The organism is Vibrio sp. D173a, from assembly GCF_030248475.1.
Genome location: NZ_JAHGAH010000079.1, coordinates 1 through 57,671, shown reverse-complemented (window position 1 = coordinate 57,671; position 57,671 = coordinate 1). Strand labels below are relative to the sequence as shown.

The 57,671-nt window shown below is 44.9% G+C and carries 57 protein-coding genes (1 of these 57 running past the window's edge); 25 read left to right on the top strand and 32 right to left on the bottom strand.

All coding sequences use genetic code 11. The features are described from left to right. Window positions 1–688 carry the 5' portion of a GPO family capsid scaffolding protein gene (locus tag KIV40_RS09545; RefSeq protein ID WP_285348872.1) on the bottom strand. 188 nt of this gene lie to the left of the window's left edge, so only the first 688 of its 876 coding nucleotides appear in the window; it begins with the start codon at window positions 686–688; the stop codon falls past the left edge of the window. A gap of 174 nt (window positions 689–862) precedes the next feature. Here KIV40_RS09545 and KIV40_RS09540 point away from each other — a divergent pair, with 174 nt between their 5' ends. From KIV40_RS09540 to KIV40_RS09515, 6 genes are all read left to right on the top strand, one after another. Continuing rightward, window positions 863–2,644: a terminase large subunit domain-containing protein gene (locus KIV40_RS09540; protein ID WP_285348870.1), complete on the top strand. Its 1,782-nt coding sequence runs from the start codon at window positions 863–865 to the stop codon at window positions 2,642–2,644. Window positions 2,645–2,648: 4 nt separating this feature from the next. Then, window positions 2,649–3,668 (top strand): phage portal protein, encoded by a 1,020-nt coding sequence (locus KIV40_RS09535; protein ID WP_255904645.1) that lies wholly within the window; start codon window positions 2,649–2,651, stop codon window positions 3,666–3,668. A 901-nt stretch (window positions 3,669–4,569) separates the two neighbouring features. Then, window positions 4,570–4,917, top strand: coding sequence for a hypothetical protein (locus KIV40_RS09530; protein ID WP_285348867.1), 348 nt, complete (start codon window positions 4,570–4,572; stop codon window positions 4,915–4,917). Between the two features lie 521 nt (window positions 4,918–5,438). Further along, the gene (locus KIV40_RS09525) at window positions 5,439–5,771 is read left to right on the top strand and encodes a hypothetical protein (protein WP_285348866.1); all 333 of its coding nucleotides are present in this window, start codon (window positions 5,439–5,441) and stop codon (window positions 5,769–5,771) included. A gap of 472 nt (window positions 5,772–6,243) precedes the next feature. After that, complete coding sequence (locus tag KIV40_RS09520; protein ID WP_285348864.1) at window positions 6,244–6,675, top strand: DUF2079 domain-containing protein; 432 nt, start codon at window positions 6,244–6,246, stop codon at window positions 6,673–6,675. A gap of 99 nt (window positions 6,676–6,774) precedes the next feature. Continuing rightward, window positions 6,775–7,026, top strand: a complete 252-nt coding sequence (locus KIV40_RS09515) for an ogr/Delta-like zinc finger family protein (RefSeq protein WP_285348862.1) — start codon at window positions 6,775–6,777, stop codon at window positions 7,024–7,026. Here the strand turns inward: KIV40_RS09515 and KIV40_RS09510 are convergent. The 6 genes from KIV40_RS09510 to KIV40_RS09485 all read right to left on the bottom strand — a co-directional run bounded on the left by KIV40_RS09510 (window position 7,021) and on the right by KIV40_RS09485 (window position 10,781). Continuing rightward, window positions 7,021–7,239, bottom strand: coding sequence for a hypothetical protein (locus KIV40_RS09510; protein WP_010645267.1), 219 nt, complete (start codon window positions 7,237–7,239; stop codon window positions 7,021–7,023). The genes KIV40_RS09515 and KIV40_RS09510 overlap by 6 nt on opposite strands. Window positions 7,240–7,334: 95 nt before the next feature. Beyond that, complete coding sequence (locus tag KIV40_RS09505; RefSeq protein ID WP_285348859.1) at window positions 7,335–9,221, bottom strand: replication endonuclease; 1,887 nt, start codon at window positions 9,219–9,221, stop codon at window positions 7,335–7,337. A gap of 238 nt (window positions 9,222–9,459) precedes the next feature. Then, on the bottom strand, window positions 9,460–9,687 hold the full coding sequence (locus KIV40_RS09500) for a hypothetical protein (protein ID WP_255943430.1): 228 nt from the start codon (window positions 9,685–9,687) through the stop codon (window positions 9,460–9,462). After that, window positions 9,687–9,887 carry a hypothetical protein gene (locus KIV40_RS09495; RefSeq protein WP_285348856.1) on the bottom strand — a complete coding sequence of 67 codons (201 nt, stop codon included), beginning with the start codon at window positions 9,885–9,887 and terminating at the stop codon, window positions 9,687–9,689. The genes KIV40_RS09500 and KIV40_RS09495 overlap by 1 nt, the downstream gene beginning before the upstream one ends. Before the next feature lie 28 nt (window positions 9,888–9,915). After that, window positions 9,916–10,455, bottom strand: coding sequence for a phage regulatory CII family protein (locus KIV40_RS09490; RefSeq protein WP_285348855.1), 540 nt, complete (start codon window positions 10,453–10,455; stop codon window positions 9,916–9,918). Between the two features lie 113 nt (window positions 10,456–10,568). Further along, entirely contained in the window at window positions 10,569–10,781 is a 213-nt protein-coding gene (locus KIV40_RS09485; protein WP_005530092.1) for a hypothetical protein, read from the bottom strand. 87 nt (window positions 10,782–10,868) lie between these two features. On the opposite strand from KIV40_RS09485, the gene KIV40_RS09480 reads away from it, so the two are divergent. The 4 genes from KIV40_RS09480 (at window position 10,869) to KIV40_RS09465 (ending at window position 16,348) form a co-directional block, all read left to right on the top strand. Next, window positions 10,869–11,495, top strand: a complete 627-nt coding sequence (locus KIV40_RS09480) for a phage repressor protein CI (RefSeq protein WP_285348853.1) — start codon at window positions 10,869–10,871, stop codon at window positions 11,493–11,495. A gap of 521 nt (window positions 11,496–12,016) precedes the next feature. Then, window positions 12,017–12,592, top strand: a complete 576-nt coding sequence (locus KIV40_RS09475; protein WP_285348851.1) for a GIY-YIG nuclease family protein — start codon at window positions 12,017–12,019, stop codon at window positions 12,590–12,592. Window positions 12,593–12,601: 9 nt separating this feature from the next. After that, window positions 12,602–14,929, top strand: a complete 2,328-nt coding sequence (locus KIV40_RS09470; protein ID WP_285348849.1) for a sensor histidine kinase — start codon at window positions 12,602–12,604, stop codon at window positions 14,927–14,929. Window positions 14,930–14,935: 6 nt separating this feature from the next. Next, window positions 14,936–16,348 carry a hypothetical protein gene (locus KIV40_RS09465; RefSeq protein WP_285348847.1) on the top strand — a complete coding sequence of 471 codons (1,413 nt, stop codon included), beginning with the start codon at window positions 14,936–14,938 and terminating at the stop codon, window positions 16,346–16,348. Here KIV40_RS09465 and KIV40_RS09460 read toward each other — a convergent pair whose 3' ends face one another. Together KIV40_RS09460 and KIV40_RS09455 are read right to left on the bottom strand one after the other, a co-directional pair. Then, complete coding sequence (locus KIV40_RS09460; RefSeq protein WP_285348845.1) at window positions 16,349–17,878, bottom strand: DNA cytosine methyltransferase; 1,530 nt, start codon at window positions 17,876–17,878, stop codon at window positions 16,349–16,351. 130 nt (window positions 17,879–18,008) lie between these two features. Next, window positions 18,009–18,389 carry a hypothetical protein gene (locus KIV40_RS09455; RefSeq protein WP_285348843.1) on the bottom strand — a complete coding sequence of 127 codons (381 nt, stop codon included), beginning with the start codon at window positions 18,387–18,389 and terminating at the stop codon, window positions 18,009–18,011. A gap of 130 nt (window positions 18,390–18,519) precedes the next feature. On the opposite strand from KIV40_RS09455, the gene KIV40_RS09450 reads away from it, so the two are divergent. Then, window positions 18,520–19,557, top strand: coding sequence for a tyrosine-type recombinase/integrase (locus KIV40_RS09450; RefSeq protein ID WP_285348841.1), 1,038 nt, complete (start codon window positions 18,520–18,522; stop codon window positions 19,555–19,557). 111 nt (window positions 19,558–19,668) lie between these two features. On the opposite strand, the gene tdh is transcribed toward KIV40_RS09450, so the two are convergent. From tdh to KIV40_RS09405, 9 genes are all read right to left on the bottom strand, one after another. Further along, complete coding sequence (tdh, locus tag KIV40_RS09445) at window positions 19,669–20,700, bottom strand: L-threonine 3-dehydrogenase (RefSeq protein ID WP_285348839.1); 1,032 nt, start codon at window positions 20,698–20,700, stop codon at window positions 19,669–19,671. A 203-nt stretch (window positions 20,701–20,903) separates the two neighbouring features. Further along, the gene (locus KIV40_RS09440; protein WP_005432273.1) at window positions 20,904–22,097 is read right to left on the bottom strand and encodes a glycine C-acetyltransferase; all 1,194 of its coding nucleotides are present in this window, start codon (window positions 22,095–22,097) and stop codon (window positions 20,904–20,906) included. Window positions 22,098–22,309: 212 nt separating this feature from the next. Beyond that, the gene (locus tag KIV40_RS09435) at window positions 22,310–24,637 is read right to left on the bottom strand and encodes a bifunctional diguanylate cyclase/phosphodiesterase (RefSeq protein ID WP_285348836.1); all 2,328 of its coding nucleotides are present in this window, start codon (window positions 24,635–24,637) and stop codon (window positions 22,310–22,312) included. Continuing rightward, window positions 24,634–25,566 (bottom strand): transporter substrate-binding domain-containing protein, encoded by a 933-nt coding sequence (locus tag KIV40_RS09430; protein ID WP_285348834.1) that lies wholly within the window; start codon window positions 25,564–25,566, stop codon window positions 24,634–24,636. Before KIV40_RS09430 ends, KIV40_RS09435 begins: the two co-directional genes overlap by 4 nt. 61 nt (window positions 25,567–25,627) lie before the next feature. Beyond that, window positions 25,628–27,028 carry an aminotransferase class V-fold PLP-dependent enzyme gene (locus tag KIV40_RS09425; RefSeq protein ID WP_050910412.1) on the bottom strand — a complete coding sequence of 467 codons (1,401 nt, stop codon included), beginning with the start codon at window positions 27,026–27,028 and terminating at the stop codon, window positions 25,628–25,630. A gap of 567 nt (window positions 27,029–27,595) precedes the next feature. Further along, window positions 27,596–28,969, bottom strand: a complete 1,374-nt coding sequence (locus tag KIV40_RS09420; RefSeq protein ID WP_285348831.1) for a HAMP domain-containing sensor histidine kinase — start codon at window positions 28,967–28,969, stop codon at window positions 27,596–27,598. A 73-nt stretch (window positions 28,970–29,042) separates the two neighbouring features. After that, window positions 29,043–29,774, bottom strand: coding sequence for a response regulator transcription factor (locus tag KIV40_RS09415; RefSeq protein WP_041853563.1), 732 nt, complete (start codon window positions 29,772–29,774; stop codon window positions 29,043–29,045). A 142-nt stretch (window positions 29,775–29,916) separates the two neighbouring features. Next, window positions 29,917–30,612 (bottom strand): spondin domain-containing protein, encoded by a 696-nt coding sequence (locus KIV40_RS09410; protein ID WP_285348829.1) that lies wholly within the window; start codon window positions 30,610–30,612, stop codon window positions 29,917–29,919. 9 nt (window positions 30,613–30,621) lie between these two features. Further along, complete coding sequence (locus tag KIV40_RS09405) at window positions 30,622–31,305, bottom strand: spondin domain-containing protein (RefSeq protein ID WP_285348827.1); 684 nt, start codon at window positions 31,303–31,305, stop codon at window positions 30,622–30,624. A 287-nt stretch (window positions 31,306–31,592) separates the two neighbouring features. On the opposite strand from KIV40_RS09405, the gene KIV40_RS09400 reads away from it, so the two are divergent. The 3 genes from KIV40_RS09400 (at window position 31,593) to KIV40_RS09390 (ending at window position 33,483) form a co-directional block, all read left to right on the top strand. Further along, a complete protein-coding gene (locus tag KIV40_RS09400) occupies window positions 31,593–32,066 on the top strand; it encodes a hypothetical protein (RefSeq protein WP_285348825.1) in 474 nt (157 codons plus the stop codon). 77 nt (window positions 32,067–32,143) lie between these two features. Then, window positions 32,144–33,073: a LysR family transcriptional regulator gene (locus KIV40_RS09395; protein WP_285348823.1), complete on the top strand. Its 930-nt coding sequence runs from the start codon at window positions 32,144–32,146 to the stop codon at window positions 33,071–33,073. Between the two features lie 26 nt (window positions 33,074–33,099). Beyond that, entirely contained in the window at window positions 33,100–33,483 is a 384-nt protein-coding gene (locus KIV40_RS09390) for a VOC family protein (protein WP_255986001.1), read from the top strand. 52 nt (window positions 33,484–33,535) lie between these two features. Here the strand turns inward: KIV40_RS09390 and KIV40_RS09385 are convergent, their stop codons facing one another. The 6 genes from KIV40_RS09385 to KIV40_RS09360 form a co-directional block, all read right to left on the bottom strand. Beyond that, window positions 33,536–34,975, bottom strand: coding sequence for a PepSY domain-containing protein (locus KIV40_RS09385; RefSeq protein ID WP_285348820.1), 1,440 nt, complete (start codon window positions 34,973–34,975; stop codon window positions 33,536–33,538). Between the two features lie 155 nt (window positions 34,976–35,130). Further along, a complete protein-coding gene (locus KIV40_RS09380; RefSeq protein ID WP_285348819.1) occupies window positions 35,131–35,490 on the bottom strand; it encodes a hypothetical protein in 360 nt (119 codons plus the stop codon). A 177-nt stretch (window positions 35,491–35,667) separates the two neighbouring features. Then, window positions 35,668–36,057 carry a cytochrome b562 gene (locus KIV40_RS09375; protein ID WP_285348818.1) on the bottom strand — a complete coding sequence of 130 codons (390 nt, stop codon included), beginning with the start codon at window positions 36,055–36,057 and terminating at the stop codon, window positions 35,668–35,670. A 100-nt stretch (window positions 36,058–36,157) separates the two neighbouring features. Beyond that, window positions 36,158–36,910 carry a phosphatase gene (locus KIV40_RS09370; protein WP_228174843.1) on the bottom strand — a complete coding sequence of 251 codons (753 nt, stop codon included), beginning with the start codon at window positions 36,908–36,910 and terminating at the stop codon, window positions 36,158–36,160. Window positions 36,911–36,997: 87 nt separating this feature from the next. Continuing rightward, entirely contained in the window at window positions 36,998–37,438 is a 441-nt protein-coding gene (locus tag KIV40_RS09365; protein ID WP_038890684.1) for an SRPBCC domain-containing protein, read from the bottom strand. A 108-nt stretch (window positions 37,439–37,546) separates the two neighbouring features. After that, a complete protein-coding gene (locus KIV40_RS09360; protein ID WP_285348817.1) occupies window positions 37,547–38,470 on the bottom strand; it encodes a DMT family transporter in 924 nt (307 codons plus the stop codon). 142 nt (window positions 38,471–38,612) lie between these two features. Between KIV40_RS09360 and KIV40_RS09355 the strand changes: the two genes are divergently transcribed. Continuing rightward, window positions 38,613–39,515 (top strand): LysR substrate-binding domain-containing protein, encoded by a 903-nt coding sequence (locus KIV40_RS09355; RefSeq protein WP_285348816.1) that lies wholly within the window; start codon window positions 38,613–38,615, stop codon window positions 39,513–39,515. A gap of 162 nt (window positions 39,516–39,677) precedes the next feature. After that, complete coding sequence (locus KIV40_RS09350; RefSeq protein WP_285348815.1) at window positions 39,678–40,679, top strand: serine protease; 1,002 nt, start codon at window positions 39,678–39,680, stop codon at window positions 40,677–40,679. A gap of 281 nt (window positions 40,680–40,960) precedes the next feature. On the opposite strand, the gene fliJ is transcribed toward KIV40_RS09350, so the two are convergent. The 8 genes from fliJ to KIV40_RS09310 are packed head-to-tail and all read right to left on the bottom strand — an operon-like array spanning window position 40,961 to window position 49,026. Continuing rightward, window positions 40,961–41,401, bottom strand: coding sequence for a flagellar export protein FliJ (fliJ, locus tag KIV40_RS09345; RefSeq protein ID WP_134976191.1), 441 nt, complete (start codon window positions 41,399–41,401; stop codon window positions 40,961–40,963). Window positions 41,402–41,429: 28 nt separating this feature from the next. Then, window positions 41,430–42,782 carry a flagellar protein export ATPase FliI gene (gene fliI / locus KIV40_RS09340; RefSeq protein ID WP_005532229.1) on the bottom strand — a complete coding sequence of 451 codons (1,353 nt, stop codon included), beginning with the start codon at window positions 42,780–42,782 and terminating at the stop codon, window positions 41,430–41,432. Next, window positions 42,775–43,530, bottom strand: a complete 756-nt coding sequence (gene fliH / locus KIV40_RS09335; RefSeq protein WP_285348814.1) for a flagellar assembly protein FliH — start codon at window positions 43,528–43,530, stop codon at window positions 42,775–42,777. The genes fliI and fliH overlap by 8 nt, the downstream gene beginning before the upstream one ends. A 4-nt stretch (window positions 43,531–43,534) precedes the next feature. Then, entirely contained in the window at window positions 43,535–44,554 is a 1,020-nt protein-coding gene (locus KIV40_RS09330; RefSeq protein ID WP_191117017.1) for a flagellar motor switch protein FliG, read from the bottom strand. After that, window positions 44,517–46,268 carry a flagellar basal-body MS-ring/collar protein FliF gene (gene fliF, locus KIV40_RS09325; RefSeq protein ID WP_285348813.1) on the bottom strand — a complete coding sequence of 584 codons (1,752 nt, stop codon included), beginning with the start codon at window positions 46,266–46,268 and terminating at the stop codon, window positions 44,517–44,519. The genes KIV40_RS09330 and fliF overlap by 38 nt, the downstream gene beginning before the upstream one ends. Before the next feature lie 3 nt (window positions 46,269–46,271). Continuing rightward, a complete protein-coding gene (fliE, locus tag KIV40_RS09320) occupies window positions 46,272–46,628 on the bottom strand; it encodes a flagellar hook-basal body complex protein FliE (protein ID WP_005532233.1) in 357 nt (118 codons plus the stop codon). A gap of 14 nt (window positions 46,629–46,642) precedes the next feature. Next, window positions 46,643–47,974 carry a sigma-54 dependent transcriptional regulator gene (locus tag KIV40_RS09315; protein WP_181145787.1) on the bottom strand — a complete coding sequence of 444 codons (1,332 nt, stop codon included), beginning with the start codon at window positions 47,972–47,974 and terminating at the stop codon, window positions 46,643–46,645. Further along, window positions 47,974–49,026, bottom strand: a complete 1,053-nt coding sequence (locus KIV40_RS09310) for an OmpA family protein (RefSeq protein WP_285348812.1) — start codon at window positions 49,024–49,026, stop codon at window positions 47,974–47,976. The genes KIV40_RS09315 and KIV40_RS09310 overlap by 1 nt, the downstream gene beginning before the upstream one ends. Window positions 49,027–49,411: 385 nt before the next feature. Here KIV40_RS09310 and KIV40_RS09305 point away from each other — a divergent pair, with 385 nt between their 5' ends. The 9 genes from KIV40_RS09305 to lafA all read left to right on the top strand — a co-directional run bounded on the left by KIV40_RS09305 (window position 49,412) and on the right by lafA (window position 57,581). Further along, window positions 49,412–50,230: a FliM/FliN family flagellar motor switch protein gene (locus KIV40_RS09305; protein WP_045396475.1), complete on the top strand. Its 819-nt coding sequence runs from the start codon at window positions 49,412–49,414 to the stop codon at window positions 50,228–50,230. Then, window positions 50,227–50,595: a flagellar motor switch protein FliN gene (fliN, locus tag KIV40_RS09300; RefSeq protein ID WP_134976202.1), complete on the top strand. Its 369-nt coding sequence runs from the start codon at window positions 50,227–50,229 to the stop codon at window positions 50,593–50,595. Before KIV40_RS09305 ends, fliN begins: the two co-directional genes overlap by 4 nt. Before the next feature lie 18 nt (window positions 50,596–50,613). After that, window positions 50,614–51,381, top strand: coding sequence for a flagellar type III secretion system pore protein FliP (fliP, locus tag KIV40_RS09295; protein WP_285348811.1), 768 nt, complete (start codon window positions 50,614–50,616; stop codon window positions 51,379–51,381). 12 nt (window positions 51,382–51,393) lie between these two features. Next, window positions 51,394–51,663, top strand: a complete 270-nt coding sequence (gene fliQ, locus KIV40_RS09290; RefSeq protein ID WP_005375036.1) for a flagellar biosynthesis protein FliQ — start codon at window positions 51,394–51,396, stop codon at window positions 51,661–51,663. After that, window positions 51,663–52,439, top strand: a complete 777-nt coding sequence (gene fliR, locus KIV40_RS09285; protein ID WP_005532242.1) for a flagellar biosynthetic protein FliR — start codon at window positions 51,663–51,665, stop codon at window positions 52,437–52,439. The genes fliQ and fliR overlap by 1 nt, the downstream gene beginning before the upstream one ends. Continuing rightward, the gene (gene flhB / locus KIV40_RS09280) at window positions 52,436–53,563 is read left to right on the top strand and encodes a flagellar biosynthesis protein FlhB (protein ID WP_228174784.1); all 1,128 of its coding nucleotides are present in this window, start codon (window positions 52,436–52,438) and stop codon (window positions 53,561–53,563) included. The genes fliR and flhB overlap by 4 nt, the downstream gene beginning before the upstream one ends. Before the next feature lie 31 nt (window positions 53,564–53,594). Further along, the gene (gene flhA / locus KIV40_RS09275; RefSeq protein ID WP_285348810.1) at window positions 53,595–55,685 is read left to right on the top strand and encodes a flagellar biosynthesis protein FlhA; all 2,091 of its coding nucleotides are present in this window, start codon (window positions 53,595–53,597) and stop codon (window positions 55,683–55,685) included. Beyond that, window positions 55,678–56,475 carry an EAL domain-containing protein gene (locus KIV40_RS09270; RefSeq protein ID WP_011999249.1) on the top strand — a complete coding sequence of 266 codons (798 nt, stop codon included), beginning with the start codon at window positions 55,678–55,680 and terminating at the stop codon, window positions 56,473–56,475. Before flhA ends, KIV40_RS09270 begins: the two co-directional genes overlap by 8 nt. 236 nt (window positions 56,476–56,711) lie before the next feature. Further along, window positions 56,712–57,581, top strand: coding sequence for a lateral flagellin LafA (gene lafA / locus KIV40_RS09265; RefSeq protein ID WP_285348809.1), 870 nt, complete (start codon window positions 56,712–56,714; stop codon window positions 57,579–57,581). Window positions 57,582–57,671 lie beyond the last annotated feature (90 nt).

The following is a 57,671-nucleotide window of genomic DNA, read 5'->3' as shown; positions in this document are numbered from 1 at the left end:
CGGATTCGGGTTCATTAGGCGTTTGCGCTTGCAGGTCAAACTCTTGCTTGAGTTCATCCTTCAGTTCACCTTTCATGATGCCGAACTGCTCTTTCAGGGCAGCTTTGAGTTGTTCTTCGGTCACTTCTTCTTCCTCTGGTTCAGATTCCGGTTGTGGCTCTGGCTGTTCGTCACCAGAATTGAAAAAGGCATTACACAGAGCAAAAAAGCGATCGGTTTTGGAATAGCACTCATCCAAGTTGATGGCTTCCAGTTGGCTACAACTGAGCTCTGTGGTGTGGCCTTCTTGTCGTGAAAACTGAAGTAATGACACACCAGACGATGCTGGGGAATCGGTCACGGCTAACCCCATTAGGTAGCACTTTCCTTGCCCTTTATAATCTGGATTGGGTTCAATGGAGGTAAACAGCTTCTGCCCAAACTTATTGGCTTCAAGTAAGTATTGATTAGGTTCAAGCTTGGCAAACAAGCGCATTTTGCCGTCCACTTCTTCGGCTTTGACTTCAAGCACTTTGCCCCAGTTACTGCCGTAACCAGCAAAGCGTTTATGCTCTGGCCAAATCAATGCGGTGTATTCACTCAGGGCATAATTCTCGGCAATCTGCGTGAGCCATTCGCGGGTGATCTTCCGACCATCAACCGTTGGCCCTTCGGTTGCTACAATTTTCCAATCGCTGATTTTTGCCATTTGAGTGTGTACCTATTGTTCATTGGTCAGTTCGTGTTTTGAGTTTTCACAATACGCCTTTGAATCGGCCGTTTCAGCCACTTCAATTCCGACCAATTCGGATATGAGCACTATCCGAAATTATCCGAACTTTGCTATGCAATTTAAGGAGTTAACTGGGCTTATTATTGGCTCATGGCATATACTCCTGAAACACGACATGCAGCCAGAGCCCTGTATTTAAAGGCTTGGACACCCAAAGAAATCGCTTCCGAGTTAGGTTTGAACAGCACAAGAATTATTTATCACTGGGCTGACAAACACGGATGGCGTGACATGCTGCGCGAACAAACGATTGATGAGTCGATCGCGCGCAGAATTGAAACCCTGCTTGAGTTGGAAAATCCCACCAAAGGCCAACTCGATATGCTTGATAGACTCATCAAGCACCATGTACAGCTAAAAAAATTCCACGCTCAAGCCCAATCTACCCAAGAGAAAAAAGCTCAAACAGAAAAGGAAGCAGCGACTAACACTCATCGAAATAACTCGCGTTCCAAAAAGTCTGACGACAAGTCAAACAAGAAAAAAAGTAAAAAGAAGAACCACATTGATGAGCTGACCAAAGAAAACTTTGCAACCTGGCATGAATCACTCTTTGAATATCAGCACACGATGCGTAACAACCTGCATCAGCGTACACGTAACATTCTGAAATCACGTCAGATTGGCGCGACCTACTATTTCAGCGGTGAGGCGCTAGAGGACGCGATTTTGACGGGTGACAACCAGATATTTTTGTCAGCGTCTCGCGCCCAGGCAGAAGTATTTAGAAGTTACATCATTGCGATTGCTCAAGCGTTCTTAGGCATCGAATTGACCGGCAACCCGATCATTCTCTCTAATGGCGCAGAGCTGCGCTTTCTTTCGACCAACTCTAAAACCGCGCAAAGTTATCATGGCCACGTTTATGTGGATGAGTACTTTTGGATCCCTAAATTCGATGAGCTCAACAAACTCGCGTCCGCCATGGCGACCCACAAGAACTGGCGCAAAACCTACTTCTCCACCCCCTCGGCTAAAACGCACCAGGCTTATACCTTTTGGACAGGTGACCAATGGCGCCAAGGTCGAGATACCCGCGCCAATATTGAATTTCCGACTTTTGACGACTATCGAGACGGTGGACGCCTCTGCCCTGACAAGCAGTGGCGTTACGTAGTTACAATTGAGGATGCCGCAGCAGGAGGCTGTGAGCTTTTTGATATTGATGAGCTGCGCGACGAATACAGCAAAGACGATTTCGATAATCTGTTTATGTGTATCTTCGTCGATGGCGCCAGCTCCGTCTTTAAGTTCTCAGCGCTTGAAAAAGCCATGGTGGATATTAGCCGGTGGCAAGACTTCAAGCCCAATGACAACGATCCCTTCGACCGGCGTGAAGTTTGGTTAGGTTACGACCCAAGCCGAACCCGAGACAACGCCTGTTTAGTTGTTGTGGCCCCGCCTATTGTCGCCATTGAAAAGTTCCGAGTCCTGGAAAAGCACTATTGGCGCGGGTTGAACTTTCAGTACCAGGCTCAGCAAGTCTCAAAAGTGTTTGAGCGTTACAACGTGAGCTATTTGGGCATCGATACCACAGGTATTGGCGCGGGTGTGTATGACTTACTCAGCAAAAAGCACCCGCGAGAAACCGTGGCCATTCAATACAGCAACGAGAGTAAAAACCGATTGGTGATGAAGATGATTGATGTAGTCGAAGCCAATCGCATTCAATTTGATGCTGAACACAAAGACATTGCCATGGCCTTCATGGCCATTAAGCGGGCGACCACCAACAGCGGTAACAGCATGACCTTCAAAGCCGAGCGCAGCGAGTTAACCGGACACGCCGACGCATTCTGGGCGATTTCTCATGCCTGCATTAACGAGCCGCTCGATCACTCAGAAAAACGCAAATCAACTTGGCAGATGTAACTCTATGACTGAACAGAAAACAGAAACACGCACGAAAGAAATCACCAATGACGAAAGCTTTATGTTCAGCTTTGGTGAGCCTGAGATCATGAATCGTGATTTTACCAACTACGATTACAGCGAGCTCTTTTACAACGACGATGGCGACTATTGGGAGCCACCGCTTGATAGAGCGGGCTTAAACAAACTCACGCGAGCCAACGCCTATCATGGATCTATCTTAATGGCTCGACGTAATATGATCGCGGGCCGTTACATTCAAGGCGGTATGCAGAAACAACAAATGCAGTCAGCTGTGCATGACTTCTTGGAGTTCGGTGATACTGCCCTGCTTAAACTGCGTAACTATTTAGGCAAAGTCGTAGGCCTTTGGCCAATCCCCACCATGTATTTGCGAAAACGTAAGAACGGTGACTTCGCTTTTCTAGAGCGGGACAACAAACAAAAACGCTACAAGAAAGAGGACATCATTTTCATCAAGCAATATGACCCTGTTCAGCAGGTTTATGGTGGGCCCGATTACTTAGGGTGTGTTCAATCTGCACTTCTAAGCCAGGACTCGACCACCTTTCGCCGCCGGTACTATAAGAACGGTTTGCACATGGGCTTTATCTTCTACGCCACCGACCCAAACCTAAGTAAAGAAGATGAAGATGACCTGAAAGAAAAGATGGCTTCGAGCCGCGGCGTAGGTAACTTTCGTTCGATGTTTATCAATATTCCGAACGGCAATGAGAGAGGTATACAGCTTATACCCGTTGGCGATATTGCCACAAAAGATGAATATGAAAAGATTAAGAACGTGACTGCGCAAGAGGTGATCACTGGCCACCGCTTCCCCGTTGAGCTCGCTGCCATTATTCCTAATGGTGGGACCCGTGGTGACCCTATTAAATTCGATTACGTCTACTGCAAAAATGAAGTCATTCCAGCTTGCGAGATGTTCATGGATGCCGTTAACGGTGATCCGGAAGTGCCGGAAAGTCTGCATTTAACCTTTAACCTGGACAACGTTGCCACGTAAACACAGTGACATTTTTTGCAATTTTGTTTTTCTCTCCGATTCACGCTCAGCCCTTATCCAGTAAGGGCTGAAGCGATACGAAACTGATCATCAAAAAACACAAATGATCATTTAAAAACTGACCTAAAATTCAGAAATTCAAATATTTCAGGCACTTAAAAAGACTCAACAGATCATCGCGGATCGTCATAATTTCAATTTATTGCAACTTTTTGCACTCTTCGCAATTTCATTAGACGCAATATAAGCCATTCTGAGCACCATTAACTTTCAGGAAGCCCCGTGATTACTAAAGGGCTAACGGCTCGTTAACCTTTATTAGCAGTTGCAGAGTTTCGCTGAAATAGAATTGCGAAAAGGTGAGATCGAAAACGTCGCAGGTGGGGAGGAGGAGTGCGTTTTTGGTGATGTATTTATACTTTAGCTGACTAGTTAGTAGATATAAGTTGCTGTGTTCGATTTTTTAAATAACTCCACCATTGCTCTCTTAATTTCAAAAACAATAATTACAAAAAAACAAAACATAAATCACAATTTTCATTTTCAGAAAAATAAAACATTTTTGTCAGTTCGATCTTTTAGATTAATGTAAACGGGATGTTAAATTTACACATCATTAATTTTAAAATTTAAAAACTTATAGGTTTTTTAATAGTGAAACTAACAACAACTTGAAAAACTTACGAAATCAACTGAGTTGCAAATGGAACTAGGACTTGCATGTGAGGGCGCGGTAGCTTTTATTGAACACTTTAGTGAGAAGATACCTCATGATTCTCCAATTCCATATTCAACAAGTACTGCTGCTATGATGTTAGTTTCGAGCTGCATTGTACCAGCAAGAAATTAATTTATTCATACTTGAATTTTTATCTATAATTTTTATTTAACGGAAAAAACCATGAAATTTTTATCAACAGTCACCACTTCTATAATTTTATTATCTCCATTTTCTGCCAGTGCATATGACGCAAACGAACAATTTCAGGACTGTGTGAAAAATGTTACAGAGTCATATCATGATGATTTGGCTAAGGAGTGTGCAACTTATCCATATTGTCGCGGTGAGAAAAAGCGCGATGAATTTAATTTGTTCAGCGTAGTGACTGCTGATGGTGCATTCGATAAAATACAACTAAGCTACGATGCTTCAACGATAATTATTTGGGCTAATGACGTCGGCCTTAACGAATCAAATACTGATGTAATATTACGTGGTTCTGTTGATAAGTGCGGTATTACTTTCTAATTGCCACACAAAAAGAGCAATACTCTGTAAAGTTATCCAAGTAATAAAAGAGTGGCTTATATCCACTCTTTTTATTTATTCGCTAATAATTTTTTTGCTTCAATCTGAATTAAAGTCTGTTCTGACATAAAATCTGGTCAGCATGACCCCATTCTTACCTTTTACTAACAGTTTTTTTGCCCTCTACCACGCTAGCAGAATTTCACTGAAATAGAGTTGCGAAAAAATGAGATCGAAAACGCTGCAGTTGGGGAGGAGGAGTGCGTTTTTGGTGATGTATTTATGCTTTGGCTGACTAGTTAGTAGATATAGGTTGCTGCCTTCGGTTTTTTTATAACTCCATCATTGTTCTATTCACTTTCAAAAACAACACTTACACAAAAAATAAATATAAATCACAAATTTCAATTTCAGAAAAATAAAACATTTTTGTCAGTTTTATCTTTTAGATTAAAGTAAACGGGATGTTAAATTTACACATCATTGATTTTAAAATTTAAAAAGTTATAGGTCTTTTAATTATGAAACTAACAACAACCTTATTGGCTACCCTTATTTTTGCTTCAACAGGCGCTATTGCTAATACAACAAAATTAACTGAACAAGATGAATTATTAATTGAAAAAGCTGCCAACCTAAATATTAGCCGATGCGTAGATAGACAACTTGGGGAATTGGAGGAAAATCCAGAAAGGTTAAATGTTATGAGAGTTGCTTTTGAACAAGCCACATATGCAGTTGCTGGTATATATGATAACTTAGAGATAGATGCAGGTTATGTTGCCCACAGGAAACCTACAGTAATGGAGGTTACTACCATGTTAGTTGCAAATTGTTTACCACGTAGAAGGTAATTGCCCGAAATAAAGTTAAGTTTTTTATTGAGAAACTTTATTAAATAGGATAAATCCACATATAAAAGAGTGGGCTATACCCCACTCTATTTATATATACGTTTAGCAATCATTTTTAATCTTCATTAAAGTACTTTTCCGACATAAAATCTGGTCAGTATGATCCCATTCTTACCTTTTACTAACAGTTTTTTTGCCCTCTACCACGCTAGCAGAGTTTCGCTGAAATAGAATTGCGAAAAAATGGATCGAAAACGCTGCAGGTGGGGAGGAGGAGTGCGTTTTCCGTGGGTTAGCTCTATTTTAGTCCAAAATATAGGCGAGCCTAGATACACTAGAGCAACCAAAAAGTGTGATGTTAAGCACATCAAAAGCGATTTAGTAAAAAGCACTATTTCTTTAATCTTATTTTCTTTCTAAATCGCCTAGAATTCTGGACAATAAATCTTATTGATAGAATGGATTAAATAACGTGAGTAATAAAACTAAAATAACCTTTACCCTCACAACAGCGATCTTAATTCTTGCTGCACTTACAGTGTATTCACTCTATGCGGGATGCTTAAATATCATAGAATTCTGGGATCCCATCAGTGATGTAGAAACATACTCAAGATTCAATTTCGCCCTAATTCCTATGGGCATTTTTACACTCATAACGACCATAATCTGCGCTTTTTTCTTCATTACAGGGGAACGTTGGGAAGATAGATATGGTGGAGCAATACCGCTATGTTCATTAGCATTCGTCGGAATTGCCTTTGTTTTAATACTAATAACCCCTTCAATTTATGAATCCAAGTATGAGAAGGCTGGTCTACAAGCGTGTTCGGGTACTCCGATAGGCCACCTCCCATTTTACGCTAAGAGGTTTGCTGCTGACCCATCACTTTGCAGGAAATGATAGGTCTCTCCTAGCGTAGAACAAAACAATCGAACTGTATAAATCCTCACCATAATTTAGTACCATGGGCTTATCATTTCGATAAGTTCATAGTGTCATATGAGAGTAATTTGCCAGGAGTGTGGCGAGAAAGCCCGCATACAAAAATCAAACCGTATTTCAGCGAGTTATAGCGATTTATATTGTAGTTGTAGTGACCCTGAGTGCGGCCATACCTTTGTGATGAACCTGTCTTTCAGCCATACTCTTAGCCCCTCTGCAAAAACAACTTCGCAAATGGCCTTTAGCCTGGTTAAAGCACTAGGCCCAGAACAACAGAAAGAGCTGAAGCAACAGCTCTCGATGCTATAGCTTAAATTCAGGGCTATCCGCCTCATCGGCCATTTGAATGATCATTTCGATGGCTTCCACCTTATCGTTATCAAGCTTGCCTTGATTATCTGCGACAACCAATCCCATCAAATACGCCCCGATCTGCGCTCGGCTTTCAGTTTCTGTACCCAATGCTACCCCGTCTATGATTAGCTCTAATGCTTGTTGAAATACTTGATTTTTATCAGACATATCGAGATCCCTAGTAATGACATAAGAAATATACTGTATATACATACAGCATTCTAGTGTGGCATATCTCTTTTTTAGGCTCTCTCACACGTAAATTAATGTGGACTTGATATCGTTTCCGCCTTCATGAAGCGTTCCCATTCGGGATCACTCCTATCTAATTCCATTTCTAGGAAAAATTTATCGATGATTTGTTGGCCTTTGGGTGAAATTCTACAGTTATTGCCACTGGACCAAGGTCGGTCGCTCCCGCTCCCTTCAGAAGCCTCCGACAAGTCGGAGTCTTTCTTAACAAGTTTCCATTCCGTTTCCCGTGTATAAACAACCAAACCGGACCCTTTGACCCCATCAGTTACCTCGACAATTTCACCGTATTTGTTTTCTCTTTCCTTTTTAACCAACTGGATCGGTCGCTCAGATGAACGAAGCCGGTGTCCGCCCATGTAATCCATATAAGCCGAGAAAAAGCCGTTGTCGGCCGCCCTTCTTGCTTTCTCAAATAGGCAGTATTCTTGTTCTTCATCGATGCGGCGAAGCTCACGCCAAATGGTGACAGGTGGGGTTTTCTGGAATTGGAATTGACGGAAACAAAATGTACGCGACCAGGCGGTCACGTTTTTCACGGTCTCTTGAAGCTTCGCTCTTTTGTTGTCTAGATCGGTTTCACCTTCAAGCGCATAACCATCAACGTTCTTTGATATGTATTTGGCCAGATAAGCCACGGCACCGCCTGCCGACTTATCGATCAGTTTTGCCTCGAATCGCGCCTTAATAGCTTTTGTTCTTGGGGAGCCATCCTCGAAATAAAGCTCTCCGTTTTCCCTGAACTGATAAGACTGAAGCCCTGCAACAAACGGTTTTACGTGCTCAAGAGGCATGAAAAATACACCATGCCAATGCGGTGTTCCATCTTGATGAGGCTCAACAACCCTCATACCGTAATAAGTCAATTCACGATAATCCGCCCAGGCTCTAAACAAGTTCCAACCTTTGCTTAACCAAGCATGCGCGTCTTTTGGATTGCCGCCATCGAACTTAGGATTTTCTACCCAGTATTTACCGTGCTTTTTAAGTCTATGAAAACGACTAGGTGCCGTCATCGTGACAAAAACAGCCACATGATCATTGCTCTCTGCATATTCCTGACAACCAGCAATACGAGTCATCAGTTCATGTCTTCGATTAGCCGGGTTACTTTGGGACGAATCAATGACGGTTTTAAGATCAACCACATCGCCACTCTCAGATTCAATGGCCATGAGCTCAATCCACTCTCTTTGTCGGTCCTGCCGAATGGTTAACCACTCACAAGCCGCATTGGAGGCATAAGGAGAACTGTGTGGCGAAACCATACCTGCAGCACGGCGAGCATTTTCAAATACGGCCGCTGTGATACGGCCAATAGCTCTACGCCAAAACCCTTCATCCATCAGTCGACATATCATCGAGTATGCCTGGTTAGAATTCTCTACATGAGCAAATTGAGGAAGCCATAAAGAAGCCCCAGTAAACTCGTTAATAAACCCAATGCTCTCCATTGGTGACATACCATGCTCAGAAGCCAATCTGATTCGATTACCACAGCGCCCTGCCATTTCTATGGCCAGCTTAGCGATTTTGATTTCGCTATCGACTTTCCACCATGGCTCGGGTAATACAGAGAACGCTGCCGCAACCGCGCTGCTTCGCTTTTCAATAAAGTCTAACGCACGCTTAAACCCGTACTTCTTCAACCTACTGGCAGAGGCTTTGTCGATATAGTTTCGAATGTCATATGGCAATTTAAGTCTGTTCGCTGTAGTCGACGCAAACTCAAAGACCCTTTCTCTTGGCGTCAGTTGGCCATCATGAACCCACTCGCCATTGATATAAGAAAGTTGGGATGTACCTTTTTGGTTATCCAGATAAGAAAGCAACTCCCGATGCAGATTGCTCGGGAGTCGATTGAGAGGATTAGACGAGTTGATTTTGTGTTTTATCATGCTGTTTAGCGGTGCGTTATTTCACGATTCGGGAGCCGCAAAGACTTTTGCTTTAACTTCTCAAGCCATAGTCTTTTGCGTCGTTCTCGTGGCGTTTCGTTTGCTTGCCTTATCGCAGCAAACTCTTTGCGCAATCTTTCTAAACAAATAAGGCCTCGCTCTTTGTCTTCCTGAGTTAACGAGTAATGTTCTAAGTCAGGGCAAGGCAAGTGGCATGGTGGGGTAACAGTTTTAGCACTCATATCTCAACAAACTCCTGAGTATCAACGACGATAAAACCGCCCTCGCCTTCACCTTCACTCAATACACCGTGACGGACGTGATTACATTTGAGTTGCTCGCAAGCCTGCTGTATCGCCTCATCCATGCATTCAAAATCCCCAAGAGTGGTGGCTTCTAGCTCTTGAGTATGTTTGTGGCGCTTCATTGCGCCATCACCAAATAAACGAATCGCAACGTACTCCATCAGGCAACGTCCCTCGCTGCGGCCAACTTCTCAATATGCTTGATTGCTTGATCACGAATGTCTTTCCAAATACGAACATTGGCGTTCTGCTGGCACTCATGGTCCTTAATAATATTGTTTTGGTATTTATGAGCATTGATAGCCGCGATGTTATGAATATGAATCGCTTCCTCAAGGGTGTTTAATTCAATCTTTATCATGGTAAAACTTCCTTTGTTCGTTAATGAGTTAGGCAAGTCCGGGAATAGCCGAACCATTGGCGACCAAATCCACACTCATGGCTAAGAATGGGGAAACGCCTTTTGTGCGGCTTTCGATATCGTTGATAAGAAGCACAAGGTTGCTAATGCCCGCCTGTGCCTTTTGGATAATGATGTGCTTGTTGGTTCGGCTTAGGCGATCAGTTCCAGCATGCTCTAGAGCCATGCGGGATAAATCACCCGAGTGCACCGCGTTTTCTAATGCGCGTTTAATGAAAGTTTCTTCACTCGCATCATTTGGGATTTGTGCAGTTACCACACCAAGGCCAAGCAAAAGGCTATTAAGAATGGTGAAGTTGCCACTGGCCTTGGTGATCAACACAAGTTCTACATTGGTAAGGATGTGCGGTTGCTCGGGGTTAAGCTTGTTGCGCAGCATAGTCGCATTCATGCCCACGACTTTTGCTAACTTGGTCATGTTCTCCGAGTTAGCAAATGCACAGCACGCTTCGTTAAATGCTTTTTGTTTAGAGCCACGGAATTCGCACATTGAGTCAATTTCGTTCATAACCAATACTCAATTGAAGACAAACGGGATGAAAACGAAACCCCAACCAAGAATATTGAACCAAAGCGGACAATACTCTTTGGTTGGAATCAGGGAAGATAAGCGCATGGATATCAACCTAGGTTTTGCATGGCTTCACGTGTCGCGATTTCCAGTAAAGCCACCATATTGATCAACGGTGTTTCTTTACCTTTTGCTTTGGTTTTAATAGGTAAGCGACCGTCTGCAACCCAATCCATGATGGTGCGTTTTGGCATACCAGAGAACTGAGAGTATTGGTCGTACGTCATGAAAGGCGTATTTAGGACTACTTGATATGAGAGCATAGTGCTATCCTGTTTAGCTATAAGTTGTATTTATTCGGGTAAAAGAGTTCCAGCTCGCCCGATTTCATTTGGAATTATTGATCGCATATGGAAACATGTCAATTCCCAATTCGTCCGCCAGAGTATGTTGGTGGCAAAGAAGTTATCGAAAGGTTGATGTTGGCCACAAATACCAACTCAAATCAGGCTCTAGCTGATGCATTTGGTTTACCTAAGTCAACCGTTGGTACTTGGAGACATCGAAACTTAGTTCCATACGAAATCGTTATTCGATTGCATTTGGAAACGGGAATTTCTATTAAGTGGCTTACATTAGGTGAAGGTGAGCCGTATGAGAGCTCAGCTGCGTACACTCATTTCTCAAAGAAAAACGAAGCGAAAAAGATTTTTGATGCTGATTGCTTTCGTATTGAAGATGGCAAGTTAGTGAATCAAGGAACTTTAGCTTTAGATAGAGCCTTCCTAAATGAGCTTGATGTTATCAACGTGATGGCAATTCAAGATGGCAAGAATACATTCCTCGTTAATAAAGAATCTCGCCAAGCTGTAAGCGGCAGATACCTAGTAGATATGGACGGCCTACTCTCGCTAAACGATATTCAGCGCTTACCAGGCAAGAAACTAGCGATTAGCTTCAATGGCTCGACTTTAACCGTCGAGGAAGATGAAGTGAGAGTTGTGGGGCGAGTCGCGTTAATCATGGAGAAGTGCTAGAGGCTGGACTCATTTTTTGAGCTCACTCGCATTCAACTTACCAAGCGGTATCGTTAATATACGACTAGGTTACTATCCCCCTGTCCTATCGGGGGAGGGACATTAACACCTTTGCTTGAAAACTAAAAAAGGCTGCCATTTGGCAGCCTTTTTCATACATATCTTTGAAAACTTGTCTAAAACTGATCCACTTAATATTGATCAACCCCATAACTCTAAAAAAATCTGCAACAGAAAGGTATATTTTATACCGAACGATATGAATTAATAGTAATATCTATGTGTTTCACTGCGTCTAATATAGTTCCATTAAGGAAAACATCGTCATTCCTTACGAAACTCATACTGAACTAAGAATCAGTAAACATTAAAGGTTAACTAATAACTCAACATATCATTTGGGCAAACGCAAAATCACAAAAATGTATATTAATTTTAATACTCGATTGCCCCTAGACATAGAGAGAGGCGGAGTGGGAGCCGTGAAAAGATTACTATCGTTTGAGAAGAGGCAGTAACAGATGCCCAACACATACTACGTCTACTCTCTGAAAGACCCGCGAGAAAAGCCAGCTAAAGTATTTTACATTGGTAAAGGTACTGGCAGTCGAGCAACCGATCACCTTAAAAAGGTCGATGGAACTCGCAAAGGCAAATTCATTCAACAGATTTTAGAGTCAGCATACACCCCTATTGTTTCAAAGCTAGTAGAAGGGCTATCAGAAGAACAGGCTCTTCAAATTGAGTTAGAACTTATCTCTAGCTTCGGGACAGTAGACACTGGTGGTTCGCTATACAACACAGTAATACCGCGCTCGATTAATAGAAAAATTAATGAAAAAGTTACCGTCCCGAATGGTGCAATCGAGAAAGCACAATTGGGGCTAAAACTATTAAAAGATTCAATCATCTCGTTGTCAGAAGAGAACCCGGAAGGGATTTATAACTCAGATTGCGCCCATTACTTGGGCCTACAATCAGATCACAACGGAAACCAACAAGACTACCTTACCTACAGCGTTCTCGGCATCCTTCTTAAAGAAGGCGTGATTGAGACCGAGAAGGTTGGTAGCCGAAGAAAATATAGAAAACTCTGAGGTTCAAACGTGGCTAAATTAAAACCAAGAGCAAGACTGATTCGCACTATTGGCGATAAACTAATTAGTGGTCCAGAAGCTGCAATCATAGAGCTAGTGAAAAACTCTTATGATGCCGATTCGCCCGAAGTAAAGATAAAAATCGTCCCTCCAAGGCATCAAGATATAAACGATATAACTAGCCCAGTTATTGAGGAAGGTTCGATAACCATCTCAGACAAAGGGCATGGGATGTCAATACATGATATAGAACATGTATGGCTTGTACCTGCGACAGACGAAAAAACAAAAAAGCTTACATCGCGTTCAGGTAAAAGGACTGTATTAGGTGCCAAAGGTGTAGGCCGCTTTGCAACTGCAAGGTTAGGCTCCACAATGAGCCTAACAAGTACGATTTTAAAAGATGATAAGTTACAAAAATGTAGGCTAGAGTTTAATTGGGATATTTTTGAGAAGGCCGAGTACTTAGAGGAAATTGATCTAGACATTAAAAAACAACCAACAACCCTTAATGATAAGTGTGGTGTTGAAATCAAGATTTCAAACTTGAAGACAATTTGGACCGAAAACCAATTAAGATCACTCATACAAGAGCTCCGAAGATTAGCAACTCCCCAAGAAGAAACATCTGATAAGTTTGATATCATTTTTGATCTTAGCGCTTTTAAGCAATCTCAAGAAAAGAAAGAATATTTAGAACAAATAAGAAATGCAAAGAAACGAGAAGAAGTTGATAAGAAAACATTCTCTCCTTATGATTTTGATGGTCAAAAGCTCCTCTACGAAAGCAACAAAACGCTTTCTACATTGATTAAAGAGAACGCCGAGCAACCCCCTTCAGAATCACAACCATCAGAGCAAAAAATCGCTCCGTATTCTATTGGAGACCATTGTCATTACAAAGTTGAAGGTTCTTTTGATGAAGAAGGGCATTTTGAGGGTACATTCAATATTGTTAGAGGGGATAATAAACCACAAGCAATACAACTAGAGGCCCCGACTTTAGAAGTAGGTCAAAATTCCTGTGGTAAATTTTCTATCTGCTTACGAGTTTTCGATCTGGAAAGAGATTCAATTTCATCTCTTTTTGAACGTATGGGACTGGACTATAAAAAATTCACATTAAATGAGGCTAGAAAATTCATATCGGAAAGTACCGGTATAGGCATTTTTAGACATGAATTCAGAATAAGACCTTATGGCCACCACTCAAATGACTGGCTGAATTTAGAAAAGCGACGTGTTCAAAACCCCTCTCTTAGAATCGGCCATGGACAAGTTTATGGATCTATAAAAGTCTCGGACGAACAATCTTCTAACTTAATTGAAAGAAGTAGTCGAGAGGGTTTAGAGGAGAATGGTTCTTTTAACAGATTGAAACAGTTAGTGACCGAGTTATTACTCCATATAGAAGCTGTCAGGTTTAAATTCAGAGAAAAAGCTGGAATCAGTCGAAAGCCTAAAAAAGACTTTAACAAGGCATTCAAACTGGCCTCGATGGAGAGCATTTCAAAAGCTATAGAGTCTGTACACTCTCTTTCCAGCGATGATAAAGAAACAATCAAAGTTGAAATAAATAAAACGTCACATGAACTAGATAACGTACTTAATGGGATGAAAGACTATATCCAAATTCTCGAATCACGCGCGACACTTGGTGATGTTGTAGCAGAGTTACTCCACGAGGGGGGAGGCTATCTAGGATCAATTGGTGGTGTTAGGGACTTTTTACAGGACTTTGGTCCATCACTATTGGATGATAGTCCTAGAGGAGACATTGCTCGGGGAGATTTACCTCAGGAAATTAAAACTCTAAAAGATGGTCACCTTGGAATTAGTAAACTCTTTAAAGACTTAGACCCTATTTCGGGTCGCAAACGAGGATATCCTAAAAACTTCAGTTTATTTGAGGTAGTCAACAGAGTAGAGCGTTTAACAAAAACAATAAGATTCGATTCAGAGGTTTTCCTTCAGATCGATGTCGACAAAAAATTACAATGCTTTGGTCACGAGGGAGATCTACAAGCAGCCCTGATGAACCTGATATCAAATGCTACGCATTGGCTGGGCACAGTAGACATCGACAATAAACTGATTACAATTTCAGCTACAAAATATGACAATATGATTGAAATAAATGTCAGTAATAACGGGCCAATTATTAATAGTGTTAACTTTGACAAATTATTTGAACCTGGGTTCACAATGAAAACTGGAGGGCATGGGTTGGGGTTAGCAATAGCTAAGGAGGCTGTTTTAAGCAGTAAGGGGACTCTTTATTTTGAAGAAGAGAGCTCTCAAACAACATTTACTATCAAATTTCCAGTAATGAAGTAAGATCGAATGAGTATAATAAACCTATTAATAGTTGAAGATAAAGACGCGGAGCTAACTGAGTGGAAGCGCTTAATACCTAGATTTAATGTACTAAATGAATCAAATGACTTTCCATTCTCTTTCAATGTTAGGTATGCAAGTACCCTCGAAGAGGCGGAGTCCGAAATATCTAACTTCCAGTTTGACGCAGCAATCATAGACATTCGATTAAAAGAAGAGTCTGAAGAATCTAATCACAGAAATACAGATGGCGTAGATGTTTTTAATAAAATTATTAATAAAAAGATCTCATTTGTCACTGTATACACAGCACAGTCAAAAGATGCGGAAGCAAGTATAGATTCCAGATACCAAAACTGTGTTGATATCATCAATCGATTAGAGATATCTAAATCTGAATTATTAAAAAAGCTCTCTGATGAACATAGAGTAATTCTTGAGGTAATAATAAACCTAAGGACATCGTTTGAGTCTTCAATGGCTGAACTGTTTTATGAATCGATATGGCCAAGATGGGACATGTGGACTAACAATGAACTCACCGGTTCGACTCAATCTGCACTGACTCGACACATGGCAACACACCTGCACGCATCGTTTCTCAATGAAACACAAAGAGTCCACCCTGAGGAGTACTACTTCACAGGGCCTATGATTCACGATAAATTAGATACTGGTGATATTACATTAGTCGATAATAAGCACTATATCCTCGTTACACCTAGGTGTGAAATAGCACAGGATAAACACACGAATTATCAATTTGTTGAGCTCGAGGATAAATCTGTTGAAAGGGAGCAACTGGAAGCAGAATTAGCGCCGCTCCTTGAAGACAACAAACAGAAGAAAGCCGCTGTAAAAGATCATAAGAAAAATTTAAAGGCACTGCAAAGGAAGCAGCAAGAGGTAATTAAAGACAAAAACCGTAAAGTATCTTCAATTAGCCAGGCCATTTACAATAAAGCCACAGCTACAGATGAAGCACAAATAACTCAGTTCAATTTAAGAATTGCAGACTTGACTGAATTATTACTTGAAATAGAGTCTGAGTTATCAAAAACTGTAAAAGATATAATCGATAAAGAAAGCGAATTAGAGCAAGCCGAGAAAGAATTAAAAACATCAGATAACTCTTGCCAAAGACACAGAGGCAAGATAAACGGCCTGTTTCCTTCTGCGGGAGTCAAAATATCTCGACACATATTGCCTGAAGTTAAACAACCGGGTTCTGTTACCTATGGCCCACTACATGCTCAATTTGAAAAAATCACTTATATAGCCAAAGATAGTGAAGAAGTACAGCATTTTAAAGCAGGTAAGTATGCGAGACTATCAAATGAGTTCATACCTTCATTTGTCGAACGATTGGGGTCTCATTTCAGCCGAATAGGCACACCGGATTACTCTCACCCAGAGTAGCTAAGACCTTTCAAGTAACATCATAACAACCTCACCAATCTGCTGTGCCAAATATGGTGGCACAGCATTTCCTACCTGAACATACTGCTGCGTTCTATTCCCTTCAAATTTATAGTTATCTGGAAAGGTCTGTAAACGAGCAGCTTCACGCACAGTTAAACTTCGGCATTGTTTTGGATCGTAGTGAATAAAGTAGTGACCATCTTTAGAAATATGACTAGTTACTGTTGTCGAACACTTATTCGCAGCTTGAGTTCTAAAACGGTCTGCATGAGCGCCCGACTTCCAGTTTTCATGCTCAGGAGCAAGACCATCAGGAAAGTCCCTCGCTTTTGGTGAAGTCCCCCCACTCAATTTGGTGTACGCTGCGCTGAATGCGTAGCGCAACAAATCACTTTCCATATGACCACGAGTCTCATGATTAAGCACACATGTTGGAGCATTATTGCGATACCACTGAATCAGATGAGTTGGCATTTTTTCGGGGTGAGTTACTGGCTGAATCTCGCTTCTGTTAAGTTTTTTAAACGGCTTAAGATCTAAATCTTGAGCATTCTCAAATTGCTTTTTCAGCAAATTCTTAACTCGCGTACCGTTTTTTGAAACTGCCTTTTCCCATTCTTTAACTTCATCTTTACGCTTAGAGAAACCACTTCTTAGTTTAGGTAAATCTGATAGAACTTGCTCTACAGTCGTTTTCATTTCTCTTCGTGCCAGCGTCCCGGGAACTCCTTCAACGTCAGCACGAACACCTAATAAAATTACACGGTGGCGAGCTTGAGGAACACCATAATTCTCAGCTTTAATCAGAAAGTCGGCCGGGTCATTGTAAATCGGGTTATTTACATTTTCTGTGTTGACCACTAACGAGAATACTCTATATCTGGGAGTTGCAATTCTAGTGATACGCCCAGGTGCTCGTAAGTCCCTTAAGATATTAGGGAACATCAGCTCTCCATTGACTTTAGCAGATAGAATGCCACGAACGTTCTCCATCACAAAAACATCAGGCTGAGCAAGAGAAAGTACTTTTAAATACTCTTTATACAAGAAGTTACGGTGATCTTGCTCAGCTGTATAACCTTCTATACCTGCATTGCGAGAGCGACCAGCTAACGAGTAAGCTTGACAGGGTGGACCACCAATCACAACTTTTGGTCCATCATGATTATTGGTTAGCTCTCGAATACGTTCATGAATATATTCGTTGTCGTCACCCAAGGCATGAGGAGAAAACAGGGTCTCTTGTTGAGCTTCTTCGGCTTGCTGAGGATACAATTCAAAAAGTTGCTCACGTGTTATCTGGCCGTTTAAGTACGCGTTATAACTATCCAAACCGCCTTCAGCATCTTGAATTTTCCTATAAAAAGCTCTGGTCGTAAGGGTCTTATGTGCAGATGGTTCTTTTTCGACTGACACGCCAATTTTAAACGGTAAATTGCCATTTTCATGCGTTACTGACGATACGCCTTCGCCAAGCCCACCAGGCCCCGCGAATAGGTCAATTACTAGAACTTCACCTGTTTCCATGATTACCACAACTATTAATAAAAAGCCCGGCAATCATACCAGGCTAAACCCATGTGGCAATATATTTTGACTATAGGATTAAGGTAATCTCATACATGCAGAATTGTTAGCCAGTAAGATGTTTTATTCATCAAAACAAACCAACAACATTATTCTTCCCATCATGATCACCCCCTTTGATCTGATGATGCTTCGGTTGCCCGTCAAAAAGTAAAATGTACAACTTCCTGTCGTGATACGTTCCTACTACATAGTGGTCTTTTTGTATCACGTACTCGATTATTTCAGCGTCTGTGTCAGTGCACAGGTACTTGATATCAATCAGCTTCACCTTCCGTAAGCCCACCACGTTCTCTGCTTCAATAAACCCGCCAAAAGGAGCCCGAAACACATTCCCCATCTTTAATAGTGCGGATACTTCGCCCTTATTCTTCTTGCTTAAGTCCAATGGGCCAACGCTGTTCATCTTGATAACGCTGTAGCCTAATCTCACATGAATGGATTGAAACATAGTAAACCTGATTAAATTTCAACGTGTTGAGATGTACATCGAGCTTGTGCTTGTTTGGCGACATAAAACATTGTTCTACGTTTAAGCTCGACTTACACTGTTTTTATATACAGTTATTTTAGATTTAATTATGTCAGTACGCAATTTGAAAGATGGCTCTGCCAAACCTTGGCTTTGCGAATGCTACCCAAACGGTCGCACTGGTAAACGTGTTCGCAAGAAGTTTGCGACCAAAGGCGAAGCTGCGGCTTTTGAGCGCTTCGCTATGAAAGAAGTAGATGAAAAGCCTTGGATGGGTATTAAACCAGATAACCGAAGAATGAGTGAACTCTTGGAAAATTGGTGGACTATCCATGGCCATACTTTAAAGTCAGGCAAGCAAGCCAAAGATCTTATATCCAAAACCATTGAAGAGTTAGGTAACCCAATTGCCTGCCAGTTTAAAGAACGAGACTACCTAGCGTATCGAGCAGCTCGAACCCCCTATCGGGGCAATAATAAATCCATAGAGATATCCCCAACCACACACAACCTTGAACTGATTTATCTAAAGGGTATGTTCAAGAAGCTTATTAAGTACAATCAGTGGAAATATCCCAACCCGCTTGAAGCAATCGAGCCTATCAAAACCAGTGAGAAGCATCTTGCCTATCTAACCAAACCACAAATCGACGAGTTCTTTGATGAACTGCAGGACTGCAAGCGAGTTATCAAGGCATCAATCCCACAAATTATTGTCATCGCAAAAATTTGTTTGGCCACCGGTGCACGAATCAGTGAGGCACTCACTCTGACTCGCACTCAAATAACCGAGTTCAAATTGACTTACACAGATACAAAAGGGAAAAGGAATCGCAGTGTGCCTATCTCACCATCTTTATATCAAGAGATATTAGATATAGCGGTGAGCGACCATGACATATTTAACACCAGTTACAAAGATGCTTGGCGTTACATAAAAAGAGCCTTGCCTGAGCATGTTCCGAATGGGCAAGCGACCCATGTTTTACGGCATACTTTTGCTTCGCATTTTATGATGAATAAAGGGGATATTTTGGTTCTGCAGCGTATTCTTGGCCATACAAAAATCGAGCAGACAATGGCGTATTCTCATTTTGCCCCAGAGCATTTGATGCAGGCTGTTCACCTCAATCCTTTAGAGAATTAGTGGCGACAAAATGGCGGCAGCCATTGTAAAAGAGCGTTATTTAGCGGTTTTAGACGTAAAAAAGGCGACAATTTACACTGTCGCCTTTTGCTATTTAGGAGCTAATTTTGCCTATTCCCAATCAAGGATAACCTTGCCGGACATCCCGCTACGCATGACATCGAAGCCTTCTTGGAAGTCATCAATCTTGTAGTGATGGGTGATGATCGGTGAGAGATCTAGACCAGATTGAATCAAAGAAGCCATCTTGTACCAAGTTTCGAACATTTCACGGCCGTAGATACCTTTGATCACCAAGCCTTTGAAGATAACTTGGTTCCAGTCGATACCCATGTCTGATGGTGGAATGCCTAGTAGTGCAATACGACCACCGTGGTTCATTGTGGTTAGCATTGAGTTGAATGCTGCTGGGTTACCAGACATTTCTAGACCTACGTCGAAGCCTTCTGTCATGCCTAGCTCAGACATGACGTCTTCTAGCTTCTCTTCAGCAACGTTTACTGCGCGTGTTACGCCCATCTTACGAGCAAGTTCTAGACGGTATTCGTTCACGTCTGTGATCACTACGTGGCGAGCACCAACGTGCTTCGCAACTGCAGCAGCCATGATACCGATTGGGCCAGCACCTGTGATAAGCACGTCTTCGCCTACTAGGTCGAAAGAAAGCGCGGTGTGTACTGCGTTACCAAACGGGTCAAAGATAGACGCTAGATCGTCAGAGATGCCTTCAGGGATCTTGAACGCGTTGAACGCTGGGATCACTAGGTATTCTGCGAATGCACCTTCGCGGTTAACGCCCACACCAATCGTGTTACGACATAGGTGAGTACGGCCGCCACGACAGTTACGACAGTGACCACACGTGATGTGACCTTCGCCGGATACGCGGTCACCGATTTCAAAGCCACGAACTTCCTGACCAATTGCAACCACTTCACCCACGTATTCGTGACCGACAACCATAGGCACTGGAATTGTCTTTTGTGACCATTCGTCCCAGTTGTAGATGTGTACGTCTGTACCACAGATAGCGGTTTTCTTAATTTTTATCAGAATGTCGTTATGGCCAACTTCAGGTTTATCAACCTCAGTCATCCAGATGCCTTGTTTAGGCTTTAGCTTTGATAATGCTTTAATTTTCATAGTATTCACCAAACATTGCCCCGCTCTATGCGTGACAAAAAATTCTTTCATCTAATGCGTTTAAAGAAGAAATAAAGGCTTTGCCCATGAGCCGACTCTGAAGAGTTGGGAAAGCCTTTTTATCTTTAAGCGTAAACTCTTTCTCCTTCCTATCTAATCCCTCTCCTATGTTTTAGGAGGAGGCTAGGAAGAGGAAACGAAACTTAGATGATGCCCATGTCCTTACCAACTTGGATGAACGCGTCAATTGCACGGTCTAGTTGCTCACGAGAGTGCGCCGCTGACATTTGAGTACGGATACGCGCTTGACCTTTTGGTACAACAGGGAATGAGAAGCCGATTACGTAGATGCCTTTCTCTAGAGCACGCTCTGCGAATTCTGCTGCTACTTTTGCGTCACCAAGCATGATTGGAATGATTGCGTGGTCAGCACCACCCATTGTGAAACCAGCGTCTTCCATGCGAGTACGGAAGTGTGCTGCGTTTTCCCATAGACGGTCACGTAGGTCACCGCTCTCTTCTAGTAGGTCTAGAACGCGGATAGAAGCGCTTACGATTGCTGGTGCAACAGAGTTAGAGAATAGGTATGGACGAGAGCGCTGACGTAGCCAGTCAATGACTTCCGCTTTACCAGACGTGTAACCGCCTGAAGCGCCGCCCATTGCTTTACCTAGCGTACCAGTGATGATGTCGATACGGTCAACCACGTTATGGTGCTCATGCGTACCTGCACCTGTTTTACCCATGAAGCCAACAGCGTGAGAATCATCAACCATCGTCAATGCGCCGTACTTCTCTGCTAGGTCGCAGATAGCTGGAAGGTTTGCGACTACGCCGTCCATTGAGAACACGCCGTCCGTTACGATAAGAATGTGGCGAGCGCCTGCTTCTTTCGCAGCAATCAGTTGTTGCTCTAGCTCTTCCATGTTGTTGTTCGAGTAACGGAAACGCATTGCTTTACATAGACGAACACCGTCGATGATTGACGCGTGGTTTAGTGCATCAGAGATGATTGCGTCTTCTTTACCTAGAATCGTTTCAAATAGGCCCGCGTTTGCGTCGAAACATGATGTGTAAAGAATCGTGTCTTCTTTACCTAGGAACTTAGAAAGCTTCTGCTCAAGCTCTTTGTGGATGTCTTGAGTACCACAGATGAAACGTACTGAAGCCATACCAAAACCGTGCTCGTCCATGCCTGCTTTACCCGCTTCGATAAGCGCTGGGTGGTTAGCAAGACCAAGGTAGTTGTTCGCACAGAAGTTCAGAACTTCTTCACCAGTAGAGATTTTAACCGCTGCTTGCTGCTGAGACGTGATGATACGCTCTGCTTTGTAAAGGCCTTCCGCCTTCACTTCTTCAATTTGCTGTTCAATCTGTTGGTAAAATGCAGAAGACATTCGCAATTCCTTCCTGTTTATTTTGTCGAGTTTTTACTCGATTAGAATGAGGTTGAGCCTTTATGTGACGGGCATCACAGGCACTTACTTATCAATTAAGTGTAGTGTAATTCAAGGAAGGAAAAACGATTATCCCTCAAGGTGGAAAAGCATTAATGAACCCGAGGCACGAATCCAATTAATGCTTTTCTATGAGGTTGTAATGAAAGGAGTTATAGCCAAGTTGGCTTAGCTAAAAGCGCTTCAAAACCCTTAGCGGGTAATGGTCGGCTATAGTGGAAACCTTGTCCGAACTCACAGTTTAGGTTTTTCAGATAATCCACATGACGCTGTTCTTCGATGCCTTCTGCAACAATCTTCAGATTCAACGCTTTCGCCATCGCAATAATCACGTTCACAAGCTCACGGTCGGACTCATTCTCAAACATGTTCTGCAAGAAGCTGCGGTCGATCTTAAGGCGATCAAACGGGAACTTCTGTAAGTAACTCAACGCCGAGTAACCCGTACCGAAATCATCAATGGTGAGCTTAGCGCCCAGTGCTCGTAAGTTGTCTAGCATCTCCATCAAGTCGCTACTGTGGTTGAACAACAAGCTCTCTGTCACTTCCACATCAAACAATTCAGGTGACAAGCCCGACTCTTCTATGTGCTGCTTGATCTGTTCGAAGAGTCGATCACAGTATCTAAACTGCACACTTGAGAAGTTTACCGACACAAACAGCGGTGCAACATCCTGCCACTGTGCCGCCTGTTGGCAAGCTTGACGAATCGCAAAGTCGCCCAGCTGATGAATCAGACCGTTCTTTTCGGCGATGGAGATAAACTCTTCAGGGTTCACAAAGCCAAACTTCTCGTCGTTCCAACGCATCAGAGCCTCTGCACCAACAATGACGCCGCTATCGAGATCGATAATAGGTTGGTAATACAGCTCCAGAAGATCGTGAGAAATAGCATGACGAAGACGACTTTCTAGCTCTAGGAAGCGCTGCAAATCTTGGTTCATGTTGTGATCATAGAAGCAGAATGCATTACGGCCATCTTGTTTCACTCGGTACATCGCCATGTCCGCACACGCCAGTAGCTGCTCTGCATTGTCGCCATCTTCAGGGAACACCGACATACCGACACTCGCCGACAGGAAGAACTCGTGGTTCTGCCAAACGAACGGCTCATTGAATACCGACAGCACGGTAGCTGCAAAACGTTTTGCGCTGTCGGCATCTTGTAAATCAGGGATAACCAATAGGAATTCATCACCACCAATGCGTGCCAACAAATCGGTTTTACGTACTGCGTTGTGCAATCGCTCTGCCGCCAGCTTTAACACTTCGTCACCAACGAAGTGCCCCATTGAATCATTGATTTGTTTAAAGTGATCAAGGTCGATAAACATGACCAGTACGTTTGATTTCATTCGCTCTGCGCGTGACAACTCTAAATCCAAACGTTCAGAACCATAAACACGGTTAGGCAAACCAGTAAGTGCATCATGTTTGGCTTGATATGCCAGTTCCATCTCGGACGATTTACGGCGCTCAATTTCACTGGTTAAACGCTCGTTTTGCTGAGACAAGAAATCTTTACGCTTTTTCTCTTCTTCCAGTTTGATTTTCAGTTCGACACGAGTGTTATTAAGCGTGAATGCGTACAGGAGCCCAACGACAATCATGATAGCGAGAACACTCAAACCATTGATGAACAGACGAGAGGTGTAGATGTCACGTTCACTTAATGACTCAAACCACGCCATTAATTTAAAGTGATGATGTTCGATCGGAACTTCAAAGTAGATTTTTTGCTTTAACTCTTGAGTTAACGCTTCTGGTGCCGTGATGTTTTCTTGTTCTAGTTTGCGACTGATCGAGTCCCACACTTCCATTTCAACATCATTGATCTTCAACACCATACGACTGTAGCTGTCTTCGTGTTCCTGATTAGTCAGTTGGGAGATCACCACTTGTTTGTTGATGTCTGCAATCAAGTAGCCAACAGGCTTACCAGAGAACATCACTTGCTTGACCACTTGAATAAGGACTTTGCCGCCCTCTCGTATCGCTCTGACTTCTTCAGGGTGATCGTGCTCGTTAAGCAGTCGGGAAGTGTCTATACGGTGATCGGTTTTTTCGCCAGTGGTCACAATAGTAGAGCCATCTAACCCGATTAATGTCAGCTTTTTATAGATGATTTGATTATTGACGGTTTTCGCTTCTGCTTTCTCTTGGAGCTTACGCTTCAAATTGATCAAGCTCGCGCCTAACCCGTATTCCATCGACATCCCGGAAGCAAGGTTGGCAAAAAAAGTCTGCACCGTTTTATCGGTGGATAAATGATCGACATCTTCGCTGGCAAGCGTAAATAAATTATCAAGGGTACCTGCGTAACTTTTCACCTTTAAGTCGAGTTCTCGGTGTTGTGAATCTTTTAATTTATTTTGACCTAAACTCGTTACCGTAATAATCATCGCCAAGTAGAGCGACACTAAAATCGCACTAATGGTGATGATTCTTTGGCTTGATATTTTTTTTACAGACTTTCTCATATATCTTTCTTACTATCTTCTAAGAAGTAGTCATTATAGAAATAGTAAATAGATGGGTAGTATTTCTCGACCAAGGCTTGGTAGGTCCCATCTTGCTTAATTGAATTCAAATATTGGTTAAATGCGGCTTTTAGTTCAGGAGAGCCCTTACGGAAAGCCACCGCCATTTTTTGGTTTTCTGAAATTGGACCAATGACTTTGATCTCACCTGGCCACTTCTCTAACGCAATCAATGTGTCTGCCACATCCAGCAACGTACTCTCTGCATCGTTCTTCATGATGGCGGGCACCATCTCATTCAAACGACGCTGGCCATCAGGCAGGATCACCTTCGCACCGGTGTCATATAAGTTGTAAAGGTTTGGATCTAGGCAAGAGTGCTCCATCGCGAGTACTTCGCGTCCGTTAATGAGCGCTTTCACTTTATTAATGTCTTGTTCCACGGAGCCTGTTGGTGTGATCGGCGTTAGCGTTGAATCTGTTCGAGCGATCAGCCATACCGCAGAAGGAAAGTAATCATCTGAAAAATCAATCACGTTTTTACGCCAGTCGAGGATAGTCACACCATTTGCAATCAGGTCACCTTCCACTGCCATCTTCTCACCGACGACAAGCTGCGCATCTTTGTACTCAACTTGCTGGCCTGTCAACTTACCTACTACGTTGTTCCATTGCGCTGGTACGTATTGATAGCGAACACCGAGAGATTTTGCGAACCCTTTTATGATATCGACATCAAGACCGGTCAGTGTTTGCATTTCACCTTGGTCAATGTACGAAACGAAGTTCGCGTAAGGTACACCGATATGACGTAGCACACCTCGATCTTTGATGTCTTGCAGATCGCCAGCCGAGACAGAAGTCGACATAAATGATGCCACCCCAATGGCAAGTGCCGTCATGGTTCGTTTGATTATTTTCACTGACATGGTGAATATCCCTCTCTTCTACAAAGCGCCCATTAAAGGGCGCTTTGACAGTTCAACAAGGTTAGAACGAGTAGTAAAGATCCGTAATCGCTTCGACAAGACCTTCCACATCTTTCTCATCATGGAATAAATGAGTCGAGATGCGCAGTGCTTGCGTTTCGTAAGCGTCGTCTTTGTACAGCTTGAAGTTTGTTGTACGGATGATGTATCCGTATTCTTCACGAAGACGGTCACGGAACAGAGTCAATCGCTCTTTATCTGTCACATCGCTTAATGGGTTAAACGTTGTTAGACCACTGGTTAAGCCTTCCACGTTTGGCGAATACATCTGAGCATGTGGTAACGCTTCGTTAAGCAGCGTCTTACATAGATCGCTCAGCTCTAGTACACGCTCTTGAATGCGGTCACGGCCAATCTCATCCCACATCTTACAGCTATCAGCAAGTGCTTGTTTTGCTGGGTAGTTGTCGTTACCAATGTATTGCATTTGCAATTGCTTGCCTAGGTGATCAGCGTGAGAAAGAGAAGAGTTAATCAACCACAGTGGATTTTCACGATCGCTCCAGTACTCATTCAAACGGTTGCCGTTATCACGTACGTACAAGATACCTGTCGCGCCCGGACCACACTGCCACTTATGGCCAGATCCTGCATAGAAGTCACAATCCATATCGTGGAAGTCTAAGTCGAACATACCGACAGTGTGCGCACCATCAACTAATGTTGGGATACCGTGCTGTTTTGCTAGAGAACAAATCGCTTTGGCTGGCAGCGTTGTACCTGTTTTGTAGGTAATGTGAGAGAACACGATGAGGCGAACATTGTGGTGCGCTTCAATCGCTTCACGGAAGGCTTGAATGTAATCTTCTTCTGAAACCTCTTCCGTGCCCGTGAAAACAGGAAGTTGAATTTCAACGACCTCGACACCGAAGCGGTGTTTTGCCACATTCATTGGTGACGTTGCAGCAACGTGTTCGTGGTGAGTAGTTAAGATTACATCACCCGGCTCGAAATGCAGACCGTTGATGATTGAACATAAACCGTCGGTAGTGTTACGACTCAAAATGATTTCGTCTGGATTAGCACCAAAGCCTGGTGCAACGTCTGTCACCATTTCAGAAACATGAGGCCAAGCGCCAAACTTGTCTTTCATATCCCACGGGTACTTAGCAACGATTTTGTTGTTGTCTTCGTATCCTTCAAGAACATGTTTTGGCATCGAACCCGTCGTACCAATATTCATGTAAGTCGTTCGTTTATCCAATACAAACTGCTTTTGAACTTTACGCCAAAAGCGCTTATCGTTCTTTTTACCTAGACGGCTCCAGTCGATATTCGGTTCCTTTGCTTGAACAGCACCAGAAAACGCTGAAGCACTGACGCCAGCCACAACTGCACCAGTTGCACCTTTTAAAAAATTGCGGCGGCTGCGATTAGTCTGAATAGATTCCTTGTCGCTCATCTTTTCGATCCTTGTCGGAAGTTTAGCCATATTATAAATTATGAATCCGTAACTATCTGTTACTAAACTATTATTACCTAATAGACCTATAGTTTATGGGTCCTCGCTGCAATTAAGTGACTTTAGTTCCACTTTTTCATCTCGAGTGATGATATAAGCAACATTTTATACAACATTAAATAAACAACTAAACACATAACAGAATATTCATTAAAACACTTATTACCAATATAAATCACAAATCAATTTATAACTTCCCTTAGAAATACAAATTAATGATTTGTTATATTTAAATCACAAATTAGACAACAAGGTTAATATCGCTTCTAGCACGTTAAATATGTAACAACATGTACCTTTTGGTTTAATTTGATTTGCATATAGTCTTTGAAAAAAATTTAATCAATTATTCAAGATAAACATACTAAGTTGTCAAATTAGCTATTTTGGCGAGGCGTTTTTCCTAAAGCGAGAAGCCTTAAAATAGAGGCATAGAAAAACACCCAGTAGGAGGGCGTGTTTGGTGCTTTTGATGAATGGAGCACGTCTACGCTGAGAACAAAACGTTCACACGGCTCTCAACGTAAACTTCTGTTGGTACAGACACGACGTATCGCTGGTCTCAAGATAACTGTGATGCAGCATTAATATCGATTGAACAATCTTAGTGCCTATCCCTAAAGAACCGCTCTCTGCTTCGTGCTCGATGTGATTAACAAAGGTGAAATGGATACGCGATTTATCCTCACTCAAACGCGCTTGGCAATGAACCTCAGAACCCATAGGACTATGGCGCAGCGCATTTTCTAGCAGATTAAGCACTAGGCGCTCTAGTAAACCTTTATCACCTACGGTTTGAATCTTATCGTCGACATCCATTTTCAATACGACTTCTTTGCGAGAAAACTGGCTCTGCATCGTCTCGATACATTCGGTCATGAGTGCCTCAAGATCGACAGGTCGATACTCGTAGTTTGGTATTGGCGCTTCTTTGCGCGCCGAATCAAGCAATGAGTGCAATTGCGTTGAAAGCTTCTCACAATTTCGAAAAGCCACGTCAATCAGAGGATCGGATTCCGGATGCTGCAAACGCCACGTTTCCAAGTACCCAAGTACGCTCGATAGCGGTGTTTTCAAATCGTGGCTAAGTTGCAACAAGCTCTGGCGACGATGAGAAGATTGATATTCTAACTGTAAAAACTGCTGCTGAATGTGCTTCGCCATCATCTGGTAAGAGTTCGCGATCGGCACTAACTCCGGCACTTGACGAGTAAAATCGGGTTGTAGACGAAAATCATGTTCTGCTTGCTGTTGAAGCTGATTAGTGACGCGCTCAATTGGGTTCAACAAGCTGCGCTTTACCAGAACATAAGCGCCCAATGCAAAGCCTAAAATCGACACCAGAACTAACCCCGCTAGCGCAATATAAGGAGTGTCGACCTGTGCGTTGGCGATGGCATCATGTCTGGTGCTGCCAATCACAACATAGAGATAACCCAAGGTCGAGCCGAGCTCTTCAATCGCGGCAACGGAAAACACTTTGTGCTCACCACGATTACGAGGGTCTTCACCCAAAATAGGAAAGGGTTCGTCATTTAAGAATTGCTTGATGGGCTGGAGATCCACTTTACCCATGATCTCTGCCCCTTCTGGTGCTGCATGGGTAGTGATGTTGCCCTGACTATCAAGAAAGTAAATTTCGAAATCAGGACCGATCAGCATGAGCGCATGAAAGATAGATTTAAGCGCTTTGGGGTTGTAGTCGGTACCTATCATCAATGGGCTATCATCGCGCATATGGCTTGCAAGGTCTTTGTGCAAGCTCTGCTTGGTACGCAACTCAATCGTCTCTTTCTGCCAATTGTAAGTGAGGCCTATCACCATTGCTGCCAACAAAAACCATAAGCTTGTGAATATCACTAAGCGAGATTTGAAGCTCATTTTATCGCCTCCCTAAACAGCAGCATTGGTTGTGAGCGTGATTGAGAACATGACAACAAATAAATTCACCAAGTCATTGTCTAGGTTGAAATTTATACCCAACACCCCAGACGGTCTGGATGAAATGATGATCAGAATCAGACAAAGACAACTTGCTACGTAAGCGGTTGATGGTGCTACACACGGTATGGTGATAACCGGAATGGTTGGTATTCCAAACGTGGTCAAGCAATTCATCTTTGCTATAGACTCTACCCGGACGCGTCGCTAGGAATTGAAGCAAGGTAAACTCGGTCGCAGTGAGGGTCACGTCCTTGTCATGCAAAGAGACTTGATGCAACTCTGGAATAATTCTTAACGGACCAAAATCCATCGCATCTTCTACGAGGTTTTTATCTGTTTGCACTTCCGTGGTATGACTAACACGACGCAGTACATTGCGAACTCGCGCTTGGAACTCTAATACACTAAATGGCTTGGTAATGTAATCATCCACTCCCGCTTCTAAACCGTCGACTTTATCCATCTCCCCATCTCTGGCTGTCAGCATAAGTACAGGACTCCAATCTTGTTGCTGACGCAAATAATGGCAGACGTCGAGACCATCACCGTCTGGCAAACCTCTATCAAGGATCAATAAATCAAAAGACTGTTGTTGATATTGCGCTTTAGCCTCGGCGATATTCGTTGCTCTCAACACTTGATGCCCTTGAAACTTGAGATGTATTTGAACCAGTTCCGCCAAATCATCGTCATCTTCCACCAGCAAGATGTTCGCGACTAAATTGATTGCCTGTTGTTCCATGGTCCTTTCCTTGCCTTCAAGTATCCTCACTTTGCACATGACCGAAACAGGTCAGAAATCCTTTCAAAAAAGGTTCCGATGACGCCATGAGGGATGCGCTTAGTACAAGGACTTTGGAAAGGAGACGTCATCGGAGCCTGTTTTATTCGACTCGAGTGATGGTGACTTTCGCACCAGGGTTCAAGAAGCGGTGGTTCGCAGAGAGCGCAGAATTAGCCAATCCATCATCTTGGCTAATAACACCAGCATGGAAAGCAACGACATCATTGCTATCATTACGAGCAGCATTGAAACCTTCACCACCACCTGCGGGCCCCGGAATGGTGGCTGCAAGCTCATCGTTCAGCTCCGTACCGGCATCCCAAACGTTCATGCTCATTTCATAGCTTTCACCGACCGCTAACGATTTTAGCGACAGCCCTGTTTCACCAACAAAAGCATCGTTGGTATTCACGAACATAGACGCCACAGACAAGTAACCGTAACGACGAGGGTCAACAGTGATGGTGACTTCATCTGAAGACCCCGGCAGCACCAATCCGTTACCTGACACGCCTTGGTAAACATCGTCATTACTGCTCATCAGATTAATTAGCTCTGCGTTACTGCCACCCTCAGCAAGGTGCTCAAGTTCAACGGATGCGGCTTGGCCAATTTCAAACAGTTGGTAGTCACCGTTATGAGTGAGCACTGCGAGCGGAGACATAGGTTGGTTCGCGGTTAGATTAGCGACGTTGACAGTGTAGCGGTACGACTTAACTACATCGTTATCATCATCGCTTGGACAACCGGCGAGCAAACTGACCGAAGCGGCTACGAGTAAGATTCTGACTTTCATACATCCCCCTTACTTCACAACGATGGTGATGGTCGCAACTGGATTCAACCAACGATGACTGCCGCTGTCTAGATCACTGATACCACCTGTTGGGTTGCTGTCACCCAAGTTACCCGGATGCACGTGCACTTTGTCATTTGTTACCGTAGCTTCAACGCCTGTGCCGCCAGAACCAAAGGTAATGAAAGGTGGGTTTGGCATGCTAGACGCAAGTTCATCGTTCGCCTCTGTACCGGCATCATAACTTCTTAGTGTTGCCCGGTATGTTCCCGCTTCAGTTGGGATTTTCCAGCTGTCTAGCCCCACAAAACCATCGTTGGTTGGCAGCAACATCGCGCTAAGAGAAAGATAACCATAGTCACCACTGTCCATGGTGAAAGTGGTTGCAACGCCTGGGTTTAAAATACCGCCTGCTGGATTTTCTACCACAATCCCGCCCGCATTACCGATGAGGCTTGCAAGGCCAGAGATATCACCACCTTCTGCCATTGCTTCTAATTCTGGGGTCGCGACTTCACCCGTTCTGAACATTTGAAGATCAGAGCCATGAGCCGCAACAATCAGTGGTGTGAAGTAAATACCTTTGGTTGCGTTGGTCACGGTGATTTCCAATTCCGCCGCGTTCACTGATGCAGAGCCTAGTGCCATCGCGACTGAAGTCATGACGAGTCCAAATTGGGTACGTTTTTTCATTGTGATTCCATCCTTTAACGAGGTTTGAACTACCCAAGCCCATGTGTACGGCTTTACTTCTTTGTTCGTGACTGGGGTAGGTTAAGCATTACGCTTCGAACGTTTTGCGTTCTTGCCTCTAAGAATGACGAGCAAATCTATCAGCAACTTCATCGAAATCTCATAAAATTCTCACAAGTGCTGTTCAATCTCTCTCAACAGTAATTTATTGCGCTGATACCACTATTTACTCTTCACTCACTTACCATCTACAATATGCCATTCTCTATTTACACCCGACTCTCTTCATGATTCAGAACGTACTGTCTGCCTACTATGGCGAAATCTATGGCATTGCTTTTTTCAACCATTACCTGAGTAACTACGCACGTAGTGAACAGCCACTCCTTTGGCAAACCTTGATAGAAGTAGAAGAACTCACCGCAGAAAAGCTCAAACCTATTTTGCTTGCAAATGACATGGATATTGAAAACCGGCACCAAGAGATGCTGGATAAAGGCTTGGCAGATGCAACCAAGTGGTTCGGTTTACCATGGCAAGAGTTGGTGGCAACTCTTTTGAAGTGGGTAGAACCTTATGAGGTCAAGTATCGAGAGTGGTATGAAGAAGTGAAAACTTCACAGCAATATTCAATCACTGAGCGAGAAGCGATCGAGTTGATTGCAGACCATGAAACGGCTATTTATCACTGTTGGCAGCAATACCACTCTGGAGTATCTGGTTTGCCTGCGCTCGACGCGTTTTTGACAAAATATCGCTAAAGAGAGACGGGCACACTTGAACCATGTGGAGTCGTGCAAGACAATATCTCTATTCATTTGCGCACCACTGACTATTTATGGTTAACCCAAAACTTATCGCCCTACTCCCTGATCTTGCTTCGTTTATCTTAGTGGTAAACGAAGGTAGCTTTACTGCTGCCGCCAAAGAACTCGGTGTGACACCGTCAGCACTCAGTAAGCTGATCACGCGCCTAGAACAAGCGCTCTCAGTAAAATTGTTTGAGCGCACCACTCGCAAATTGATCATCACGCAAGCAGGGCAAAAAGTTTACGACCAAAGCATTGCCATGGTAAACGCGGCTCAGCAAGCGGTTGAATTGTCGGCGGAAGATCATGCCGAGCCCACTGGTGCTCTCACAGTGGCGGCTCCCGAAGCCTTTCTTAATTCCGTGCTTCAGCCATTTGTGCTGCCATTTCTAGACCGTTACCCAAATATACAGCTCAAACTGCGTGCTGCCGATGGTGAGATTGATCTGTTCCGCCAAGGCATCGATGTTGCGTTTAAGCTCACCGACAAACCCGATGAGAATCTGGTACTCAAAGAGATCAGCAAGACCAATCTGGTGTTGTGTGCTTCTCCAGATTACCTCGCCAAGCACGGTATGCCAGCGCACCCAACCGAGCTTGAGCAGCACGACTGTATTTACCTTGCAGAGAACGACAAAGACAACATCTGGTCATTCTTTAAAGAAGAAGCCTTTCATTCCATTGCTGTGATTGGCCGTTATGCCGTCAACCACTCTCAAATGCGCTTAAATGGCGTTAAGTCCGGCTTAGGAATTGGGATCTTTCATGACTTCGTGATTAAAGACGCGTTAGAACAAGGTGAAGTGGTGGAAGTTCTACCAGATTGGATGATAAAAAGTAACTACCACGGTGCTATCGCGATGCAGTATGCACAAACCAAGTACATGCCTGCTCGCCTGCGTGTTTTTATCGACTTCGTAAAGGAGCATTTAGTCTCCGAGGACACTAACCATGCTTGAGCTAACCATGTTTGAAGAGGCTAACCATGTTTAATGCCATCCATCACGTCGCGATCATTTGCAGCGATTACCCAAGGTCAAAACGCTTTTACACTGAAGTGTTGGGATTGAAAGTCATTGCTGAGAACTATCGCGAAGCCAGAGACTCATACAAGCTTGACCTAGCTTTACCTAACGGCAGCCAAGTTGAACTGTTTAGTTTTCCAGGCGCACCGGAGAGACCGAGCTTTCCCGAAGCACAAGGGCTACGACATCTAGCGTTTTTGGTTGATGATGTTGAACAGGTGAAAGCCTACCTAGAATCGAATGACATTGAAGTTGAGCCAATTCGTATTGACGAATTCACAGGCAAAGCATTTACCTTCTTCCAAGATCCAGATGGCTTACCGCTGGAGATTTACCAGAAATAAAAAGAGCTAGCACTTAGCTGGCTCTTTTACTATTCCACTCTTTTCTGTGTTGCTAATTCAACGCTGTTTTCAGCTTCTCGACTCGGTTGAACAACAACCAATCCAGTGCGAGAACCGTCACAATCGCCAAGCCACCCATCGGGAACGCCAGACACAATACGACTAACGTTGCCAAACCAAGCTTCCAAATGCCATCTTGCTGAAACTTAGGTGGCGCCCCCAATGCTGCACTGCGGCTAGGGCGACGAATCCACCACATCACCACACCTGTGATTGAGATTAAGATGAACGCCAAACAGAACACCACGTTGAGTACTTTGTTAAGCACACTGACATCGCCTTGGTGCAATGACACACCTGCCGCCATAAACTCGGCAAATAGGCTGTAATCTTGCCACGTCACGTCCACCAGCAAGCGACCGGAATATTGGTCCAAGTGACTGGTGCGATCTTGTCTTGGATCGGAAATATCACCGCCCATCGAGTTAGCCGCAACGGTATAAACGCCTGTTTCAGAGCGTGGCAAAAACAGCTTATAGCCCGTAAAGCCCATCATTTCCGCTTTATGGATGATGTCGTCAATAGACAGCGCACCTTGGCTGCCTGCGTATGGCATCTCTTCCTTCATATTGGCATGATCATGAGCGGGCTTATCTTTTGACTCAGGCACAGCAGCAAGCTCTAAGTTCCATGGCATTTCTTCAGACGCACCATGATTTAGATCTTTGTGTGTCAATATCGATTCTGGTTTCTCGCCCCATGTGTAATAAGTTGGGAAGGTATTCCACGCCTGCACCATTTTTGCTCCCCAAACTCCTGCCCAAGACAAACCTGAGATTAAAAAGAACAGCAACACAATCGACAACACGCCACCTAAGTTCGCGTGTAAATCTCGCATCAAAATACGAGTGCCGTTGCCAAAACGGATTTTCATAAAGCCTGCTCGGCTTGCGTTATCTCTTGGCAGCCAAAGGTACAAACCAGACACCAAAAGTAAAATGCCCAAACTTGCGGCAATTTCAATTAAGCGGTCGCCTAGGTCACCGATGAGCAAAGTACCGTGAATGCTGTTCATCAGTTCATAGATGCTATCACCACGGTCAATGGTGCCTTGTACGTCCCCAGTGTAAGGATTTACTGCAACAATCAGTGAGCTACCTTCTTGGTTTTGAATCGAGAATCGGTTGGCGATATCGGCCGTTTTAGCAGGTACAAATTGAGTGGCATTAAAATCGGGATAGGTCTGCTTTACGGTTTCTAATTGGGTGGAGACAGGAACAGGTTGCTCTTGTGGCGAAACTTGCAATATCGCCTCGTATCGAGCCAGTTCGATTTCATCATCAAACAGCATCACAAGCCCTGTAAGGGAAAGAATGAGCATGAACGGGATAACGAATAATCCTGCGTAGAAGTGCCATCGCCACGTCATAAAGTAGATGGATTTTGCGCGCGAGGCTTCCTTGAGTTGAGGCTTTGCCGAGTTTCTCAACATATGTATTTTCCTTTTTTCATAGTTAAACGCCCAAATTCAGCCAAACGCATCCAGCGCATACTTCATAGGTATGCGGCGCTATTTGACTTAGATTCGGGAGTACCACTGCTCGAAGTGGCAGTGTTGTTGGCTTTATTTACTTGTAATTGTTTTTGTTATGAGAAAAGGGAAACAGGTGGCGCGCGAGGAACTGGCGTTTCAAATCGCACACTTAGAGCCAAATAAGTGTAACTGTCAGAAATCACCGAGCTCAGTCGTGAAAGTATCGGTGTCGTTGGAAGTGTATCGTGATGAAAAGTCGAGAAATGGCTAAAAGGACAAGGCTTGCCTTTGTGGCTGACAGAGTTGTCGCCCTCTTCTATCTGAACCAATTCAAAACCGTTAAGCGTACATAGCGTCGCCCACACGCCCACGCTGTTACCATGAGCATTGATAACAGGCATCAGCGTCACTAGCACCCAACTTAGAGCACTAGCAAATAGCATGGAGCGATAAAAAGGAATTAATCTAAGCATAACGGTGACTTAACAAATTTCACACAGCGTAGCCAATTCTGAGTGGTAGCTCAAAAAGAGAATCAATAAGTGGATTCTGCCTCACAGGTTTTCTTGAACACCTCGATTGACAGGCACAAAAAAGCCCGTCGTAGTGGCGGGCTGATATCGTATTCTTTCAAATAACTCAGTGAGCGATTAGCCGAAAAGCTTGCTCCAAATGCTTGGGTTACGCTTGTCGTGATACTCTTCACGTAGGCTATCGATTTCACTCAGCTGGTCTTTAGCTTCTTCTAGCTTGCCTGCATCAAGATCCGCTTCAATCTTGTCTAGCGTTACCGTCAGCTTGTTAAAGCCTTCTAGGTAGATATCGAACTTCTCTGGTGGGTAATTACCACGCTTAGATTGCTCAACGATCGCTTGCAAACTATCAATCGCAGATTTCATGGTGTCAACATCAGACGCTTCTGCCGCCTGCTTGAATTCCATCTTCATCTGCTTCATGTTTTGTTTTAAATCGACGGCTTCTGCCATTGCGTATGTTGAGCCCAACGCAATTACACACCCCAATACTAAAGGACGTAACATCTTCACTTCTCCATTGAATACCGAATTCTCAGTCGGCTTTTTAATGCGAGCAGTGTAAAGCAATCCCTTAACACTTGCATAACCAAAAATGTAATCAAGTTTATGCGTTGCGAATCTCGTCATACTCTGCAATTGGCTTGCGGCCACGTAGCTCTAAGAAGGCTAAGAATTGTTGTGCTGAGTGGGTAATAACCTTGCAGCTGTCGATACCAACTCTATCCATTAACTCGCCCACCAAGTTTAGGTTACCTACATCGTGGCAGAAGTGCGCATCACTGCCCGTAGTGAAGAAGACACCGAGATCCTTACCGATTTGTGCGATCTCATGACAGCGGTCCACACTGCCCACTCGGCTGTTGCCTTTCAGTGTGGTGTTATTGATTTCAATCGCGACATTGTGCTCTTTTGCACACTTCAGCACGGCTTCAAAATCAAAGTCAAAGTTGGGGTTACCCAAATGACCTAGCGCATCTACACGACCGTTTTTGATGATGTTCAACAACGCTTCAGTATGCGTAGCACTGTCCGCTGGGCGAAATACTGGCTCGTGAAAGCTAGCAATCACCCAATCCAAATTGCGATCAACACTATCTGGAATATCGATGTCACCCTGAGTATTCATAATGTTGGATTCAACGCCGCGGATAATCGCAACACCTTCAAGAAAACGAGGCAGAATTTTTTGGTTAGAGAAGAACCAGTAATGAGGCGCCCCCGGCATTGACTCAGCGTGATCGGTCGTACAGAACATATCGAGTCCGTTCTCTTTTGCCGATTTCGCGTTTTCAATCAACGTGCTATAAGCGTGACCGCTGGCGTACGTATGCGTGTGGGTATCAACCTTAAGTTCCATCATCTACTCTCTTGGTGCGCAAATTGACGGCCATTGTATACCCACAAGCAAGCTGTCGTCAGCCCAATCTTAGTTGGCAAGCCAACCCTACTCTTCGCTGATGGTTTTGATCAAAGGCAGTGCCTTCTCCCAGCCGTGATTGAACATCGACACAAAATCACTGTGAGTATAAATGGTGATACTCAACAATAAGCGATCATCTAACGTGTCGATCTGATAGATCTCTCGTGATCCGATCCACTTTGAGGCTAGGTCGCCATCCAATTGCTGCCGATTATCTGGATTAAAGATGGCGACATGATGAAACTCGAGTTTGTGTAACGGCTGCACTGTATCAATGACCGCCCTCGTCCCACCCATATCAGGGTCAAAAAAGGTAATATCACCACCCTCTTCCCATACACCATCAAATCGAGATTGAGGTGAAAAGGCTTGCGCCCATCGTTTGTATAATTCGACATCGGTCAGCACGCTCCATACGCGCTGAGGCGTCGCGGCAATCTCGACGTGATAGTTTAAAGTCAGCATATTTTCTCTCCCAGCACCTTTCTTGACGCTAGTTCAATCTAGTTAAAAATCAAACAGGCACTGACGTTTACACTTCATTTGTCACAGCTTGCTAGGCTAAACCTATCCTTAAGGTGTTTTAGGTCGCAGTAAATGTATACGGCGTGCCGAGAACCGAATCCAGCAGGTATTCATTACCGTCGCTAGGACAATTAAACTGATGCCCATAACCTGAATATCACTCATTTGGTCTTCAAAGAACGCCCATTGCCACACCGCGGTAAACAGCAGGTTGGTGAATATAAGTGGCGCTAATTGAGATCCACTACTTACCAGCTGATACGCTTTTGAACGAAATACCTGCGTATTAATAATCAGCAATGACATCAAGAATATGAGTGCGGTATTGGGCGTTTCAAACATGTTTATCGACAATGAGCTAGCCAACACACTCGAATCATTGACCAACACGAGTGGCAAGATAAGTAGAGCTGCAACACCAAAGGTCCAAAAATTGATTTCTAGTGGTGATAGACCGCTCTTACTTGCTTTGTATAGCGTCAATTGAGAGCCTGAGTTCAATAACCCACCAGCAAGCCCCAGTAATAAGTCGACACGCCACGTAAACTCACCATCCGCTCCTGCCAACAAAACAACACCAGAAAATGCCATCACAAGTGCGACTATCGTCGACATGCGGATTTGTCCACGCATAAAAAGCCTCTCCACAATGGGCATAAACAGTGGCCCGGTCGCGAACAGCACTACCCCTTCAACTAGAGTCAACGTTTGTAGAGAGGCGATAAAACATAACTGACACATACCAATGAAAAAAGCACGGAGCAAAATCGGTTTAATGGTATCGATGGTAGGTAATTTGAGATTTCTAAAGCGCAGCATGACCAATAAAATGAGAGCTGGAGTAAAGAAGCGTAAAAAACTGAACATGGTCACGGACAATTCGTCACTGAGCTGTTTTGCTAACAGTCCTGTAACAGATAAGCTTAATGTAGACATCAACATAAAGATGACGGGTTTATTTTCTTCTTTCATTGGATACTCCTTAATTCACGGAGTATTTTAAGAAAAGGCACAAGCGAGAAATAGCGAGTATTTTTAAACGCTAATGTAAGCAAAACTTACAATATAAAGTTGTTTAAAGATGAAAAAAGAAGGCATTCGGAGTAAAGATACCATGCGCAAGTTAGTCCCTTTGAAGTCCACCTACGCCTTTGTCGCGGTTGCCGAGACAGGCAGCATGACAGAAGCCGCTCAACTACTCTCAGTAAGCCATTCCGCTGTGAGTCAAGCCATCAAATCTCTCGAAAGCCAAGTGAATAAACCGCTGTTCGATCGAGTCGGTCGCCAAGTTCGTCTCAATAACGACGGCAAAAAATATTACCGCAAAGTCGCCCCTGCACTCGAGCAGCTCGTTGATGCAACAGAAGCGCTCCTTCACGACCAAAATTCAAAACGGATTACCTTTAATATGGCCAATTCACTGGCCCTGCATTGGTGGATTCCTAGAATGTCGAGTTTACAAGACTTCGCTCCGCAACTTGATGTTCGCTTATCCAACCTTATTGGGCAGTTCAGTTTAGAGCAAGAAGGTATTGATGCTGCTTTAGTGCACGGTAGCCCTCAAGAGTGGCAAGATTACTACTGCGAGAAGTTGAGCGACGATGAGTTAGTCCTGGTGTGCAGCCCAGAACTATTAGATCAACCAAATAGCCAAGACATCAAACAGCTGTTATCAACCTACCCAATTATTGAAGTCACCAATGACCGCCGCAAGCACGATTGGCAAATCTGGCAGGAACAAACTGGCATAGAAAGGCCAAAAGGAAAAAAACCGGTTACCTTTGACATGTCCATTCAAGCAGTACAAGCGACCATTCGCCGTCTGGGCTTGCTGGTCACACATCGATTGTTCGTAACAGATGACATCAAATACGGCCAGTTGGTCGAACTAGGACAGCCTATCGTTAATCCATCCCAACAATTCTACTTGATATGTCCACCGCATAAACTTAAGCATGAAGCCTTTCATTTGTTACGTTCTTGGCTACGACAAGAATTTAGTCAAACGAAAGTGTAACTTGTTGAGTATTAGCAAGGTATTAGCTAGGCATTAAGACATTTATTCGTTTTCTAGGTGAATAGAATAATGCCGGAATTGGTATAAAGTAAGAAGAGTACTTTCAAACCCAAGGACGGTTTTATGCGGTTGTATCATGTTTTTCTGAGTAGTGTTTTACTCATGGGACCACTGGCAGTTTGTGCAGAAACGGCGAATAACGGTGACGACACTGATTTCACAACATTTATTATTGGCGGCCAACAAGCCTCTGCTAATCAACTCCCTTTCTTTGCTCGCCTAATATTGCACCGCACTGGCTCACGTCAGTTTGCCAACATCTGTGGTGGTACGATCGTCAATGACCGCTACATCATGACCGCTGCACACTGTGTAGAATCGGACGTATTTACTGATGGTTGGACAATCAATGATCTTCGAGTCTTGGTGAAGAACCCAACCATGAATGATGTGTTTGTTGAAGAGTTCAAAGACGTACGTTCGATTACGATTCATCCAGACTACAATCCCAATGACCTGTGGATTAACGATATCGCCATTTTGGAGCTCACTCGTCCAATCACTGATAACGTTCAATCTATCACTTTGCCGCAAGACTTTGGTGACTACAGTAACCAGTCGGTGTACCAGGTTTTCGGGCTTGGGCAAACGTCAACCGACGACCAAACAGGACCGAATTACCTTCGCTGGGCAGAAATTCAGCCGCTCAACGATAGCCAATGTATTTCACTGGTGCCCGACTTCAACTCACAAGAAAGTTTGTGTGCGAATGGCTTTCCAGACCGCGATTACACAGGGATTTGTAGTGGCGATTCGGGCGGACCATTAACCTACCAGGATAACAACGGTAACTATCAGCAAATCGGTATTGTCAGTTATGGCTCTTCTAGATGTGAATCCCCAGCGATTCCAAGCGTATTTACCGAAGTGTTGAATTATACCCCGTGGATCGAAGCACAAACCAGCGCTGGAACAAAAACAACTTATGATGCCTCGCTTGCGGCAACCGAGGATTATCATAGCGAAGGAGACTCCGGTTTTGACCCAGAGGATACCCTCAGTAACGACTTTGGCAGCAATGGCAGCAGTGGGGGTTCTATCGGGTTCGGATGGCTCGCATTAGGCGGTTTACTCACGTGGTTAAGACGCCGAGAAGCCTTGTAGCAAGTGGCTTTAACCTTAGTTACACTTTTTAGAATAAAAACGCTACTTATCGAGATTTTCCTATTCATTCCATGCCGATAATCCTGTTATTATCGGCTACCCAACCACTTACAGATCAAACTCATGAATAATGCTGCATCGGATCGCCGTATTCAAAGTTAAAGCGATGCTGTTTCTGACGCTTGGTGTCACCTTCTCTGTGTTTGCCGGATTTGTCCTATCGCAAATGTTTAGACGAGCTACTTGAAGTAAAGCCAACACCTCAATCAGAGCTAAGCGCACTATAAGACTTTGCGCTTTAATCGAGAGTTGATGATATCTTCAATCAGCTTTTGTTCTTTCTTGGCTTTTTCGTAGTTTTGTTTGGTGCGCCAACGTTCCAGTACCTTCTCCAAGCCTTTAACTCGGGCATGTTTGTAGTCGAGGTGTTTTTGTACAGATGCACATTCCGCTTGCATCACCGCTTGTTCGTGTTCGTGGTGGCGCAGCATCTTTTGAAGCATTTGGTCTACGCGGTTGAGGTTCATCAAAGCCGCGCTATTGAGCACAGGAGTCGTTAATGCGGATTGTCCGGCATGGTTTTTCAAGGCAGAAAGCTGCGCTAACTGCATCGTAAGATGAGAGTGACGCTGACGCATAACATCAAGCTGTTGTCCCACTCTGTCACGCTGCTTTTCTTCCATCAGTTGCAGCTTGCCTACTGCCTTAAGTTTCGATTCCATCTAATTCCTTAATCCGCTTATCAAACTGCTACTGCTGTTCACTTTGAAACATCTGCGCTAACGCCGTCAAACTGGTTGGATAGTCCACCGCTTCATTGGCTGACTGTTGTAAATAAGCACGTAAATGCGGATACATAGAAACCGACTGATCCAACTCTGGATCTTGTCCGGGTTGGTATCCTCCCAGTGGTAATAACTCTTTCACTTGCAAGTAGTTGGAGTAAAGCTGACGGAAGTTATTCGCAATAGTACTGTGCGCCTCATGAGTGCAAGCATTCATGCAGCGACTGATAGACGCATTGATATCAATCGCAGGATAGTGGCCTTGCTCAGCGAGTTGACGAGACAGCACTACATGCCCATCAAGGATCGCTCGAGCCGAATCCACAACAGGATCTTGTTGGTCGTCCCCTTCGGCGAGAACGGTATAAATCGCAGTCAAACTTCCGTTAGGGTTTTCGCTGTTCCCTGCTCGTTCGAGGAGCTGAGGTAACACGCTGAATACCGAAGGTGGATAACCACGTGAGGCAGGTGGTTCACCCAAAGAAAGGGCAATTTCACGTTGTGCCATGGCGTAACGTGTCAATGAATCCATCAGCAGTAACACGTCTTTGCCTTGGTCGCGAAAATACTCCGCCACACGATGGCAAAGTAGTGTCGCACGCAGTCGCATCAGAGGAGATTCGTCGGCTGGCGCAGCTACGATAATGGCTTTCTTACGCGCTTCTGGGGTGAGGTTGCGTTCAACAAATTCACGAACCTCTCTCCCACGTTCGCCAATTAATCCCACCACAATCACATCGGCCTCAGTGTTCTGCGTGATCATGCCCATCAAGACACTTTTACCGACGCCACTGCCCGCCATTAAACCGATACGCTGGCCTTTGCCTACGGTGAGCAAACCATTGATCGCGCGAACCCCAACATCTAAAGGCGTATCAACAGGACGACGCTTAAGCGGGTTGATCGGTTTAGGTTCAAGTGAGACACGATCTCCCCCCTTAAGCGGCGCACCATCATCAAAAGGTTCGCCAAGCCCATTCACTACACGTCCTAGCCATTGTGAACTGAGCTGGACCGTACTGTCGCCGTCAAGGGGGATCACCTTGGCGCCAGCGAACAAGCCACCTAAGCGGCGAATTGGCATTAAGTAAGCCACGGTATGATCAAAGCCAACCACTTGTGCCTCGATCATGTCGCCCTCAGCGGTTTCAACCAGACAGCGCTGTTCAAGTTTGAATCGGCACCCGACGGCTTGCAGCATTAAGCCGTTCACTTTGATCAAACGTCCCGTCACTCGCGCGACAGGAATCGAATCGAGTGACGCTAATGCATCACTCAATCGTTCGTTTAACAGCTCGTGGCTCAACGTGTTACTCATGCTCAGTGCCTACCTGTGGCATCGAGACTTCGTCAAGTAAGTGTTGCTTCACGTTATCCATACAGGCCTGCAGGCGTGAATCGCAGCTCGCATCCGCCTCTGCATCCTCTGTCACAAGTTGGCATCCACCAACAGGTAGCTCTGCATTAGCGACCAGTTTCCAAGCCGTCGGTAAATCCGCGTTAATTTGTGTAATGCGCTCCAAATCCTGCGGGTTGAGATGAACAATCACGCTCTCTGCTTTGCCCGGCATGGCTGACAAGGTTTCATAGACCAGAGCCAGAATCTGTTGCGGCATCAAGGTGAGCTCCGCACGAATCACTTGCTGCGCGACTTTCTGCACCAATTCGCAGATCATATGACGCTGTTGTTGCTCTTTTTCATTCTGCCAACGAGATAAGGCATGGAACAGCTCATTGACTGGTTTAGCCGCTTCCACAAAGCCCTGTTTTCCGGACTGCTCTCCAGAGATAAACCCCTTCTGGAAACCTTCTTTCTGCCCTTCCAGCAATCCTTGTTGTTTGCCTTGCTCAATCCCTTGGCGAAGCCCTTCATCATGCCCTTGTTGTAGACCTTGCTGGAAGCCAGCCTCAAGCTGCTGTTGAACATCCGCTTGCGTATCTTGCCAACCTTGTTCGTCTAGTGCGAAGTTATCTTCAATGTTCACTGGCTGAGCCAAAGGCGGAAAACGATGTAAACGGTAGCCGCTTGGTGGTAAGCGCATGGCGCTTGATCTTCTCTCGCTCATCGCCTTACTCCACCGTTGGTTCTTCGTAGAGTACCAGTTGGATTTCGCCCGCTTCATCAAGCTCTCGTATCAACTGCATAATATCTTGGCGAGCACGCTGTACTCGGCTCAGTACCACTGCACCACGCAGCTCCATGTCATCTTCTAACGCTTTGACCATACGTTGTGGCATAGAGCGTTTGATGGCTTGCTGTAAGGTAATCTCTGCACCTTTCAATGCCACAGCCCACAACTCTAGTGGAATTTGCTGAACCAACGCGTCCATGGTTTCCTCGCGCTGACGACCGAGCACCAGAAAGTCGAACATGTTCTCTTCGATTTCGTTGACCACGTTCTCGTCATGCAATTTGAGCATTTCCATCAAGGATGCGCGGTCACCTTCAAATCGGTTAATGATATCCGCCGCTTGTTTTACGCCCGATAGCGGTGTGCTTTGGCTTGCAGACACTTTATCGATACAGCGCTCCACCAACTCATGCAGATCGTTTGCAACTTGATGATCAATATCTTGCAATTGAGCGATGCGGAACAAGATTTCATCATGATAATCCTGAGGCAAGTGCTTCAAGACCGCAGAAGAGCTGTCCGCAGGCAAGTACGCCAAGAAGATGGCTTGCATCTGAGGGTGTTCATTGACAATGAAACGGGCAAGTGTTTCTGCTTCTACCCACTGCAAACGCTGCATGTTATTGCGAATTTCATCGCCGTACAGGTTGTTGAGTAAGCCCTTAGCCAGATCATTACCCAAGGCTTTACGTAAAGTATTCGACAAGTACTCTTTTGATGCGCCACGAATACCACTGTGTTCACGGAAATCTTCAAAGAAATGTTGAATCACATTGCGGGCAGAATCACTTTTGATGCCATTCAACTTTGCCATTGCACGTGTCACCCGCTGGGTTTCATCACGGCTAAAATGCTGTAACACTTTAGCTGCTGCATCTTCACCCATGCCCAACAGCACAAGCGCGGTTTTTTCTACATAACTAAGCGTCTGCTTTGACGTCGACTGTGCTGTGTTCATTGATGTTTACCCATTGTTTCAGAATTTCGGCTACACGCTCTGGCTCTTCGTTAGCAATAAGCTGTAGATGTTTCAATTGAATCTCTAGTGGAGAACCCGCTGGCGGCAGCATGTCGCTGTTCACATCCAAGCCGGACGATACGGCAATACCTTTCTCTGACAGTTTGCGGTTAAGCACCTCTTCGCGCTCACGCTCTTCACGAGTTTGGAGGTTATCGTATTGCGGTTCTTCTTGTGGCTCAGCAAATTCAAGTTCTTGAGCAGGCTTATCCGCTCCCGTTAAATGCATGATCAACGGGCGCAGCACAAAGAAGATCATCGCTAGCCCCAACACACCGCCAATCACGTAACGCAGTGGCTGCTGAACTGTTGGGTCTTGCCACCAAGGCAGTGCTGGCGGCGCGTCGATCTCAATTGGGGTGAAGTTAAAGCTCATCAAACTCAAGCTGTCACCACGCGCATTCGAGATACCCACAGCGTCCATGATCATGGTTGAGATTTGCGATTTATCCGCTTCACTCCACGCGACGCCATCCGGGGCGGCTTGCGAGTTAAGCAGAACTGACACGCTAAGCTTTTCAACTTGACCTTGTTGGTACTGAGTTCGACGCACACTGCTGCCTACCGCATATTGGCGATTCACTTCTGAACGTGCATTGGTGTTCTGGCTATCGTTGGTTGGCGTTTCACCAGTTACGGGAGGTTGATTGCTTAACGAGCCAGGAATGCCTAACGCGATTTGATCAACAGAATTGTTTTGAATAGTGTGTTCATTACGAACGACTGGTGCGTTGTCGAGGATCTCTTGTGTCTCTTCGACTTGGCTAAAGTTCATATCCGCCGCAACTTGTACGCGGAAGTTACTTGGCCCTACGATTGGCGTTAGCATGTCAGCCGCGCGTTGGATGATTTGCTTCTCAACGCTCTTTTGGTATTCAAGGTATTTCGCGTTCACTTTGCCCGCTTCAGCAGAAGCCACATCCGCACTCAATAGTCGACCGTATTGGTCAATGACCGAGACAAATTCAGGCTTCATTGCTGTCACGCTGCCAACCACCAGGTTGATGATAGCTTCGACCTGCTCAGGCTTAAGATCTTCGCCCGGCTTAAGCTCTAACATCACAGACGCCGATGGATTTTCCGTGTTTTGGCGCACAAACAAGGTTTGACGAGGAATCGCAAGATGGACACGTGCATTCGCTACTGTATTTAGCGACATGATAGTGCGCACTAACTCACCTTCTAAACCGTGACGATAACGTGCCGTTTCCATAAACTGGCTGGTACCTAGCGAGCTGTCTTCTTTTAATGAGTCCAGACCCGTTGGCAATTTCGCTTTCACCCCTTTCGAAGCAAGCAGCATGCGGATGCGGGCAACTTCACCTTCTGGAACCAATACTTGGCCGTTTTGCTCTTGCATGCGGTAGCTAATGCCTTCGCTTTCTAATACCGACACAATTTCGCCGATATCAAAACGCTCTTGTTGGCTGTATAACGGACGGAAGCTTTGCGAAGAGCTCCAAAGCGCCACCACGATGATGGCCGCAACAATGGCCGCTAACACCGCGGATAATACGAGGTTACGTTGGCTGCTCGACCACAATTGTTTGATTTTATTGGTTACGTCATCCATTCCTCGATTTGAGGAAGGAGTCTGAGTTGTACCGGCATGCATTGCAGAATTACCGGCCACTTGAGTGGAAAGTTCTGACATGGGTTACACCGGCATCTTCATGATATCTTCAAAGGACATGACCACTTTGTTGCGCACTTGCATCAAAGCATTGAATGAAAGGCTCGCTTTTTGGCTGGCGATCATCGCGCCAACCAAATCATCACTTGCGCCCGTTTCGACGGCGGTCATTTTTTGACTCGCTACCGATTGATGCTGATTGACCGTATCCAGCACATTGGTCATCGCTTGTGAGAAAGACAATGGGGCGTTCAAAGATTGTTGATCTAACGGGTTTGCACTCACAACAAATTCTGGCGGCTGAACTTGCGTTCGCATTGCCTCCATTTTAGACAGCATTAATTGCTCTGCTGAGACTGCATTAGTTGGTTGACTTGCCATCTACTTTTCTCCTTTTAGGCAGCCGAGCCAAGCGCCGACTGTAAATCAATACCGTGTTCGCGCATGGCGGCGAGCTTGTAACGTAACGCTCGAGTAGACACTCCCAAAGCGTTGGCCGTTTTAGTTCGGTTTCCACCAAACTGACGTAATTTGTCGAGAATAAACTGGAACTCAGCTTGCTTCTTCGCCTCAACGTGGCCAAAGCTTGAAGCCGGTTCAGCGGAAGGCACAGGCGCCAGCAATTCGATTGGCAGCATCAGATCATGCGCGGTGATGTAATCCCCGTGACGCATGACAAGTGCACGTTGAATGACGTTTTCGAGTTCGCGAATATTGCCCGGCCAGTGATATTGGCTCAGGGCAGAAATGGCATCTTGAGACAGATGGCAGCGGCTGCCGTCTTGGTATTTTCCAATAAAGAACTGACTGATCGGCAAAATGTCTTCTTTGCGCTCTCGCAGAGGTGGCCAATGCAATGGCAGCACATCCAAGCGGTAGTAAAGATCTTCACGAAATGTGCCTTTTTGCACTTCTTCGCGCAGGTCTTTGTTGGTTGCAGCGATCACTCGGATATCCAACTGAATCGCTTTATGACTGCCAACACGTTCCACTTCTCGCTCTTGAAGCACACGTAATAACTTCGCCTGCACCGCTGGTGACATCTCACCAATTTCATCCAGTAGAATCGTGCCACCATTGGCCTCTTCAAACTTACCGCTTTGCGAATTGGTGGCACCAGTAAATGCCCCTTTCACGTGGCCAAACAGTACTGCTTCCAACATAGATTCTGGAATCGCAGCACAGTTCACTGCGACAAACGGACCGTCATCACGAGGAGATTGCTCATGAACATAACGTGCCAGCACTTCCTTACCCGTACCCGATTCACCAGTAATAAGCACGCTGGCATTGGTGCAGGCAGCGCGGTGCGCGAGTTGAAGCACTTGTTTACTGCGCCATGATTCAGCCACGATGTTGGCCAGCGGTTTGCCCAAGGCTTCCACTCGCTTGAGTAAGTTCAGCAATTGATTCGTTTCAAAGGGACGAAGTAAGTAATCCGTCGCCCCCGACTTCATTGTTTCCGCCGCCAAAATGCCCTGCTCTTGATCAACAATCGCAATCACCACACCAGCACTACGCTGTTTTTGATGACAAGCGACAAACTCACGTACACACATGTCCGGTAAGTTTGAGCTGACCAACGTAATGCAAGCTCGCTCTTCCAATAGCGCGCTGCGACCAGTACGACTGTGTCTTGCGGAATAACCAGCATTCCCAAGTACATCCAGCACTGGTTGAGCGAGGTGTTCATTTGGCTCAACCAACAAAATATCCATTTTCGTCATCATTGAACCTTTACCTTCTCTTGTTGGGGTTGTTGTTTTACTTCTGGGTTGCTTTTGCCTGGCGTGTGCCTGGCCAAGTCATTTTTAGTAATCACACGCTCGTTATCTCGAACCAAGCGCAGTGTCACTCGACGGTTTTTGGCTTGCCCTGCTTGGGTGTTATTACTGGCAATTGGATATCGCGAGCCATGAGCACGAACTTCAATCAACGAACGGTCAACACCTTGTTGAACCAAAGCCTCTGCGACTTGCTCAGCTCGCTGGCGAGATACGTTTAAATTCGCCAATTGAGAGCCAACATTAACGGTATGGCCATCGACAAGAATTTTGGTGACGCGATCATCGACAGAAATGTAACTGTAGAATGCTGCCAAGGTACTTTGTTGGCTGCGGCTTAATGTTTTTTGACCAAACTGAAATGGTAAATTCACATCACGAGCCTGGGAGTAAGATAACTTTGGCAGTTGATCTCGACATTGATTGAATGAGGTCAATGCATTTTGTATTTGAATGGTTGGCAGAGTGATACTGCTGAGAGCGGAACCTTCACTTCCACCAAGTGACAACGTAACCCAACTTCCGGAAGAAATGGATTCAAGTAGAGACTCTATATCATGCGAGAAAGCGAACTGGTTAGTTGCCGAGGTAAACGCAAGCGAAGCCTCTTCTTTTCTTAAAAGCTCCCCTTCCCACGGTGCACTCTCACTAAGCAATACAGCGCCGTTCCATTTATTGTTGTTATTATGAACGTTGGCAATAAAAGAAACTCGGTTATTTGGTTCCGCGCGGAAATAAAACTTCCCCTCAGGAATATTTGAGTGCATTAAGTTGCATTCAAATTTACTTCCTTTATATAGCCAAGTGGAAATATCCATTGGAACGGTGATTTTCTCACCTGCCAATGCAAAACTAGGTGAAGTTAAACCAGCTAACAGGAATACTTTAGAAAATATTATCAAACGGCTTCTTTGTAGGTATTTATCACAATTCCCTGACATAGAAGGTTTAATTAAATATGCCATTGGATTATAAAATTTGGCATAGGTAATCATATAAATTCCCTATTCTGAAATATTAAAAGTGGTCATAATTCCGTCACAAAGCTCAAGCAAGCATTCATAAATAGACTTTTTAGACCAACAAAACAATGAGTTACAAGGCTCAAATTGCAAAGACTGCCGTTCTATCCATCAGCATTAACTGGTCGAATTAACAACAACTTAGCTAATAATTGTTATATTTTTTATTAACTCTTTTATAAGTCAAAGCTAACTCTTTTTAATTTTCATTAAAAGTACCTATAGTTAGATTCAAATCAACATGTGAACTAAAGTCACAATCTTTAAAGTTGAAACTAAAGGTTCTTAAAAAATTCTGTGTAGACTGTCCGCTATTAAGTTAAAACAGTTTAGTTTGTTAACGCACGGTAAAATACAAATGGAAAGCAGAGTTAATGAGCCTATTTCCGACATCAAATTGCTTGATGTAGAGTTGCTAGGCAAACCTATTCATATCATTCGTGAGAAGCTCGAAAGTTTGATCTCAGAGTCTTGTTCGGGCCTAACCAATGAATTACAAAATTGGCTCAGCACCAACAAAATTGAAGCGAATTTAGTTGCCGTAGAACTACACAGATTCTCACCAACTTTATTGGATAAAGACCAAACCTCCACCTATCAACACCAAGATGGTGGCATGGTGTATATCCATGGAGACGCGCAAGCATTAATCAAACTGGCCGATCGCTTTTACGGCGCCGCAACCGAGCGCACTTCCACTTCTTTGACGGCGAGTGACTTACGGCTTCAAGAGCGCATCAGCCGAATCATCATCAACTGGCTTGCACCGCAAGAAATGTGGCAAACCTGCGAGTACGAGACACCACGAGGAATCGGACTCCATGCTGAGCTTTCTATCGCGTTTGAAGATTTCCAAGGTGCTATTCACCTCAAGCTCGATAGCACCATGATTCAAACTTTGATCGAGCAGCTAGCCCTCCATAACGATACGGACTTGTATCAGCCGTTTTGTCGCTCTCTGGAATCAACACCAGTGCGTCTCAATGTCGTATTGAGCAAGAAAACCATGGCGCTGAGTGATGTGGTCGGATTGCAACCGGACGATATATTGCCCATCGAGCTTCTCAACACCGTGCCAGTAAGCATTGGTAACCAAACTCTTTTCTCTGGCCGTGTTGCGGAACAAGACGGCCAGCTTGTACTGATTTTTAACCCAGATAAGGAATCGCAGCGATGAGCGACGCGCAAGACAACCAAGCATTCGACGCCGATGATTTAAACTTTGACGATTTTCAATTGGAAGATTTTGAAACTGAACAGGCATCCGCTCCCGAGCCTGTTGCAGAGCGCGACCTAAGTTTCTTCAAAAGCATCCCAGTAACGGTCACGCTAGAAGTCGCAAGCAAAGAGATTCCTTTGGGCGACCTGATGAAAGCCGGTGAAGGCACAGTAATTGAACTGGACAAGCTCAATGGCGAACCACTTGATGTGAAAGTAAACGGCTCTCTGATGGGGCAGGCAGAAGTCGTGGTTATTAACGACAAATATGGCCTACGCCTGATCGATGTGCATGACTCTGCGCTTAGCGGCGTAGGTCGATAAATTCAGGTGGGTGGTGCGATGAATCTTCTGAGTGACAGTCAGCTTCGGTTGCCGTTAATGGTGATTGCATTACTGGGTTTACTGCTGTTTGCACTGCCAACCATGGCTGCCGACAATGGCTTAACCATCTTATCCGTTTCCGACGGGGACACACAGCAAGAGTACAGCGTTAAGCTACAAATCCTGTTGCTCATGACAGCTCTCAGTTTCTTGCCAGCCTTCATCTTGATGGCCACCAGCTTTACACGCATTATCGTGGTGTTGGCGATTCTGCGTCAGGCATTAGGTCTACAGCAAAGCCCGCCAAACCGTGTTTTGGTCGGCATTGCACTGGCATTGACGTTACTTATTATGCGCCCTGTCTGGACCGATATTCACGACAATGCTTTTAAGCCTTATGACAATGGCGAGATCACCTTGATGCAGGCGTTTTCGGTGGCCGAAAAGCCAGTGCGAAACTTTATGTTGGCACAAACCCACCAAAGCTCGCTGGAGCAAATGTTGCGTATTGCCAACGAGCCCATCGACCAAAACGTGGAAGACATTTCGTTTGCTGTCGTTTTGCCCGCTTTTGTCATCAGTGAGCTGAAAACCGCGTTTCAAATTGGCTTCATGTTGTTTATACCGTTCCTAATCATCGACCTTGTCGTCGCCAGCGTGTTGATGGCAATGGGTATGATGATGCTGTCACCCCTGATCATTTCTCTGCCATTCAAGCTCGTAGTGTTTGTTCTGGTCGACGGCTGGGCAATGACGGTCGGTACACTATCCGCCAGCTTTGGGTAGTGGAGGCGCATCATGACACCGGAACTCACCGTTACCCTATTTTCTGACGCCGTCTGGCTGATCATCTTGATGGTGGCCGTTTTGGTCGTACCGGGTTTGATTGTTGGCCTGTGTATTGCTGTATTTCAGGCTGCCACGCAAATTAATGAGCAAACCCTGAGCTTCCTGCCACGTTTGTTAGTCACGCTGCTGATGGTGATTTTTGCAGGCCACTGGATGCTACGAAAAATCATGGAGTTGTTTGATTTCTTGTTCCATAACATACCGGGAATGATCGGCTAATGGCGATCACGTTTGCGGAACTGTCTGTGATTCTAGGTCAGCTTTGGTGGCCATTTTTTCGCGTCGGTGCCGTGTTCATTTCCATGCCATTTTTTGGTGACGCGTTGATTCCAGTTTGGGTCCGCAGTTTACTTGCGCTCTCGATTGTGGTGATCACCGCCCCCCTGATGCCACCGATGCCAGAAGTCGAACTGTTCTCGATGACCTCGCTTTTCTTAGCCTTTGAACAGGCGATTTGGGGGCTGATGTTCGGCTTAATCCTGCACATGTTGTTCAATGTATTCACCATGCTCGGCCAGACTATCTCGTTACAAATGGGCTTGGGTATGGCGATGATGAACGATCCGGTTAATGGCTTGTCTGTGGCGATTCTAGGTCGCATGTTCCTTATCTTTTCGACTTTGCTTTTTCTTGCACTTGAAGGGCATTTACTGGTTATTGATATCGTCATTCAAAGCTTTGTCATTTGGCCTGTAGGCTCGGGTATCACCGCCCTGTCTTTGCAAGGTGTCGTGAATATCTTTGGGTGGATGTTTGCTTCTGCGCTTGCCTTAGCATTACCAGCGATCGTTTCTATGCTGCTCGCCAACATCAGCTTTGGTGTGATGAACCGAGCCGCGCCCTCTCTAAACGTTTATGCGCTGGGTTTTCCGATGACCATGCTGTTAGGTTTGTTCAGCGTGTTGATCTCTGTCTCTGGGGTGCCAAGTCGCTATACCGCGTTAGTTCACGACACCATTCGTTTCTTAAATAACTTTATGTTGGGGGGCGCATGAGCGAACAGTCGTCTCAAGACAAAACCGAGAAAGCCTCCCCCCAGAAGGTGAAAAAAGCCCGTCAGGAAGGACAAATTCCGCGCGCAAAAGAGTTCACTACCGCAGTTATCTTCTTAGCCGTTGCGATGTTTTTTTATTCCCAGCTCAACAGTATTTGGGAAAGCATGTCTGGTGTATTCCGTTACAACATGACCCTAACCAAAGCAGACCTAGAAAACCCAAAACAATTGGTGGAGCACCTTGGTCAGAGCTTGGCGGTGATCATTGAGATGCTCTTGCCTCTCTTCACAGTCATCATCATTGTCACCTTTGGCAGCAGCATGGTGTTAGGCGGCTGGATGTTCCGTCCGGCGAACGTGCTGCCGAAACTGAGTAAGCTCAATCCTATTTCGGGCATTAAGCGTATTTTCTCCACTCGATCAGTGGTGGAGCTGGTTAAGTCCACCGTCAAGGTGTTAGTCATCTTCGGCATTCTTTATGGCTACCTAGACAACCATCTTCAGCCGCTACTTGGCATGCAAAACTTACCACTTAGCCAAGGCTTTTCACTGATCATGTCGATTTTGTTTGAAGGTCTGCTGCTGATGGGATTCGCCCTGTTACTGTTCGGAGTGCTTGATATTCCTTACCAGCGCTGGGAGCACCTCAAAGAGCTGCGCATGACCAAACAAGAGCTGAAAGAAGAGTTCAAGAACAACGAAGGCCGACCAGAAGTTAAGCAACGCATTCGCCAAATCCAGCAACAGTTTGCGCGCCGTAAAATCGACAAGATGGTGCCCACCGCTGACGTGGTGATCACCAACCCGACCCACTATGCCGTGGCATTGAAATACGAACCATCGTTGTCCGATGCACCATTTGTGGTGGCAAAAGGCGTCGATGAAACCGCAATGCATATTCAACGCATCGCCCGCGAGAATAAAGTCGAGATCATCAACTCGCCGCCGCTGACTCGTTCGATTTATCACACCACGGCCATTGAGCAAGCCATACCAAGCCAACTCTATATCGCGGTGGCCCATATTTTAACTTACGTTTTGCAGTTGAAAGCCTTTCGTAAAGGGGACGGAAAGGAACCGACGCCTTTGCCTCATTTTTCAATTCCAAAGCATTTGCAACACTGATTAACCCGCGTTTACCCAAGGACACCAGAGTATGTTTAACCGGTTAAAACACCTTCAAACTTCCACTAAAGGCTACATTGGTATTCCAATCGTCTTGTTGATGGTATTGGCAATGGTCATCTTACCTTTGCCACCATTGCTATTGGACGCGCTGTTCACCTTCAATATCGTGTTAGCGATCTTGGTATTGCTGGTCAGCACCACAGCGAAGCGACCACTCGACTTTTCGATTTTCCCAACCATTTTGTTGGTCGCAACCTTACTTCGCCTCACTCTAAACGTTGCTTCAACGCGTATCGTATTACTTGAAGGTCACAACGGCAGCGATGCTGCAGGTAAGGTGATTCAAGCCTTCGGTGAAGTGGTGATCGGCGGTAACTACGTGGTCGGTATGGTGGTGTTCATCATCTTGATGATCATTAACTTTGTCGTGATCACCAAAGGTGGCGAACGTATTTCTGAAGTGTCGGCACGCTTTACCTTGGATGCACTACCTGGCAAACAAATGGCCATCGATGCCGACTTAAATGCAGGCTTGATTGACCAAGAAACCGCGCGCCAACGCCGCAAAGAGGTGGCGAACGAAGCGGACTTCCACGGTTCCATGGATGGTGCATCCAAGTTTGTGCGTGGTGATGCGGTTGCTGGTTTGCTGATCCTGTTCATCAACATCATTGGTGGTATCAGCATTGGTGTATTCGAGCACGGATTGCCTGCATCAGAAGCCTTCAAGACTTATGCCCTGCTGACCATTGGTGACGGACTAGTTGCTCAAATTCCATCACTGCTACTTGCTACCGCTGCAGCCATTATCGTGACACGTATTAACGACAGCGATAACGGCATGTCGGAAACCATGCACAAGCAGCTGCTTGCAACACCAGCTACCTTGTATACCGTCGCCGCTATCATGGCGACCATTGGTATGGTTCCAGGAATGCCTCACCTCGCGTTCTTCACCTTTGCCGCAGTGCTAGCATTTGCGGGCTGGCGACAAAGCAAAAAGCCAGTGCAAGATACACAAATCGACCAAGTAGAAGCCCTATCTCATGCCATGCAGGAAGAAGAAACCGCACTCACTTGGGACGATATTCCTCATGTCCACACGTTATCTTTAGCGTTAGGCTACCGCTTGGTGCACTTGGTAAACAAAGAGCAAGGCGCGCCTCTAGCGCAGCGTATTCGTGGTGTTCGCCGCAATCTCTCTGAACAAGTGGGTTTTCTACTGCCGGAAGTGCGTATTCGCGACAATCTCAGTTTAAAGCCGAACCAATACACCATTGCTTTGAACGGCGAAGTGATTGAGCAAGGCTTTATCGAGCCAGAACGTTTGATGGCGATTGCCGTGGGTGAAACCTATGGCGAAGTAGATGGGATTCTTGGTAGCGACCCCGCCTACCAATTGCCTGCGGTTTGGATAGAGCATCAAGACAAAGCGAAAGCGCTGAACATGGGCTACCAAGTGGTTGACGATGGCACGGTTATCGCCACACACATCAGCAAAATCATGAAAACTAACTTGGCTGAATTGTTTACTCATGACGATGTTGAAGCCATGACTCAACGTCTGACAGCGCAAGCACCAAAATTGGCCGAAGCCTTAGCAGCGGCTCTAACACCAGCGCAGCAGCTTAAGGTTTACCGTCAGCTCCTGCTCGACCAAGTGCCGTTGAAAGACATTCGAACCATCGCTAATACCATGTTGGAATCTTCGGAAAACACCAAAGATCCGATTTTACTCGCGGCAGATGTTCGCTGTGCACTCAAGCGAACCTTAGTTAACTTAGTCGCTGGGCAGAAAAACGAACTGAACGTCTACGCCTTGTCTGATGAACTTGAACAGATGCTGATGACGTCGTTGCAACAAGCACAAGCCGCAGGCGCTGTAATGCTCGATAGCTTCCCTATTGAGCCAAACATTCTTAGCCAATTCCAACAGAACTTGCCTTTAATTCGTCAGCAATTGAAGCAACAAGGGCTGCCGCCAATTTTGTTGGTTATGCCGCAATTGCGCCCGTTATTGGCACGCTATGCACGTACCTTTACCCAAGGATTGGCGGTACTGTCTTACAATGAAATTCCAGAAAATAAACAGATCAACGTGGTAGGAAACCTTGGTTAATCTCATCTCAAATAAAGCGATGTATGACTACTTGTGCAATCTCGCACTGCAACACATTGTCACGGACGACGACCAACTGGTGTTTGATGCGCTCAAACACAATGACATTCAACACGCCTGTCAGGCCATACGTAAAACAAAAACCGGTGAGGTGGAATACCAGCACCTTACCTTGCGCTTTGGAGTACGTGGCGAGCAGAGTGTTTATCAGTTTGAACTGTCTGAGCAAATGCAATATTGCTTAGATTTATACAGCTTGTATCTAGCCCTGCGCCAAACTCAGTTCCAGCTCGATACCTTTCATCCAGACCTTATCAGCAATGTCGTGGTGCCTATTCGGGTCGATGCCTTAATATGGCAAGCAGGGCATCACTTTTTGAATCAGATAATTCAATTCCACAAGGCAGCATTTCAACATGTCGTGCCCGCTTTGCAAGCCGATGAAACTCTTTGCCTGCATGAACGCGTCGCTGCTTTAGTTGAACAGCTGAAAGACAACGCGTATGCCTTGTGGTTTGAAATTGCGACCAGCCAAACACACTTTGAACGCATTGCCGAGTTTGAACCTGACCTGATCAAACTATCGGTCACTATGGAAAACAAGCAAGATCAGCATGCGTTCCTTCCCATCGCACGCTTCCTGCGTCGTAATCAGTTCCCTTGGGTGGCTGGTAGAGTCGCAAGCCAAAATGAACTCAACCGCTATCGCTTACTTGGTGCAAGCTATTACTTCGGCTATTTCAGTGATATTCCCACCTCATTGTCGTTTAAATCGTTCGACGATAAATAAACAGGGGGAACGATAAAGGACAAGTTCAACAATAAGAACTCGCCCTTTTTTATGTCTGAACAGCCTTAAAACGCGGATTTTCTGGAATAGATGTCACTAAAAGTCATCAAATTAGGCGATTTCGAAAAAATTTTTAATTTTCCAATTAATCATTCAAACCAAACGACCGCCTCTAGTTAGTGAGCAAGGGAGAATCCCGAAGCCTGAAAGAATAGTTAAAAACTAAGGAGACCAAGATGGCTTTATCTATGCATACTAACTTCGCATCGCTTGTAACTCAAAACACGCTGAACAATACAAGTAATCTTCTGAACACGTCAATGGAACGTTTGAGCACGGGTTACCGTATCAACTCAGCAGCAGACGATGCAGCAGGTCTACAAATTGCTACCCGTCTTGAGTCTCAAACTCGCGGCATGAGCGTTGCAATGCGTAACTCGCAAGATGGCATTTCAATGATGCAAACTGCGGAAGGCGCGATGGATGAAATGACAAACATCGTATACCGCATGAACGACCTAGCAACTCAAGCTTCGAACGGTTCTGTATCTGCAAACGACCGCACAGCACTAGACGCTGAATACCAGCAACTAGGTGAAGAACTTGCGAACATTATGGATTCAACAAGTTTTGGTGGTAACAAGCTTCTACAAGATACAGGAGCATTTGGTGCAGGAGCAGTTGACTTCCAAATCGGTACTCAAGCGGGTGAAAAGCTAGCAGTAAACGTGTCTACGGAAGTGCAAGCAATCAACGCTTCAATCGGAACATCTGGTTCACTAGCAGTGGGTGATCTAACTTCAGCTGCAAACGCGCAGACTGCAATGACAGCACTAACAGGTGCAACAGGTGATGCTGGTATTCTAGGTCAAATCGGTACTGCACGTTCAGCATTGGGTGCGAACATCAACCGTCTTGAGCACACAATGACAAACCTAGGCAACATGGTTGAGAACACATCTGCAGCGAAAGGCCGTATCACTGACGCAGACTTTGCTGTTGAATCTTCAAACATGACGAAGAACCAAATGCTAATGCAAGCAGGTACAACAGTTCTTTCTCAAACTAACCAACTGCCAGGCATGGCAATGTCGCTACTGCGTTAATAGAACCTTTCTATTCGCTAACAACGCGCAAAATTTAGTTCGTCTGAAAGCTCAAAGCCTCCCCTTCATACGGGCTGTCTCTTATACACA

Bases quoted from the DNA above. Each gene is read 5' to 3' on its own strand.
- KIV40_RS09540 (WP_285348870.1), top strand. From the start codon at position 863: ATGGCATATACTCCTGAAACACGACATGCAGCCAGAGCCCTGTATTTA.
- KIV40_RS09535 (WP_255904645.1), top strand. From the start codon at position 2,649: ATGACTGAACAGAAAACAGAAACACGCACGAAAGAAATCACCAATGAC.
- KIV40_RS09530 (WP_285348867.1), top strand. From the start codon at position 4,570: ATGAAATTTTTATCAACAGTCACCACTTCTATAATTTTATTATCTCCA.
- KIV40_RS09525 (WP_285348866.1), top strand. From the start codon at position 5,439: ATGAAACTAACAACAACCTTATTGGCTACCCTTATTTTTGCTTCAACA.
- KIV40_RS09515 (WP_285348862.1), top strand. From the start codon at position 6,775: ATGAGAGTAATTTGCCAGGAGTGTGGCGAGAAAGCCCGCATACAAAAA.
- KIV40_RS09510 (WP_010645267.1), bottom strand. From the start codon at position 7,239: ATGTCTGATAAAAATCAAGTATTTCAACAAGCATTAGAGCTAATCATA.
- KIV40_RS09505 (WP_285348859.1), bottom strand. From the start codon at position 9,221: ATGATAAAACACAAAATCAACTCGTCTAATCCTCTCAATCGACTCCCG.
- KIV40_RS09500 (WP_255943430.1), bottom strand. From the start codon at position 9,687: ATGGAGTACGTTGCGATTCGTTTATTTGGTGATGGCGCAATGAAGCGC.
- KIV40_RS09495 (WP_285348856.1), bottom strand. From the start codon at position 9,887: ATGATAAAGATTGAATTAAACACCCTTGAGGAAGCGATTCATATTCAT.
- KIV40_RS09490 (WP_285348855.1), bottom strand. From the start codon at position 10,455: ATGAACGAAATTGACTCAATGTGCGAATTCCGTGGCTCTAAACAAAAA.
- KIV40_RS09485 (WP_005530092.1), bottom strand. From the start codon at position 10,781: ATGCTCTCATATCAAGTAGTCCTAAATACGCCTTTCATGACGTACGAC.
- KIV40_RS09480 (WP_285348853.1), top strand. From the start codon at position 10,869: ATGGAAACATGTCAATTCCCAATTCGTCCGCCAGAGTATGTTGGTGGC.
- KIV40_RS09475 (WP_285348851.1), top strand. From the start codon at position 12,017: ATGCCCAACACATACTACGTCTACTCTCTGAAAGACCCGCGAGAAAAG.
- KIV40_RS09465 (WP_285348847.1), top strand. From the start codon at position 14,936: ATGAGTATAATAAACCTATTAATAGTTGAAGATAAAGACGCGGAGCTA.
- KIV40_RS09460 (WP_285348845.1), bottom strand. From the start codon at position 17,878: ATGGAAACAGGTGAAGTTCTAGTAATTGACCTATTCGCGGGGCCTGGT.
- KIV40_RS09455 (WP_285348843.1), bottom strand. From the start codon at position 18,389: ATGTTTCAATCCATTCATGTGAGATTAGGCTACAGCGTTATCAAGATG.
- KIV40_RS09450 (WP_285348841.1), top strand. From the start codon at position 18,520: ATGTCAGTACGCAATTTGAAAGATGGCTCTGCCAAACCTTGGCTTTGC.
- tdh (WP_285348839.1), bottom strand. From the start codon at position 20,700: ATGAAAATTAAAGCATTATCAAAGCTAAAGCCTAAACAAGGCATCTGG.
- KIV40_RS09440 (WP_005432273.1), bottom strand. From the start codon at position 22,097: ATGTCTTCTGCATTTTACCAACAGATTGAACAGCAAATTGAAGAAGTG.
- KIV40_RS09435 (WP_285348836.1), bottom strand. From the start codon at position 24,637: ATGAGAAAGTCTGTAAAAAAAATATCAAGCCAAAGAATCATCACCATT.
- KIV40_RS09430 (WP_285348834.1), bottom strand. From the start codon at position 25,566: ATGTCAGTGAAAATAATCAAACGAACCATGACGGCACTTGCCATTGGG.
- KIV40_RS09425 (WP_050910412.1), bottom strand. From the start codon at position 27,028: ATGAGCGACAAGGAATCTATTCAGACTAATCGCAGCCGCCGCAATTTT.
- KIV40_RS09420 (WP_285348831.1), bottom strand. From the start codon at position 28,969: ATGAGCTTCAAATCTCGCTTAGTGATATTCACAAGCTTATGGTTTTTG.
- KIV40_RS09415 (WP_041853563.1), bottom strand. From the start codon at position 29,774: ATGGAACAACAGGCAATCAATTTAGTCGCGAACATCTTGCTGGTGGAA.
- KIV40_RS09410 (WP_285348829.1), bottom strand. From the start codon at position 30,612: ATGAAAGTCAGAATCTTACTCGTAGCCGCTTCGGTCAGTTTGCTCGCC.
- KIV40_RS09405 (WP_285348827.1), bottom strand. From the start codon at position 31,305: ATGAAAAAACGTACCCAATTTGGACTCGTCATGACTTCAGTCGCGATG.
- KIV40_RS09400 (WP_285348825.1), top strand. From the start codon at position 31,593: ATGATTCAGAACGTACTGTCTGCCTACTATGGCGAAATCTATGGCATT.
- KIV40_RS09395 (WP_285348823.1), top strand. From the start codon at position 32,144: ATGGTTAACCCAAAACTTATCGCCCTACTCCCTGATCTTGCTTCGTTT.
- KIV40_RS09390 (WP_255986001.1), top strand. From the start codon at position 33,100: ATGTTTAATGCCATCCATCACGTCGCGATCATTTGCAGCGATTACCCA.
- KIV40_RS09385 (WP_285348820.1), bottom strand. From the start codon at position 34,975: ATGTTGAGAAACTCGGCAAAGCCTCAACTCAAGGAAGCCTCGCGCGCA.
- KIV40_RS09380 (WP_285348819.1), bottom strand. From the start codon at position 35,490: ATGCTTAGATTAATTCCTTTTTATCGCTCCATGCTATTTGCTAGTGCT.
- KIV40_RS09375 (WP_285348818.1), bottom strand. From the start codon at position 36,057: ATGTTACGTCCTTTAGTATTGGGGTGTGTAATTGCGTTGGGCTCAACA.
- KIV40_RS09370 (WP_228174843.1), bottom strand. From the start codon at position 36,910: ATGGAACTTAAGGTTGATACCCACACGCATACGTACGCCAGCGGTCAC.
- KIV40_RS09365 (WP_038890684.1), bottom strand. From the start codon at position 37,438: ATGCTGACTTTAAACTATCACGTCGAGATTGCCGCGACGCCTCAGCGC.
- KIV40_RS09360 (WP_285348817.1), bottom strand. From the start codon at position 38,470: ATGAAAGAAGAAAATAAACCCGTCATCTTTATGTTGATGTCTACATTA.
- KIV40_RS09355 (WP_285348816.1), top strand. From the start codon at position 38,613: ATGCGCAAGTTAGTCCCTTTGAAGTCCACCTACGCCTTTGTCGCGGTT.
- KIV40_RS09350 (WP_285348815.1), top strand. From the start codon at position 39,678: ATGGGACCACTGGCAGTTTGTGCAGAAACGGCGAATAACGGTGACGAC.
- fliJ (WP_134976191.1), bottom strand. From the start codon at position 41,401: ATGGAATCGAAACTTAAGGCAGTAGGCAAGCTGCAACTGATGGAAGAA.
- fliI (WP_005532229.1), bottom strand. From the start codon at position 42,782: ATGAGTAACACGTTGAGCCACGAGCTGTTAAACGAACGATTGAGTGAT.
- fliH (WP_285348814.1), bottom strand. From the start codon at position 43,530: ATGAGCGAGAGAAGATCAAGCGCCATGCGCTTACCACCAAGCGGCTAC.
- KIV40_RS09330 (WP_191117017.1), bottom strand. From the start codon at position 44,554: ATGAACACAGCACAGTCGACGTCAAAGCAGACGCTTAGTTATGTAGAA.
- fliF (WP_285348813.1), bottom strand. From the start codon at position 46,268: ATGTCAGAACTTTCCACTCAAGTGGCCGGTAATTCTGCAATGCATGCC.
- fliE (WP_005532233.1), bottom strand. From the start codon at position 46,628: ATGGCAAGTCAACCAACTAATGCAGTCTCAGCAGAGCAATTAATGCTG.
- KIV40_RS09315 (WP_181145787.1), bottom strand. From the start codon at position 47,974: ATGACGAAAATGGATATTTTGTTGGTTGAGCCAAATGAACACCTCGCT.
- KIV40_RS09310 (WP_285348812.1), bottom strand. From the start codon at position 49,026: ATGATTACCTATGCCAAATTTTATAATCCAATGGCATATTTAATTAAA.
- KIV40_RS09305 (WP_045396475.1), top strand. From the start codon at position 49,412: ATGGAAAGCAGAGTTAATGAGCCTATTTCCGACATCAAATTGCTTGAT.
- fliN (WP_134976202.1), top strand. From the start codon at position 50,227: ATGAGCGACGCGCAAGACAACCAAGCATTCGACGCCGATGATTTAAAC.
- fliP (WP_285348811.1), top strand. From the start codon at position 50,614: ATGAATCTTCTGAGTGACAGTCAGCTTCGGTTGCCGTTAATGGTGATT.
- fliQ (WP_005375036.1), top strand. From the start codon at position 51,394: ATGACACCGGAACTCACCGTTACCCTATTTTCTGACGCCGTCTGGCTG.
- fliR (WP_005532242.1), top strand. From the start codon at position 51,663: ATGGCGATCACGTTTGCGGAACTGTCTGTGATTCTAGGTCAGCTTTGG.
- flhB (WP_228174784.1), top strand. From the start codon at position 52,436: ATGAGCGAACAGTCGTCTCAAGACAAAACCGAGAAAGCCTCCCCCCAG.
- flhA (WP_285348810.1), top strand. From the start codon at position 53,595: ATGTTTAACCGGTTAAAACACCTTCAAACTTCCACTAAAGGCTACATT.
- lafA (WP_285348809.1), top strand. From the start codon at position 56,712: ATGGCTTTATCTATGCATACTAACTTCGCATCGCTTGTAACTCAAAAC.